59 protein-coding genes (2 of these 59 running past the window's edge) are annotated in these 54,886 nt (G+C 64.7%); 20 read left to right on the plus strand and 39 right to left on the minus strand.

The window, feature by feature from the left end:
* The 5 genes from M2361_RS09185 to M2361_RS09205 form a co-directional block, all read left to right on the plus strand.
* Nucleotides 1–395, plus strand: partial view of a DoxX family protein gene (locus M2361_RS09185; protein ID WP_259248226.1) — the 3' portion only. 13 nt of this gene lie to the left of the window's left edge; only the last 395 of its 408 coding nucleotides appear in the window; its start codon lies off the left edge, out of view; it ends in the stop codon at nt 393–395.
* Between the two features lie 261 nt (nt 396–656).
* On the plus strand, nt 657–821 hold the full coding sequence (locus M2361_RS09190; protein WP_164741246.1) for a hypothetical protein: 165 nt from the start codon (nt 657–659) through the stop codon (nt 819–821).
* A 76-nt stretch (nt 822–897) separates the two neighbouring features.
* Nucleotides 898–1,194, plus strand: coding sequence for a hypothetical protein (locus M2361_RS09195; RefSeq protein ID WP_259248232.1), 297 nt, complete (start codon nt 898–900; stop codon nt 1,192–1,194).
* Complete coding sequence (locus M2361_RS09200) at nt 1,195–2,265, plus strand: adenylate cyclase (protein WP_259248238.1); 1,071 nt, start codon at nt 1,195–1,197, stop codon at nt 2,263–2,265.
* Between the two features lie 82 nt (nt 2,266–2,347).
* Nucleotides 2,348–2,884, plus strand: coding sequence for a peroxiredoxin (locus M2361_RS09205; RefSeq protein WP_230694382.1), 537 nt, complete (start codon nt 2,348–2,350; stop codon nt 2,882–2,884).
* Nucleotides 2,885–2,968: 84 nt separating this feature from the next.
* Here the strand turns inward: M2361_RS09205 and M2361_RS09210 are convergent, their stop codons facing one another.
* On the minus strand, nt 2,969–4,417 hold the full coding sequence (locus M2361_RS09210; protein WP_259248242.1) for a CoA transferase: 1,449 nt from the start codon (nt 4,415–4,417) through the stop codon (nt 2,969–2,971).
* A 249-nt stretch (nt 4,418–4,666) separates the two neighbouring features.
* Here M2361_RS09210 and phrB point away from each other — a divergent pair, with 249 nt between their 5' ends.
* Complete coding sequence (phrB, locus tag M2361_RS09215) at nt 4,667–6,085, plus strand: deoxyribodipyrimidine photo-lyase (RefSeq protein WP_259248244.1); 1,419 nt, start codon at nt 4,667–4,669, stop codon at nt 6,083–6,085.
* Between the two features lie 19 nt (nt 6,086–6,104).
* Here the strand turns inward: phrB and M2361_RS09220 are convergent, their stop codons facing one another.
* Nucleotides 6,105–6,434 carry a hypothetical protein gene (locus tag M2361_RS09220; RefSeq protein WP_259248246.1) on the minus strand — a complete coding sequence of 110 codons (330 nt, stop codon included), beginning with the start codon at nt 6,432–6,434 and terminating at the stop codon, nt 6,105–6,107.
* A gap of 255 nt (nt 6,435–6,689) precedes the next feature.
* Between M2361_RS09220 and M2361_RS09225 the strand changes: the two genes are divergently transcribed.
* The 3 genes from M2361_RS09225 to M2361_RS09235 all read left to right on the plus strand — a co-directional run bounded on the left by M2361_RS09225 (nt 6,690) and on the right by M2361_RS09235 (nt 10,060).
* Nucleotides 6,690–8,228, plus strand: coding sequence for a DUF1800 domain-containing protein (locus tag M2361_RS09225; protein ID WP_259248248.1), 1,539 nt, complete (start codon nt 6,690–6,692; stop codon nt 8,226–8,228).
* Nucleotides 8,229–8,236: 8 nt separating this feature from the next.
* Nucleotides 8,237–9,442: a DUF1501 domain-containing protein gene (locus M2361_RS09230; protein WP_259248250.1), complete on the plus strand. Its 1,206-nt coding sequence runs from the start codon at nt 8,237–8,239 to the stop codon at nt 9,440–9,442.
* A gap of 126 nt (nt 9,443–9,568) precedes the next feature.
* Entirely contained in the window at nt 9,569–10,060 is a 492-nt protein-coding gene (locus M2361_RS09235; protein WP_259248252.1) for a glutathione peroxidase, read from the plus strand.
* 43 nt (nt 10,061–10,103) lie between these two features.
* On the opposite strand, the gene M2361_RS09240 is transcribed toward M2361_RS09235, so the two are convergent.
* Complete coding sequence (locus tag M2361_RS09240) at nt 10,104–10,571, minus strand: Lrp/AsnC family transcriptional regulator (protein ID WP_100857713.1); 468 nt, start codon at nt 10,569–10,571, stop codon at nt 10,104–10,106.
* A gap of 138 nt (nt 10,572–10,709) precedes the next feature.
* Between M2361_RS09240 and M2361_RS09245 the strand changes: the two genes are divergently transcribed.
* From M2361_RS09245 to M2361_RS09270, 6 genes are all read left to right on the plus strand, one after another.
* Nucleotides 10,710–11,618, plus strand: coding sequence for a DMT family transporter (locus tag M2361_RS09245; protein WP_259248255.1), 909 nt, complete (start codon nt 10,710–10,712; stop codon nt 11,616–11,618).
* A 117-nt stretch (nt 11,619–11,735) separates the two neighbouring features.
* Nucleotides 11,736–12,437 (plus strand): glutathione binding-like protein, encoded by a 702-nt coding sequence (locus M2361_RS09250; RefSeq protein ID WP_259248256.1) that lies wholly within the window; start codon nt 11,736–11,738, stop codon nt 12,435–12,437.
* 17 nt (nt 12,438–12,454) lie between these two features.
* Nucleotides 12,455–12,919 (plus strand): GNAT family N-acetyltransferase, encoded by a 465-nt coding sequence (locus tag M2361_RS09255; RefSeq protein ID WP_259248260.1) that lies wholly within the window; start codon nt 12,455–12,457, stop codon nt 12,917–12,919.
* Between the two features lie 31 nt (nt 12,920–12,950).
* Nucleotides 12,951–13,226, plus strand: a complete 276-nt coding sequence (locus M2361_RS09260) for a lipoate protein ligase C-terminal domain-containing protein (protein WP_259248262.1) — start codon at nt 12,951–12,953, stop codon at nt 13,224–13,226.
* Nucleotides 13,223–13,999 (plus strand): biotin/lipoate A/B protein ligase family protein, encoded by a 777-nt coding sequence (locus M2361_RS09265; RefSeq protein WP_100855514.1) that lies wholly within the window; start codon nt 13,223–13,225, stop codon nt 13,997–13,999. The genes M2361_RS09260 and M2361_RS09265 overlap by 4 nt, the downstream gene beginning before the upstream one ends.
* Before the next feature lie 32 nt (nt 14,000–14,031).
* The gene (locus M2361_RS09270) at nt 14,032–14,841 is read left to right on the plus strand and encodes an RsiV family protein (protein ID WP_259248264.1); all 810 of its coding nucleotides are present in this window, start codon (nt 14,032–14,034) and stop codon (nt 14,839–14,841) included.
* Nucleotides 14,842–15,100: 259 nt separating this feature from the next.
* Here the strand turns inward: M2361_RS09270 and M2361_RS09275 are convergent, their stop codons facing one another.
* The 12 genes from M2361_RS09275 to mltG all read right to left on the minus strand — a co-directional run bounded on the left by M2361_RS09275 (nt 15,101) and on the right by mltG (nt 27,056).
* Nucleotides 15,101–16,210: a porin gene (locus M2361_RS09275; protein WP_259248266.1), complete on the minus strand. Its 1,110-nt coding sequence runs from the start codon at nt 16,208–16,210 to the stop codon at nt 15,101–15,103.
* Nucleotides 16,211–16,560: 350 nt separating this feature from the next.
* Nucleotides 16,561–17,850: a Glu/Leu/Phe/Val dehydrogenase gene (locus tag M2361_RS09280; RefSeq protein WP_100855511.1), complete on the minus strand. Its 1,290-nt coding sequence runs from the start codon at nt 17,848–17,850 to the stop codon at nt 16,561–16,563.
* A gap of 337 nt (nt 17,851–18,187) precedes the next feature.
* On the minus strand, nt 18,188–19,135 hold the full coding sequence (gene hutG, locus M2361_RS09285; RefSeq protein ID WP_259248268.1) for a formimidoylglutamase: 948 nt from the start codon (nt 19,133–19,135) through the stop codon (nt 18,188–18,190).
* Nucleotides 19,132–19,914 (minus strand): amino acid ABC transporter ATP-binding protein, encoded by a 783-nt coding sequence (locus tag M2361_RS09290; RefSeq protein WP_100855509.1) that lies wholly within the window; start codon nt 19,912–19,914, stop codon nt 19,132–19,134. Before M2361_RS09290 ends, hutG begins: the two co-directional genes overlap by 4 nt.
* Nucleotides 19,911–20,579 (minus strand): amino acid ABC transporter permease, encoded by a 669-nt coding sequence (locus M2361_RS09295; protein WP_050446522.1) that lies wholly within the window; start codon nt 20,577–20,579, stop codon nt 19,911–19,913. The genes M2361_RS09290 and M2361_RS09295 overlap by 4 nt, the downstream gene beginning before the upstream one ends.
* On the minus strand, nt 20,576–21,319 hold the full coding sequence (locus M2361_RS09300) for a transporter substrate-binding domain-containing protein (RefSeq protein WP_259248270.1): 744 nt from the start codon (nt 21,317–21,319) through the stop codon (nt 20,576–20,578). The genes M2361_RS09295 and M2361_RS09300 overlap by 4 nt, the downstream gene beginning before the upstream one ends.
* Nucleotides 21,320–21,448: 129 nt before the next feature.
* Nucleotides 21,449–22,189, minus strand: coding sequence for an IclR family transcriptional regulator (locus M2361_RS09305; RefSeq protein ID WP_259248271.1), 741 nt, complete (start codon nt 22,187–22,189; stop codon nt 21,449–21,451).
* 293 nt (nt 22,190–22,482) lie between these two features.
* Nucleotides 22,483–23,352, minus strand: a complete 870-nt coding sequence (locus M2361_RS09310; RefSeq protein ID WP_259248273.1) for an ankyrin repeat domain-containing protein — start codon at nt 23,350–23,352, stop codon at nt 22,483–22,485.
* A 38-nt stretch (nt 23,353–23,390) separates the two neighbouring features.
* Nucleotides 23,391–24,161 (minus strand): TatD family hydrolase, encoded by a 771-nt coding sequence (locus tag M2361_RS09315; RefSeq protein WP_259248275.1) that lies wholly within the window; start codon nt 24,159–24,161, stop codon nt 23,391–23,393.
* A gap of 68 nt (nt 24,162–24,229) precedes the next feature.
* Nucleotides 24,230–25,279: a DNA polymerase III subunit delta' gene (gene holB, locus M2361_RS09320; RefSeq protein WP_259248277.1), complete on the minus strand. Its 1,050-nt coding sequence runs from the start codon at nt 25,277–25,279 to the stop codon at nt 24,230–24,232.
* The gene (gene tmk, locus M2361_RS09325; RefSeq protein WP_259248279.1) at nt 25,276–25,899 is read right to left on the minus strand and encodes a dTMP kinase; all 624 of its coding nucleotides are present in this window, start codon (nt 25,897–25,899) and stop codon (nt 25,276–25,278) included. Before tmk ends, holB begins: the two co-directional genes overlap by 4 nt.
* Nucleotides 25,896–27,056, minus strand: a complete 1,161-nt coding sequence (mltG, locus tag M2361_RS09330) for an endolytic transglycosylase MltG (protein WP_259248291.1) — start codon at nt 27,054–27,056, stop codon at nt 25,896–25,898. The genes tmk and mltG overlap by 4 nt, the downstream gene beginning before the upstream one ends.
* Before the next feature lie 153 nt (nt 27,057–27,209).
* Between mltG and M2361_RS09335 the strand changes: the two genes are divergently transcribed.
* Nucleotides 27,210–28,208, plus strand: a complete 999-nt coding sequence (locus tag M2361_RS09335; protein ID WP_259248293.1) for a folate-binding protein YgfZ — start codon at nt 27,210–27,212, stop codon at nt 28,206–28,208.
* Nucleotides 28,209–28,312: 104 nt separating this feature from the next.
* Here M2361_RS09335 and M2361_RS09340 read toward each other — a convergent pair whose 3' ends face one another.
* The 7 genes from M2361_RS09340 to M2361_RS09370 all read right to left on the minus strand — a co-directional run bounded on the left by M2361_RS09340 (nt 28,313) and on the right by M2361_RS09370 (nt 33,822).
* A complete protein-coding gene (locus tag M2361_RS09340; protein WP_259248295.1) occupies nt 28,313–29,002 on the minus strand; it encodes a VIT family protein in 690 nt (229 codons plus the stop codon).
* Nucleotides 29,003–29,080: 78 nt separating this feature from the next.
* A complete protein-coding gene (locus M2361_RS09345; protein ID WP_259248298.1) occupies nt 29,081–29,518 on the minus strand; it encodes a PaaI family thioesterase in 438 nt (145 codons plus the stop codon).
* Between the two features lie 15 nt (nt 29,519–29,533).
* The gene (mmsB, locus tag M2361_RS09350; RefSeq protein ID WP_259248307.1) at nt 29,534–30,424 is read right to left on the minus strand and encodes a 3-hydroxyisobutyrate dehydrogenase; all 891 of its coding nucleotides are present in this window, start codon (nt 30,422–30,424) and stop codon (nt 29,534–29,536) included.
* Nucleotides 30,425–30,502: 78 nt separating this feature from the next.
* On the minus strand, nt 30,503–31,678 hold the full coding sequence (locus M2361_RS09355) for an enoyl-CoA hydratase/isomerase family protein (RefSeq protein ID WP_259248308.1): 1,176 nt from the start codon (nt 31,676–31,678) through the stop codon (nt 30,503–30,505).
* The gene (locus M2361_RS09360) at nt 31,675–32,829 is read right to left on the minus strand and encodes an acyl-CoA dehydrogenase family protein (protein ID WP_100855496.1); all 1,155 of its coding nucleotides are present in this window, start codon (nt 32,827–32,829) and stop codon (nt 31,675–31,677) included. The genes M2361_RS09355 and M2361_RS09360 overlap by 4 nt, the downstream gene beginning before the upstream one ends.
* Before the next feature lie 221 nt (nt 32,830–33,050).
* The gene (locus M2361_RS09365; protein WP_259248317.1) at nt 33,051–33,398 is read right to left on the minus strand and encodes an RnfH family protein; all 348 of its coding nucleotides are present in this window, start codon (nt 33,396–33,398) and stop codon (nt 33,051–33,053) included.
* Nucleotides 33,388–33,822: a type II toxin-antitoxin system RatA family toxin gene (locus M2361_RS09370; RefSeq protein WP_100855494.1), complete on the minus strand. Its 435-nt coding sequence runs from the start codon at nt 33,820–33,822 to the stop codon at nt 33,388–33,390. The genes M2361_RS09365 and M2361_RS09370 overlap by 11 nt, the downstream gene beginning before the upstream one ends.
* A gap of 109 nt (nt 33,823–33,931) precedes the next feature.
* Here M2361_RS09370 and smpB point away from each other — a divergent pair, with 109 nt between their 5' ends.
* Nucleotides 33,932–34,405 carry an SsrA-binding protein SmpB gene (gene smpB / locus M2361_RS09375; RefSeq protein WP_006219123.1) on the plus strand — a complete coding sequence of 158 codons (474 nt, stop codon included), beginning with the start codon at nt 33,932–33,934 and terminating at the stop codon, nt 34,403–34,405.
* 71 nt (nt 34,406–34,476) lie between these two features.
* Here smpB and M2361_RS09380 read toward each other — a convergent pair whose 3' ends face one another.
* The 3 genes from M2361_RS09380 to M2361_RS09390 all read right to left on the minus strand — a co-directional run bounded on the left by M2361_RS09380 (nt 34,477) and on the right by M2361_RS09390 (nt 37,136).
* Nucleotides 34,477–35,658: a GGDEF domain-containing protein gene (locus tag M2361_RS09380; protein ID WP_259248326.1), complete on the minus strand. Its 1,182-nt coding sequence runs from the start codon at nt 35,656–35,658 to the stop codon at nt 34,477–34,479.
* A 25-nt stretch (nt 35,659–35,683) separates the two neighbouring features.
* Complete coding sequence (locus M2361_RS09385; RefSeq protein ID WP_100855492.1) at nt 35,684–36,610, minus strand: SPFH domain-containing protein; 927 nt, start codon at nt 36,608–36,610, stop codon at nt 35,684–35,686.
* 88 nt (nt 36,611–36,698) lie between these two features.
* On the minus strand, nt 36,699–37,136 hold the full coding sequence (locus M2361_RS09390) for an NfeD family protein (protein ID WP_259248329.1): 438 nt from the start codon (nt 37,134–37,136) through the stop codon (nt 36,699–36,701).
* A 168-nt stretch (nt 37,137–37,304) separates the two neighbouring features.
* On the opposite strand from M2361_RS09390, the gene M2361_RS09395 reads away from it, so the two are divergent.
* Together M2361_RS09395 and M2361_RS09400 are read left to right on the plus strand one after the other, a co-directional pair.
* Entirely contained in the window at nt 37,305–38,042 is a 738-nt protein-coding gene (locus M2361_RS09395; RefSeq protein ID WP_100855490.1) for a glutamine amidotransferase, read from the plus strand.
* 94 nt (nt 38,043–38,136) lie between these two features.
* Nucleotides 38,137–39,012 carry a bifunctional transcriptional activator/DNA repair enzyme AdaA gene (locus tag M2361_RS09400; protein ID WP_259248330.1) on the plus strand — a complete coding sequence of 292 codons (876 nt, stop codon included), beginning with the start codon at nt 38,137–38,139 and terminating at the stop codon, nt 39,010–39,012.
* Between the two features lie 95 nt (nt 39,013–39,107).
* Here the strand turns inward: M2361_RS09400 and ppsA are convergent, their stop codons facing one another.
* Nucleotides 39,108–41,474 (minus strand): phosphoenolpyruvate synthase, encoded by a 2,367-nt coding sequence (gene ppsA / locus M2361_RS09405; protein ID WP_050446543.1) that lies wholly within the window; start codon nt 41,472–41,474, stop codon nt 39,108–39,110.
* A 180-nt stretch (nt 41,475–41,654) separates the two neighbouring features.
* On the opposite strand from ppsA, the gene M2361_RS09410 reads away from it, so the two are divergent.
* Nucleotides 41,655–42,482 (plus strand): pyruvate, water dikinase regulatory protein, encoded by an 828-nt coding sequence (locus M2361_RS09410; RefSeq protein WP_100855487.1) that lies wholly within the window; start codon nt 41,655–41,657, stop codon nt 42,480–42,482.
* 29 nt (nt 42,483–42,511) lie between these two features.
* Here the strand turns inward: M2361_RS09410 and M2361_RS09415 are convergent, their stop codons facing one another.
* The 13 genes from M2361_RS09415 to M2361_RS09475 all read right to left on the minus strand — a co-directional run.
* Nucleotides 42,512–42,982, minus strand: coding sequence for a DUF2846 domain-containing protein (locus M2361_RS09415; RefSeq protein WP_259248340.1), 471 nt, complete (start codon nt 42,980–42,982; stop codon nt 42,512–42,514).
* The gene (locus M2361_RS09420) at nt 42,979–43,407 is read right to left on the minus strand and encodes a hypothetical protein (protein ID WP_259248342.1); all 429 of its coding nucleotides are present in this window, start codon (nt 43,405–43,407) and stop codon (nt 42,979–42,981) included. The genes M2361_RS09415 and M2361_RS09420 overlap by 4 nt, the downstream gene beginning before the upstream one ends.
* 119 nt (nt 43,408–43,526) lie before the next feature.
* Nucleotides 43,527–44,315, minus strand: a complete 789-nt coding sequence (locus M2361_RS09425) for an RNA methyltransferase (RefSeq protein WP_259248344.1) — start codon at nt 44,313–44,315, stop codon at nt 43,527–43,529.
* A complete protein-coding gene (rnhB, locus tag M2361_RS09430) occupies nt 44,312–44,920 on the minus strand; it encodes a ribonuclease HII (protein WP_404976316.1) in 609 nt (202 codons plus the stop codon). The genes M2361_RS09425 and rnhB overlap by 4 nt, the downstream gene beginning before the upstream one ends.
* Nucleotides 44,907–46,103, minus strand: a complete 1,197-nt coding sequence (gene lpxB / locus M2361_RS09435; RefSeq protein ID WP_259248346.1) for a lipid-A-disaccharide synthase — start codon at nt 46,101–46,103, stop codon at nt 44,907–44,909. The genes rnhB and lpxB overlap by 14 nt, the downstream gene beginning before the upstream one ends.
* The gene (gene lpxA, locus M2361_RS09440) at nt 46,100–46,894 is read right to left on the minus strand and encodes an acyl-ACP--UDP-N-acetylglucosamine O-acyltransferase (RefSeq protein WP_259248356.1); all 795 of its coding nucleotides are present in this window, start codon (nt 46,892–46,894) and stop codon (nt 46,100–46,102) included. The genes lpxB and lpxA overlap by 4 nt, the downstream gene beginning before the upstream one ends.
* The gene (fabZ, locus tag M2361_RS09445; protein ID WP_006219108.1) at nt 46,895–47,350 is read right to left on the minus strand and encodes a 3-hydroxyacyl-ACP dehydratase FabZ; all 456 of its coding nucleotides are present in this window, start codon (nt 47,348–47,350) and stop codon (nt 46,895–46,897) included.
* Nucleotides 47,351–47,417: 67 nt separating this feature from the next.
* Complete coding sequence (gene lpxD / locus M2361_RS09450) at nt 47,418–48,515, minus strand: UDP-3-O-(3-hydroxymyristoyl)glucosamine N-acyltransferase (protein ID WP_259248375.1); 1,098 nt, start codon at nt 48,513–48,515, stop codon at nt 47,418–47,420.
* A 17-nt stretch (nt 48,516–48,532) separates the two neighbouring features.
* Nucleotides 48,533–49,093, minus strand: a complete 561-nt coding sequence (locus tag M2361_RS09455; RefSeq protein ID WP_046807180.1) for an OmpH family outer membrane protein — start codon at nt 49,091–49,093, stop codon at nt 48,533–48,535.
* A gap of 108 nt (nt 49,094–49,201) precedes the next feature.
* Nucleotides 49,202–51,535, minus strand: a complete 2,334-nt coding sequence (gene bamA, locus M2361_RS09460) for an outer membrane protein assembly factor BamA (protein ID WP_259248383.1) — start codon at nt 51,533–51,535, stop codon at nt 49,202–49,204.
* Nucleotides 51,536–51,588: 53 nt separating this feature from the next.
* On the minus strand, nt 51,589–52,920 hold the full coding sequence (rseP, locus tag M2361_RS09465; protein WP_259248388.1) for an RIP metalloprotease RseP: 1,332 nt from the start codon (nt 52,918–52,920) through the stop codon (nt 51,589–51,591).
* Between the two features lie 43 nt (nt 52,921–52,963).
* Complete coding sequence (locus M2361_RS09470) at nt 52,964–54,163, minus strand: 1-deoxy-D-xylulose-5-phosphate reductoisomerase (protein ID WP_259248394.1); 1,200 nt, start codon at nt 54,161–54,163, stop codon at nt 52,964–52,966.
* Nucleotides 54,160–54,886 carry the 3' portion of a phosphatidate cytidylyltransferase gene (locus M2361_RS09475; RefSeq protein WP_259248395.1) on the minus strand. 131 nt of this gene lie beyond the right edge of the window, so only the last 727 of its 858 coding nucleotides appear in the window; the start codon falls outside the window, past its right edge — the gene reads right to left on this strand; it ends in the stop codon at nt 54,160–54,162. The genes M2361_RS09470 and M2361_RS09475 overlap by 4 nt, the downstream gene beginning before the upstream one ends.

Here is a 54,886-nt window from a genome sequence, read left to right on the forward strand (position 1 = left end):
ACGATACCGGCAAGCTGATCCTGCGCCTGACCCTTGGCATTCTGATTCTGCTTCACGGCCTGTCCAAACTGATGGGCGGCGGCGTAACGGGCATCAGCGGCATGCTGTCTTCGCATGGCCTGCCGGGCTTTCTGGCCTATGGCGTCTACGTGGGCGAAATCATCGCGCCCGTGCTGCTCATCATTGGCGTCTACACGCGCCTGGGCGCTTTGATCATCGCCATCAACATGGTGGTTGCCATTTTGCTGGCGCACACCGGCCAATTGGGCAGCCTGTCCAATAACGGCGGCTGGGCGCTGGAACTGCAAGGCATGTTCCTGTTCACCGCGCTGGCGCTGGCCTTCATGGGCGCCGGCCGTTTCAGCCTTGCCGGCAACGGCGGCCGCTGGAACTGACGCCAGGCGCGCCATGCGCCATCGCCGTAACGCCGCATGACGTGGCGTTACGCAACACGGGGCCGCTCACGCGGCCCCGTTGCTTTTGCGGCAAAGATTGATACCAACGACATGCGCCGTCACGCAGGCGCAAACATCGGTCACGCGAAAGCTGTTTCGGATCGATTACAAAGACGAACCGCCGTCATCCGGTATGGCCTAATCCTTACCAGCGCACCCAGGGCGTAAGCCACGCCTGGCGCAGGTTGGGAGTCATGAAAAATGAAAAAGAGCCTTCTGTTGATGATGGTGATGGCCAGTTCGCTGACCGGTTGCGTCGTGGTGCCCGCCCGCCCGGCCCACTATCGCCCCGCGCCGGTCTATTACACGCCGCACTACTACTACCCCGCGTATCCCGCGCCGCATTATTACTACCGTGGATATTGACCGTCGCGTTATTGACCCTTGCGTTATTGACCGTCGCGTTATTGACCGTCCGTTGCGACGTGTCCCAGGAGCTGCCATGACGCCCTCTATCCGGATCTCCCTGCTTCGACCCGCCGTGGCCGCCGTTGCGCTGCTGACGCTATGCGCCGGCGCGATGGCGCAAACCTACGCGCCGCCCCCTGCGCCCGCCGCCCCCGCCTATGACGGCGGCGACCCCGCCAACGCCAATCTGGCCTTGGTGGACCGCAGCCCCGAACCGCCCCCGCCCCTGCCCGTTTACGTGCAGCCGCCCGCGCCGGCCGATGGCTATATGTGGGTGCCCGGCTACTGGAGCCGCAATCAGTACGGCTTTTTCTGGGTGCCCGGCGCCTAGGTGCTCGCCCCCTACGCCGGCGCGCTCTGGACGCCCGGCTACTGGGGCTTCACCAATGGCCTGTATGTGTGGAACGCGGGCTATTGGGGCCCCCACGTCGGCTTTTATGGCGGCATCAACTACGGCTTCGGCTATGTGGGGCTGGGGTATGTGGGCGGCTACTGGAAGCGCGACCGCTTCTACTACAACCGCTCGGTGACCAACGTGAACGTCACCCGCGTCACCAACGTGTACAACCACACCGTGGTCGTCAACAACATCGATAACCGCCGTGTCAGCTATCACGGCGGCCCCAACGGCATCCGACGCGCGGCGGACCCGCGCGAAGTGGCTGCCCGCAAGGACCGCCACGCGCCGCCTACCGACATGCAACGCCGCTACGTACGCGATGCCGGCAGCAACCGCGCGCAGTTCTACGACCACAACAAGGGCCGCCCGCCACAAGCGTTCGTGGACCATCGCGACGATGGGCGCCCCTCGCAAGGGCCACGCCCCGGTGGCGACAACAAGCGCCCCGATGCCGATCGCGGCAACAACAACCCAAGTCGCGGCGATCAGGCGCGAGGCCCGGGGCCATCGCAGGGACGCGACGTGTCGCAGCGGGATCAACCGCAGCGGGATCAACAGCGTGGTCCGCAGCAGCGTGATCAACAGCAACGTGAGCAACCACGTGGCCCGCAGCAGCGCGATCAACAGCGTGACCCGCAGCGCGATCAACAGGCTGCCTCGCAGCAATCGCGCCAACAACAGCAGCGCGATCAGCAGGCTCGCCAGCAGCAGCAACAAGATCGACAGCAGCAAGCACGCCAGCAACAGGAGCGCGAGCAACGCCAGCAGCAAGGCCGCGAACAGCAACAGCAGGCACGCCAGCAACAGGCACGGGAACACCAAGCCCGGGAGCAGCAGGCGCGTCAGCAACAAGCGCGCGAACAGCCACGACAGCAGGCGCAAGCGCGTCCGCAGCAAGAGCGTCCGCAACAACAAGCTCGCCCGCAGCAAGCACGTGAACAACCCCAGCAGCGCCAGCAAGGCGGCGGCGAAGGCCGGGGCGGCGGCCCGAATCGGGACTGAACTGGACCCCCGGGCGCGCTAGCACTACAGTAGGCCTCTTGCCGCCGACCGTCGCGCGCCCCACTGATTATTGGAGACTCCCATGAAGCGCCTTGTACCTTGCCTGATGTTCTGCGGCCTGCTCGCCGCCGCGTCCGCCCAGGCCGCCTTGAATGTCGGCGCGCCCGCTCCAGACTTCAGCACGCAGGCCTCGCTGGGCGGAAAGGTCTTCACGTTCAAGCTGAACGACGCGCTCAAGCAAGGCCCGGTCGTGCTGTATTTCTTTCCCGCCGCGTTCACGCAAGGCTGCACCATCGAAGCGCACAACTTCGCCGAAGCCACCGACGAATACAAGTCGCTGGGCGCCACCGTCATCGGCGTATCCACGGACGACATTGATACGCTGAACAAATTCTCGGTCAGCGAATGCCGTGGCAAATTCGCCGTGGCGGCCGATGGCGACGGCAAGATCATGAAGGCTTACGACGCCGTGCACGACAAGCGCCCGGAATACGCACAGCGCGTGTCGTACGTGATTTCGCCGGAAGGCAAGATCCTGTATGAATTCACGGACATGAGCCCCGAATCGCACGTAGCCAACACCATGCGCGCGCTGCGGGACTGGAAGGCCAAGCAATAGGCGGCCTGGAACGGGCCGCCAAAAATAAGCATCCAAAAAACAAGGCGCCCGAAAGGCGCCTTGTCATTGAAACGATAGCCCGGCCTAATTGAACGGCCAAACCGTGGGATGCGACCCAGGCGGATTCGACGGGCGTGTCCAGCGGGCCGGCGTTTCGGAAAAACGCGCGGGGTGGCGTACGGCCACCAATTCGCCAAAACCCGATGCTTCCGTATCCAACAAGCCATCAAAGCCGGGCATTCGGCCGTTGAGTCCGCCATCCACCCTGCCCAGGCCACGCAGCCAATGCGCGGTTTGCGCAAGCGACACGCGGACGTGCCAACTACCGCCTTCGGTCGCCTGGCGGGCCAGCGCCACCTGCGCGCCAAACGCCATCAGGTAGCCCGACGCATAGTCCAGGATCTGCATGGGCAAGGGCTTGGGCGCTTCCTGGCCCGCTGCCTGGGCTTCGGCATGGTTGAAGCCCGTGGCGGTTTGCACCAGCGAATCGAAACCGCGGCGGTTGGCCCAGGGGCCCTCGTTTCCATACGCGGTCAGCGACACATACACAATGCCCGGGCGGATGCGCGCGGCGTCCTGCGGCCCAAAGCCCAACGCGGCCAAGCCGCCCGGCCGGTAGCCCTGTACGAATACGTGCGCGCTGCGCAGCAAATTGCCCAGCGCAATACGGCCGTCGGCGGTGTCCAGGTCCGCCTGCACCGAAAGCTTGCCCCGGCTGGTTTCTATGATGTTGTCGATATTGGGCAGCTGCGGCGAATTCACCAACATCACGTCGGCGCCATAGGCAGCCAGCGTGCGGCCACAGACGGGGCCGGCGATGATGCGGGTCAGGTCCAGTACCCGGATGTCTTTCAGCGGCCGCGCGCCATGGCCGTACTTGGGCAAGGGCCGGGGGTCGGCCTCGCCGATGCGTTCGACCGTCAGCAAGGGCTGGGCGGCAATGGCCTGGCCCTGCGGATGCCGGTCCCATTCGTCAAAGCTGCGCATGGCGGACACGACCAAGCCCGCATCGGCGGCCACCTGTTCAAAGTCCAGCGCTTTCCAGCGGCCCAACGCGGCTTCCACCGTTTCGCGCGTGGTGCCTTCGCCCGTGGGGCAGCCCAAGAGCGCCAGCGCGCCGTCCCGGTGGTGGGCAAAGTTGGCATGGATGCGAACCCAGCCCCCGTCGCCACAGCGGTACAAGCCGCTGATGGGGTCCCAGATGTTGGGCGTGACGCCGTTGATCGTGAAGTGGCCGCGGCATTCCTGGGCGGCGTGCAGCATGTCGATGCTGACCTGCTGACGCGTCCCGCCGCGCAGATACCAGAGTTCAGCCGCGGCCAGCGCCGCTGCCGCCATGCTGGTTTGCGCGGCCGCCCCCACCGCGAAAGAAGACGGAAACACGGGATCGGCGCCAGTCAGCGCCACGTGGTCCAGCGACTCGCCGGGCAAATCAAGTGAACGCCACAATGTCTGCAGGGCGTCGCGGGAGGTCGTGCCGGCGGATGTGCGTCCTCGTAGAAAGGACGGGCGAAGGTCCATCAGATTTCCCATAGCGTTCAACTTTTCTTAGTCGTTGAACTGATTACAAGGCGGCGACCCGAGCGCGTCAATACAAGACTTGGGGCAGCGTGTTTCACGGTTTGACCGTTATCGGGGCCCTAGCGGGTGCGGCAGCCGCGCGGCGCCGTCACATCTACTCGTAGTTTTTACATCGTCTTCCAGGCCACTGGCCAATATAGAATGCCAGCCTCGACGGTCAGCCGTGCTGTCCGCCCTTTTTTTGCCCTGGACCCGCCATCCATGAATACGCTGCTCTGGCTGCGCACCGACCTGCGCATGCACGACAACCCCGCGCTGGCCGCCGCCGCCGAAAACGGCACGGTGACCGCCCTGTTCCTGGCCGCGCCCGAGCAATGGCGCCTGCATGGCGACGCGCCGGCCAAGGTGGACTTCTGGCTGCGCAACCTGCATGAACTGTCGCACAGCCTGGGCGAGCGCGGCATTCCCCTGAAGCTACTGACCGTGGCCGACTGGAGCCAGGCGCCCGACGCCATCGCGGCCTTCTGCCAGGCGCACGACATCACCCAGGTGCACGCCAATACCGAATGGGCCATCAACGAACGCCGCCGCGATACGGCCGTGGCAGGCGCCCTGGACGCGATCGGCGTGGACTGGACGCTGCATCATGGCGCGACGCTGCTGCGGCCCGGCACGGTGCTGACCGGCAAAGGCGAGTGCTATCGCGTCTACACCCCGTATGCGCGCACCTGCCGTGAACGCCTGCGCACAGCGCCCATTGCCGCGCTGCCCGCCCCCCGCGCGCAGACCCCGCCGGACTGGCAGGCGGACCCCTTGCCCGACGCCTTCGACGGCTTTGCGCCGCCCAGCGACGCCGTGCGGGCGCTCTGGCCCGCGGGCGAGGCGGCCGCCGGCGACAGGCTGGACGCCTTTACCGATGGCGTCATCGACGCCTACAAGGATGAACGCGATTTTCCGTCGCTACCCGCCACCAGTTGCCTGTCGCCCTATCTGGCGGCGGGCGTGCTGTCCCCCGGCCAGGCGCTGCGCGCGGCGCTGGCGGCCAACCATGGCGAGCTGGACAGCGGCAAGGTGGGCGCGGCCACGTGGATCAATGAACTGCTGTGGCGCGAGTTCTACCAGCATCTGCTGGCCGCATACCCGTCGCTGTCCATGCACCAGCCCATGAAGCCGGAAACCGCCGCCGTGCCGTGGCGTGACGCGCCCGACGACCTGCGCGCCTGGCAAGAAGGCAAGACGGGTATCCCGATCGTGGACGCGGCCATGCGCCAGTTGCTGACGCTGGGTTGGATGCATAACCGGCTGCGCATGGTGACGGCCATGTTTCTGTCGAAGAATCTGCTGATCGATTGGCGGCTGGGCGAAGCCTGGTTCATGGCGCATCTGGTTGACGGCGACCTGGCCGCCAACAACGGCGGCTGGCAGTGGAGCGCGTCCACGGGCGCCGACGCGGTGCCGTACTTCCGGGTGTTCAACCCGCTGTCGCAATCGAAGCGCTTTGATCCGCGTGGTGTGTTCCTGCGTGAATGGCTGCCTGAACTTGCGCACCTGGATGACCAGGCCATTCACGACCCCAGCCCCATGGAGCGCGCGGCGGCTGGTTACCCGTCGCAGATTGTGGACCTGGCCCAGAGCCGGCTGCGGGCGCTGGAGGCGTTCGGCAACTTGCCGGCTGCGTGATCGCGGGCCGCCAGGCGTATCAGGATCCCGCCGCCTGCTTGTCCAGGCGCCGGATGAACACCTGCAATTCCTTTTCCACCTGCTTGTCGCCACGCGCCTGAGCCGCCGCCATGCCGCTGTTCCAGGCGGCGCGCGCGCCGTCCTGGTCGCCCCGCCCCAGGCACGCCTTGCCCAGCCATTTCCATGCCACCGAATAGGCGGGGTCAAAGGCCAGCGCCGCGCGCAGGTGGGTTTCGGCTTCAGGAAAACAATCCTGTTCGGCATAGGCCTTGCCTAGCGAAAACCGCAACAACATGTTGTCGGTGCCCTTGGCCAGCATTGCCTCCAGGCGTTCGATCATTCCTTCCATCTTTGCGCTCCTATCGCTTGCAGCCCTAGCTTGCATCCTGGGCTTGCACCCATCCTTTGCACCCATCGCTTGCAGGCCTGCACAGCGGCAATGATAGGACGGCGCGCAACGCGGTCGGGGCAATGGCCCCATCGCACGTCCGGATTAAGCCGACGCCACAACAAGCGGTTTCCTTGCGTTTCAACGCGCCCCGTCCGGGAATGTTCGGGTGGATTATCGTGTCAGACGTTTTGTCGCCCTAGAGAGGTTTGCTTCATGACGCGATTGCGAACAGCACTGCTGAAAGTCGTGCCCATGCTGTGGTTGCCGCTGGCTGCCGCTGCCCATGCGCAGCCCACCGAGCACGACGTCGCGTTGGTCAACCGCATTACCTGGGGCGCGACCCCGGCCGAACTTGCCCGCTTCCAAGAGATGGGCGCGCAGCGCTATCTGCAAGCTCAATTGCACCCTGACGCGCAGGCGAAGCTGCCTGCCCCGGTGCAGCAAGGCATTGACGCCTTGTCCATCAACCGCCAGTCCGAACAAGACGCGCAGGCCGTGCAGCGCAACATGCGCCAAGACGCCCGCAAGCTCGACCCGGACGCCAAATTGCAGGCCCAACGCGCCGCGCGCGCCATCTCGCGGCAACGCGCCGACGACACCGCCCAGCGCGCCGTTTGGCGCGCGCTGTATTCGCCCAATCAATTGCAGGAACAGATGACGTGGTTCTGGATGAACCACTTCAACGTGTTCGCCGCCAAGGGCGACGTTGGCACCTACCTATCGCAGTACGAAGACCGCGCCATCCGCCCGCATGCCCTGGGCAATTTTCGCGACATGCTGCGGGCCACGGTCCGGTCTCCGGCCATGCTGGTCTATCTGGACAACACCCGCAATATCGCGGGCCAACTCAACGAGAACTACGCGCGCGAACTCATGGAGCTGCACACCATGGGCGTGAACGGCGGCTACACGCAGGGCGATGTCCAGGAACTGGCGCGCATTCTGACGGGCCTGGGTGTGCACAACAGCAACAAGGCGCCCAAGGTCAAGCCCGCGCTGCGGGGCGATCTGGTGCAAGACGGCCTGTTCCTCTTCAACCCGGCGCGCCATGACGACGGCGACAAGGTTTTTCTGGGGCACAAGATTCGCGGTGGCGGGTTGGCGGAAGTGGATCAGGCCATCGACTTGCTGGCACGCCACCCGGCAACGGCGCGTCACGTCAGCGCCAAGTTGGCGGCCTACTTCGTGGGCGAATCACCGCCGCCCGCGCTGGTCGATCGCATGGCCAAGACGTTCCTGGCGCAAGATGGCAACATCGCGGCCACGTTGCAGACCTTGTTCGCGTCGCAGGAGTTCAAGCAGTCCCTGAAGACAGGCGTATTCAAGGACCCGGTTCACTACGTATATTCGTCGCTGCGCCTGACCTACGCCGACCTGCCGCCCATCCGCAACCCGAAGCCGGTGCTGTCGATGCTGCGCCAGATGGGGCAAGGCTTGTATCAACGCCAGACGCCAGACGGCTACCCGATGTCGAAATCAGACTGGTCCGGTTCCGGTCAGATGACGCAGCGCTTTGAAATTGCCCGCAGCATTGCGGGCGGGCCCCAGGTCTTCTATCGGACCGTCGACCCCAGCGCGCCGGCTGAACCGCCCAAGCCGGTGGAGCTGCCCAAGATTCCCCGGCTGCTCGATGCCACCCCAGGGCTGTTTCCGACCTTGTCCACCGCCACGCGCGAGGCGATCAGCCAGGCCGGGAAGCCCGTGGATGCCAACACCTACCTGCTGGCCTCGCCAGAGTTCATGCGCCGCTAGGAGACCCAATGGATCGTCGCCGCTTACTTCAAATGATGGCCGCCGCCCCCTTGGTACTGGGGGGCAGCCGCCTGTACGCGGCGCCCGCCGCGTCGGGCAACCGCTTGCTGATTGTGTTCATGCGCGGGGCTTACGACGCCGCCAGCCTGCTGGTGCCCACAACCAGCGACTTCTATTACGAAGCGCGCCCCAGCATCGCCATCGGCCGGCCAGGTTCGGGCGATGGCGCCGCCCTGCCCCTGGCGGACGGCTGGGGCCTGCACCCGGCGTTGGCCGACAGCCTGCTGCCCTTCTATCGCAACAAGCAACTGGCCTTCGTGCCCTTCGCGGGCACCAACGACCTGAGCCGCAGCCATTTCGAAACCCAGAACGGTATCGAGCTGGGGCGCGGCGCCAAGCAAGACGGCAACTACCGGTCGGGGTTCCTGAATCGCCTGGCCACCACCTTGGACGCGGCGAGCACGGCGCGCGCCCAGCCGGCGGCCTTCACATCGGAAGTGCCGCAGATTTTCAGGGGCGAGGCGCGCGTACCTAACGTTGATCTGGGCGGGGCAAACCGGAAGTCGCGCCTGAGCGCGGCCGACAACCGCGCCATCGCCGCCATGTATCGCGACACGGACCTGCATGCGTCCGTGGACGAAGGCCAGCGCATCATGGGCGCCACGCGCCAGGAGCTGGAAGCCGAAATGCAGGCGGCCAGCGGCAACGCGGTATCCACCGACAAGCTGGAAAAGGAAATTCGCCGCATCGCCCGCTTCATGACCGACCGCTACAACCTGGGCTTTGTGGACGTGGGCGGATGGGATACCCATGTCGGCCAGGGCGCCGCCACGGGCGCGTTGGCCGGCCGCTTCGGGCAGCTTGGCCGCGCGCTGGCCGCTTATGCCGATGCCATGGGGCCGGCCTGGGAACAGACCACCGTGGTCGTCATCAGCGAGTTCGGCCGCACGTTCCGCGAAAACGGCAACAAGGGAACCGACCACGGCCACGGCACGGTGTACTGGGTGATGGGCGGAAATGTACGGGGCGGACGCATCGCGGGGCGGCAGGTGCCGGTCAGGCACGACACGCTCTTCCAGGACCGCGACTACCCCGTGCTGAATGAATACCGTGCCGTCTTCGCCGGCCTGTTCAAGCGCTTGTACGGCCTGGACCGCGCGCGGTTGGCGCGGGTGTTTCCGGGCGTGGCGCCTGTCGACCTAGGACTGGTCTGATATTTGCCCCGAATCCCCTTGCAGCCGGTGCACGGCATGGTGCTGGTCGGTACCCGTAGCGCTACACTCGACGGTTGATTGGCACGCTGGCGCGCCCGCGTACAGCCGCCCGATACAGGAGCCCGCATGAGCACCATTTTCGATTTCTCCGCCCGCGACATCCAGGGGGCGGACCAAGCTCTGAACACCTATCGCGGCCGTGTGCTGCTGGTGGTCAACGTGGCGTCCAAATGCGGCTTCACGCCTCAGTACGCGGGCCTGGAAGAACTCTACCGCTCGCTGCGCGACGACGGCTTCACGGTGCTGGGCTTTCCGTGCGACCAGTTCGGCCATCAAGAGCCGGGCGACGAAGCCGAGATCCGCAATTTCTGCTCAACGCAGTACGACATCACTTTCCCGCTTTTCGCCAAGATCGACGTCAACGGCGCCGACGCGCATCCGCTGTATCGCTGGCTCAAGGGCGAAAAGCCCGGCGTCTTCGGCACCGAAGGCATCAAGTGGAACTTCACCAAGTTTCTGGTCGGACGCGACGGCCAGGTCATCAAGCGCTACGGGCCCACCGACACGCCGGCGGGCCTGAAAGACGACGTGGTGCAGGCACTGTCCGCGCCGGTCTGACGCTGCACCTTCGCTGCACCGCTGCTGGCCGGCAGCGCAAACGCTAGCGCAAAGGCGGCAGGCGGCGGCGCACCGTATGCGCCTTGACGATGGCGGTATTGGTTTCGGCGAACTCCGTTACCCGTTCCAGGATGCCATCCAGGTGCGAGATCGACCGCAGCACCACCCGGGCGATGAAGCAATCGTCGCCCGTCACCTTGTCGCATTCGACAAATTCCGGGATGTCATTGATCAGCCCTTCCACGTGGCGCAATTGCCCCGGCAAGGGCCGGATACGCACGATGGCTTGCAGGGTATAGCCCAGCGCTTCCGGATCTACATCCAGCGTGTAGGCGCGGATCACACCGGATTCCTCCAGCCGCCGCAGCCGGTCCGCCACGCTGGGCGCCGACATGCCCACCTGCCGCGCCAAGTCTGCCGTGGTGGTGCGCGCGTTGGCCGACAGGGTCTGCACCAGGCGACGGTCGATACCATCCAGGACAGGGCTTTCGTTTTTTAGGTCATTTTGCATAAATTTCACCAAAATGAAGGCGTGGCATTCAAAGCACCACACGATGATCATATAGCCGGCTTGATCTGCCTGGGATAATTTCTCCATCGAAACCGTAGCCAACAGCGTGATCAACACGTGGCCCCTCGGAGAGTCCCCATGTCCCCCGCATCCGAACGCCTTGGCCTGGCGCAAATGGCCGCCGCAATGACCTTATCCGGCACGCTAGGCGTGTTCGTTCTGGAGTCCGGCCAAAGCGCCTGGAACGTCGTCTTCTTCCGGTGCGTCTTCGGCGCCCTATCCCTGTTTCTATATTGCTGGGCGCGCGGCCTGCTCAAGCCCGGCCTGTTCACCAGGAAGACGCTGGCCTTGGCGCTGGTGGCCGGCGCCGCGCTGGTCATGAACTGGGTGCTGCTGTTTTCCGCGTACCGGCTGGCGTCCATCTCGTTGGCTACCGCCGTCTACAACGTACAGCCGTTTTTCCTGATCGGGCTGGGCGTGCTGTTTCTTGGTGAGCGCCCGTCGCGCGGCAAGCTGGCCTGGTCGGTGGTGGCGTTTGCTGGCCTGCTGCTGGTGCTGCGCCTGACGGACGCGCAGGCACCGGGCGGCGCGTATCTGTCGGGTCTGTTGCTGGGCCTGGGCGCGGCCGCGCTGTATGGCGTTACGGCGGTCATCGTCAAGCACTTGAAGGGCATCCCGCCGCAAGTGCTGGCGCTGGTACAGGTGACGCTGGGCGCCTTCATGCTGCTGCCCATGGCGGACTTCAACGCGCTGCCCGCCGCCCCCTTGCAATGGGGCTATCTGGTGGCGCTGGGCCTGATCCACACCTGCTTGATGTACATCCTGATGTACTCGGCCATTCAAAAGCTGCCGACGACGTCCACCGCCGCGCTCAGTTTCATCTACCCAGCCGTGGCCATCATGCTGGACCTGGTGGTCTACGGGCAGCGCATGGAACCGATGCAAGTGGTGGGCGTGGCGATGATCTTCCTGGCTGCGGCCGGCGTCAGCCTGAACTGGACGTGGCGCCTGCCCGGGCGGCCCCGCCCCGGCGCCGGGGCTGCGTAGTGGAAAGAAACCCGCTTCCGGCCCCGGTTATTCGGGGCCGTGCCCGACGCCTGCCGCTATCATGGCTTTCCACCCGCCGGCCCGGCCGGCGGCGCCTTGATTCCCAGGACGCACCCCATGATCGATCTCTACTACTGGACCACCCCCAACGGCCACAAGATCACGCTGTTCCTTGAAGAAGCCGGCCTGCCCTACAAGATCCACCCGGTGAACATCAGCCGCGGCGATCAATTCAAACCTGAATTCCTGGCCATCGCGCCCAACAATCGCATCCCCGCCATCGTCGACACGCAGCCCACCGACGGCGGCGCGCCCATCCCCCTGTTCGAGTCCGGCGCCATCCTCTTGTACCTGGCCGAGAAGACCGGCCAGTTCCTGCCCACCGACGTGCGCGGTCGTGCCGAGGTCTCGCAATGGCTCTTCTGGCAGATGGGCGGCCTGGGCCCCATGGCCGGCCAGAACCACCATTTTTCCGGCTACGCGCCCGAACGCATCCCTTACGCCGTCGACCGCTACGTGAAGGAAACCAACCGCCTGTACGGCGTGCTGAACAAGCGCCTGGCCGACCGCGAATTTGTCGCGGGCGACTACTCCATCGCGGACATGGCCGCCTACCCCTGGATCGTGCCGCACGCCAAGCAGGGGCAAGACCTGAACGACTTCCCGCACCTGCAGCGCTGGTTCAACGCCATTGCCGCGCGCCCCGCCACGCAGCGCGCCTATGCGCTGGCCGATAGCGTCAACACAACGCCCTCCATCAGCGACGAGGAGTCGCGCCGCATCCTGTTCGGCCAAACCGCGCAGAATATCTCGCGCTGACCAGCAGGAGCCCGACCATGTCCGCCCCCCAATTGGTCTTTCGCCGCGCGCGGCAAGAAGATTTGCCCCACATCGTCGCCATGTTGGCCGACGACGAGCTGGGCGCCGCGCGCGAAGACACCTCGGTGCCGCTCAACCCCCGCTACACGGCGGCATTCGCCGCCATCGCCCAGGATTCCAACCAGTTCCTTGCCGTCGTCGAGCAAGGTCAAGACCTGGTCGGCTGTTTGCAGTTATCGTTCATACCCGGCCTGTCGCGGCTGGGCCTGTGGCGCGGCCAGATCGAAAGCGTGCGCATTGCTTCGGCGGCGCGCGGCCAGGGCCTGGGGCGCGCCATGTTCGAGTGGGCCATTGAACAATGCCGCGCCCAGGGCTGCGGCCTGGTTCAACTGACCACCGACCGCGCGCGCCCCGATGCGCGCCGGTTCTATGAAAGCCTGGGCTTCAAGGCCAGCCACGACGGCATGAAGCTCAGCCTCTAGTTTTTGATATTGATTTCGCAAGGAGCCCCCCATGCATGGTGAATACAAAGTCCCCGGCGGCAAACTGGTCGTCGCGGATCTCGATGTGCAAGACGGCCGCCTGGCCAACGTGCGCATCAGCGGCGACTTCTTTCTTGAGCCGCCCGAAGCGTTGGAGGCCATCAACGAAGGCTTGAACGGCATGCCCGCCGACGCCGGCGAGCTGGAACTGGCCGTGGCCGTGCAATCCGCCCTGCCCGCTAACGCCGAACTGTTCGGCTTTTCGGCCGAAGCCGTGGCCGTGGTGCTGCGGAGGGCGCTTGCATGACGCGCACTGACTGGAACGACTACGACTGGCAACTGATCCACGAAGGCCCGCAAGCCCCGTCGCTGCACATGGCGCTGGACGCCGTCATTACCGACGAAGTCGGCGCGGGCCAGCGCCCGCCCACGTTGCGCATCTGGGAATGGGCCGCCCCCGCCGTCGTCATCGGCCGTTTCCAATCCCTGAAAAACGAAGTCGACCCCGACGGTGCACAGCGCCACGGCATTGAAGTCGTGCGCCGCGTCAGCGGCGGCGGCGCCATGTTCATTGAACCGGGCAACTCCATTACCTACTCGCTTAGCGCGCCGCAAGCCTTGGTGCACGGCATGAGCTTCCAGGAGTCGTATGCGTTCCTGGATGCCTGGGTGCTGACGGCGCTGCAAGGGCTGGGCATCAAGGCCTGGTATCAGCCCTTGAACGATATCGCGTCCGACATCGGCAAGATCGGCGGCGCCGCGCAGGCCCGCCGCGCCGGGGCGGTGCTGCACCACGTGACCATGTCCTACGACATCGACGCCGATAAAATGGTCGAAGTCTTGCGCATCGGCCGCGAGAAACTTTCCGACAAGGGCACCACCAGCGCCAAGAAGCGCGTCGACCCGCTGCGCACGCAAACCGGCCTGGCGCGCGAAGTCATCATCGACCGCATGCTGGAAACTTTTGCCGGCCTGCATCGTCTGACTCCGGGGCAAATCGGCAGCGACACGCTGGCACGCGCCCAACAACAGGCCGACGAGAAGTTCTCCACGCCGGAATGGACGGGTGTGGTGCCTTGACGGCAAGCCTTAGTTTTTGTGGAGGTAGTTCAATGCGTCGCACGTTCACGCCGCAAGGCGCGATAAGCGGTTTGATCCTGGGTGCCGCCCTGCTGGCCCTGGCCGGCTGCGGCAGTACGCCGCCGTCCAACATCACCTTGGCCGAGCCCGCCTCGACCACGCCCGAAAAGGTGGGCGACCTGTCCACCGAACGCATCAAGTGGGCGTCGAGCAAGCCGGGCTGCGAAGGCGATTGCCCGCGCATTGAAATCGACAGCGTGGCGTTTCCCGGCATCCCCAAACTGAGCGCGCTGGTGGACCACGTGCTGGCCTACATGACCGGCACCGACGCCAACCGCCGCGGCCCCTACAACACGCTGTCGGAATACACGCAGTATTTCTGGTCCACGGCGCGCCCGCGCGACGCGACCTATTTCAAGGCCTCGGTCAAGGATACGGTGGGTGACATCGTGTCGATTGAACTGCACACCGAACAGTTCCTGACCGGCGCCGCGCACGGCATTCCGGCCACGCAGTATCTGAACTGGGAGCGTTCACGCGGCCGCGTAATGAGTCTGGACGAAGCGCTGATACCGGGCCGCCGCGCGGAATACGTGGCGGCGCTGAAAACCGCCCACGCCAAATGGCTGGCGCAAAACCCCGACGCCAAGCGTGATCCCGCTGCCTACAACAAGATGTGGCCGTTCCAGGAAAGCGACAATTTTGCGCTGACCCGCGAGGGCATGGTGGTGAAGTACGACGCCTATTCCATCGCGCCCTACTCGCATGGCGAACCGGAACTGAGCATTCCGTATGCCGACTTGCGCGGCGTGTTGAAGCCAGAGCTGTTGTTGCCCTCGTAGGCAACGCCGCACTCACCCTTTTGACATGACATGACATGACCGGCGACGGGCGGCAGCCCATTGCCGGTCATTGCTTGCGCCAGAGGCCGCAGGGCCTGCTGAAGCCCACGGTTCAGGTGAGCGGACTGAGGATGGAGCTAGGGAGGTGGCCGCTTTTTTCGCGTCTGTGGCCGGGTAAGACGCCCAGTCCGCTCAGTACAACCGCGGCATGAAAGCACCGGCGGCGCGCGTTTTGCTTGCCGCCGGCTGCCTTGCTCGCTTAGAAGCGGTGGCGCACACCCACGATGCCGACGGTGCTCTTGACGCCGTCAACAAACGCGAAGTCGGTGGCGTACGAACCCAGCGCGTACAGGTTGGTGCGCTTGGACAGGTTGTACGTGTAGCCGATGCTGTAGACGTTCATCGTCGACTCATTGCCGGCGGTCAGCGGGTTGCCGTTGGGGTCGGCACGCTGCCACGACGCCATGATGCTGCTGGCGCCCAGCGGCACGGTCAGGCCCACCAGGTACGAATTGGCCTTGAAGCCCGACACGGCCACGTTCGTGCCGAAGCCGCTGGCCGTGGGGCTGCCGCTGCCAAGCGCATTGATGCTTTGGCCGGTGAACCAGCCGTCGCGCGTCTGGCCGAAGCCCAACGCCAGCTTGACCACTTCGAAGTCGTAGGCGCCGGCAATCGACCACGACTTGGGCGTGGCGTCGTTGCGCAACTGATTGGCGGGGTTCAGTTGGTCGTAGGTGGCGGCCACGTTCAGCGGGCCGTTCACGTAGCGCAGGCCGGTGGTGATGGCGCGGGTGTTGTCGGCGGTCTTGAAGCCGGTTTGCGCGGTGGTGGTGTCAGACGCGTTGAACGAGTAGCCGACGCCAAACTGGAAGCCGCTGAACGACGGGGTCGAGTACTGCACCATGTTGTCGTAGCGGACGGTGTTGGCGGCGCTGAAGGCCACGCCCACGTTGGCTTGGCCGTAGCTGCCGCCGAACGGATCGATGGCTGCCAGGTACTTGGACGCGATGTTGGTCTGACGGCCGAATTCCAGCAGGCCCCAGGAATCGGCCTTCAGGCCGACGGTGGCTTGGCGGCCGAACAGGCGGCTGCTTTGGCCCGATGTGCCGTTACCCGAATTGAAGCCGCTTTCCAGCGTGAACACGGCGCTCAGGCCGTCGCCCAGATCTTCGGCGCCGCGCAAGCCCCAACGCGAGCCGCTCGACACGCCGTTGGCCATGCCGACCTTCGATTCGTGATAGCCGTCGCCCTTGATGCGCTGGTAGCCGATGCCGGTATCGATCAAACCGTACAAGGTCACCGAGGTTTCAGCTTGGGCCACGCCGGAAACGGCGGCGAACAGCGCGGTTGCGAGCAGAGTCTTTTTCATTACCTATTCCTTAGATTGAACATGCATGCGCAGCGGGAGTGCTTGCATCGCAAGCGGCGCGTGGCGCATGACAGAAACGAATTCTAGGGACGCAATGTGTCAGAAATTTATACGCGAGCGGCCGGGGCGTCGATTGGCAATAAAAAAGCGCGGCTGTGGCGTGCGTTCCACATTAGCACTGAATTGCCGCGTGCCACAGCGTTGTCACAGTCGTTTGGGTCATGCGTTGTTTCGCCGCAATTCGCCGCAACTCGCCCCAAAAATGGAAATCGCCCCTTGCGGGGCGATTTCCGGTTTTGTCTACCTCTGCCTCCTCGGCGATACGTCAGGAACGCATCGCTGAGTTTTCATCACGGATACAGGCCGCGCACCTGGCGTGCTTGCAGAATGCGTGTGCAAGCCACGATGAACGCCGCCGTGCGCAGCGTCACCTTGTGTTCCTTGGCCACTTGCGACACGGCGCTGTAGGCTTCGCGCATGATGCGTTCCAGGCGCTGGTTGATTTCTTCTTCGCTCCAGAAGAAGCTGGAGAAATCCTGCACCCATTCAAAGTAGGACACCGTCACGCCGCCGGCGTTGGCCAGCACGTCCGGCACCACATACACGCCGTGTTCAAACAGGATGTCGTCCGCTTCCGGGGTGGTCGGGCCGTTGGCGCCTTCCACCACAACCTTCGCGCGCACCTTGGTGGCGTTTTCAGCGGTGATCTGGCTTTCCAGTGCAGCCGGGATCAGGAATTCGGTTTCCAGCGTCCAGAACTCGTCCTTGTCGAACGCCTCGCCGCCCGAAAAACCACCCACGCCGCCGTGTTGCGACACGTGCGACAACAGCTTGTGGACGTCCAGCCCGGCGGCGTTGTGCACCGTGCCGGTATGGTCTTGCGCGGCAATGACCTTGGCGCCGGCTTCATGGAACAGACGGGCGGCGGTGCCACCCACGTTGCCAAAGCCCTGCACCACCACGCGCGACTTGGAGACGTCGATGTTCAGGTCGCGGGCGGCTTCGCACGCCACGACGAACACGCCACGGCCGGTGGCTTCCACGCGGCCCAGGCTGCCGCCCAGGGCGATCGGCTTGCCGGTGACCACACCGGTGGCGGTGGCGCCTTCGTTCATGGAATACGTGTCCATCATCCAGGCCATGGTCTGGGCGTTGGTGCCGACGTCGGGGGCGGGAATGTCCTTGGACGGTCCGATGATGACGCCGATTTCGCTGGTGTAGCGGCGGGTCATGCGTTCCAGTTCGGAGTGCGACAACGTGCGCGGATCAACGCGGATGCCGCCCTTGGCGCCGCCATAAGGCAGGTTGACCGCTGCGTTCTTGACCGACATCCAGGCGGCCAGCGCCATGACTTCGGACAGGGTCACGTCTTGGTGGAAGCGCACGCCGCCCTTGCCCGGGCCGCGCGACACGTTGTGCTGCACGCGATAGCCTTCGAAGTGGGCGATGGTGCCGTTGTCCAGTTCGATCGGCACATCGACGATCAAAGCGCGTTTCGGACGCTTCAGCGTCTCGACCCACCGACCCAAGGTGCCGAGATACGGGGTGACCCGGTCGACTTGTTGCAGGTAATTACCCCAAGGACCGAGGTCATCGGCATTCAGATAAGACGGCAAGACATGGGTGGGAGTGTGAGACATGAGCATGATCTCCTGACAAAGTTGCGCCATTTTATCCACTAAAACTATAGCGTCCCCATTTAAATACTAAATATTTTAAATAGGGACGTATTGTTGTGGTGGATACCGTACGGGTCACAAGCCCGGCTCGAAAACTGCCCTATCCTATGCCGCCAAAACGGAAGCGTCCAGCCTCGGGCGACCGCAAGCCGCACCGCGCAAAGCCTCGCCGCTCACCGATGAAAAAAGGGGCAGCCTCGATAGAGAACTGCCCCTGCCCCGGCCGTTGCCAGCTTTGCCAGCTTCGCCCGGTTCGCCCCTGTATGGCGGCTCATGCCCCCCTTAGGGCGCTACCGCGTCAAGGCGTCATCAGATGCCAGGCCAACCGGGCCGCCGCTCGCGCGCCATGGCCGTCCACGTCAAAACGCGGACTGTATTCCGCCATGTCGGCCAGGCGCAGCTTGCCGCTGGCCTTGACGCGCAACACGATTTCTTCAATGACGGCCATCGGCACGCCATAGGGCGCCGGCGCCGACACGCCCGGCATGACCGCCGCCGGCAGCACATCCAGGTCGATCGTCAGATAGACGTGGCGCACACGCGCCAGCAAGGCGTCGACGTTGGCCAGGCGCGCGTCCAGATGGCGTTCCTGCATGTCGCGGTCTTCGACCCACACGGCGCCCACTTCGGCGGCCCGCGCGTACAGGGCCGGCGTATTGGCCAGCCGCGATACGCCCAGGCAAGCGTATTGCAACGCCCGCCCCCGCGCTTCGCAGGCGCGCGCGATCTGATCGAACGGCGTGCCGGAACTGCCGGGGCGACCGGTGCGCAGGTCGAAGTGCGCGTCCAGGTTCAGCACCAGGACCGGGTCGGTGTCGCCCCGGGCTTCCAGCCAGCGGGCCAGGCCCTGGAAACTGCCCCAGGCAATTTCATGGCCGCCGCCCAGCACCAGGGGCCGGGCGCCCTGCTCCAGAAGCTCGGCCACGCGCAGCCCGAGCTGCTCTTGCGCGGCTTCCAGCTGGTCGCCCTGGCAGACGACGTCGCCGGCGTCCAGCAAGCGGCTCAGGCCATGCGCGGGAAGCCCCGCCATGAACTTGCGGATGCCGGCCGGGCCTTCGGCTGCACCCACGCGCCCTTGGTTGCGCGCCACGCCCGCGTCGCAGGCAAAGCCCAACAGCACGGCTTCGCCCGCTTCCGCCTGGCCCGAGGCGGGTTCGACAATATGCGCCAGCCGGCGCGTGTCGCCCTGCTCGGCGCTGTCGTCGCGCGCCTTCCACAGGCTGTTATCCAGTTGCGGCGCGCTCATGTCGCCGCCCCCTTGCTCAGCACGGCTTGCAGGAATTCCCGCGTGCGCGGCTCACGCGGCTCGGTGAAGATCACCTCGGGCGGGCCGGATTCCAGGATGACGCCGCCGTCCATCACCGCCACCACGTCGGCCACGTCGCGCGCAAAACCCATTTCGTGCGTCACGACCATCATCGTCATGCCTTCGCGGGCCAAGAGCTTCATCACTTGCAGCACCTCGCCCACCAACTCGGGGTCCAGCGCAGACGTCGGCTCGTCGAACAGCATGACTTTCGGCTGCATGGCCAGCGCGCGGGCGATGGCCACGCGCTGCTTTTGCCCACCCGACAGGCTGGCCGGCATGGCCGCCGCCTTCTGCGACAAGCCCACCTTTTTCAGCAGGTCTTCGGCCAGCGCATTGGCTTCGTCGCGGCCCAGGCCACGCAGCTTGCGCGGCCCCACGGTCACGTTGTCCAGCACCGACAAATGCGGGAACAGGTTGAAGCCCTGGAACACCATGCCCACCTGCATGCGCAGTTGGTTGAGCGCCGCTTCGGGCAACAGCGTGCCTTCGTCCAGCAAGGTCTGCCCGCAGATATCCACGGTGCCCGCCTGGGCCACCTCCAGACCATTGCAGCAGCGCAGCAAGGTGCTTTTGCCCGACCCGCTGGGCCCGATCACCACGACCACCTGCGAAGGCAGCACGTCGAAATCGATGCCTTTCAGGACGGCATGGTCGCCAAATGACTTTTCAAGGCCGCGGATGCGGATCATTTCCTGCGGTTTGCCAAACTGGTTCATTGCACCATCCCCCCGGCGCGCAAGCGATGTTCAACCCTGCGCAAAATCAGCATGGCGGTAGTCGTCAGCACCAGATAAATCAAAGCCACCACCAGATAGGTTTCCAGCGAGCGATACGACACGCTGATGATCTTTTGCCCTTCGTGCATCAGATCGTGAATGGTCAGCAGCGAGACCAGCGCCGAATTCTTGATCAGCGCGATGAACTCGTTGCCCAGCGGCGGGATCATGCGCACCACTGCCTGCGGCAGGATGATGACGCGCATGGCCTGGCCGGACGACATGCCCAGCGAACGCGCCGCCTCGGTCTGGCCACGGTCCACCGACTGGATGGCGCCGCGCACGATTTCCGACACATAGGCGCCCGAATACATGCCCAGGCCCAGCACCCCGCAGGCGAACGCCGGCAAGGTCAGGCCGAACTGCGGCAGGCCGAAGAACCAGATGAACAACTGCACCAGCAAGGGCGTGCCGCGAAAGAACAGCAGGTAGACGCTGCACAGGTTGTAGACGATCCAGCGCTGCGGGTTGAGTCGGCCGACGCCGACCAGCAGGCCGATGACGCAACCCAGCAGCAAGGCGCCGGCAGTCACCTCGACGGTGACCACCGCGCCCCGCAGCAGCGCGTCGAAGTCGGCGAAGACGGGGGCGAATTCCAGGTTCATTTCTTGGGAGCCTCGAACCACTTGTTCAGGATGGCCTGGTAAGTGCCGTCACCCTTGATCTTCTGCAGCGCGGCGTTCAGCTCGCGGGTCAGCTCGGGCTTGTTCTTGGGCACGGCGATGCCGTAGTCCTCGGTCGTGATCTGGTCGCCCAGCACCGTCAGGTCCTTGGTGCTTTGCGCGAACAGCTTGGCGGCCGGCTTGCCGGTCACGGCGGCATCGGCGCGGCCGATCTGCACCAGGTTGAACATTTCCTGGTTCTTCTCGACTTCCACGCGCTGCACGGCCGGGAAGTTGTCCTTCAGATAGTTGACCGATTTCGTGCCCACCTGCACCGACACCTTGCGGCCGTCCAGGTCCTTGAGCGTCTTGATGGGGCCGTCGGTCTTGGTCAGCACGACCAGGCCGCCGGCGTAGTACGGGTCGGTGAAATCCACCACCTTGGCGCGCTCGGGCGTGATGTAGATGGCGGACACGGCGATGTCGGCGCGGCCGGCTTGCAAGGCGGGAATCAGGCCTTTGAAGTCGATGTCGATCCATTCGACCTTCTTGCCCATTGCGCCGGCCAACGCTTCGACCAATTCGATGTCGAAACCGGTGCGCTTGCCGTCTTTGACAAACTCCATCGGCGGAAAGGTAGCGTCGGTGACGGCGCGGATGGTTTCCTGGGCGTGCGCGGCGCCCGCGCTCCAGGCGAGGCCCAGCGTCAGGGCGGCGGTCAGCAGTGTGCGGCGAGTGGTCATGGTCAGTCCTATGCGTAGGGATACGGCAGTGGGTACGTCGAAAGGTTGAAGCCGGGATGCGGTACAGCGTGGAATTCGGGGAAAGATCGGATCAAGATGTGGTCAGTGGCAGGCAGCGCGCCGTCAGTGTCAGTGCACCTTCAGCCGTTCGGAGATGCGGCGGGCCGCGGCGACGGTCATGGCGATCAGGGCGTCCGGGCGTTGGGCCGCACGCGTGGACGGCGCCATCAGCGTGATCGAGGCAACCGCCTGGTTGGGGCGCTGGAAGATCGGGACGCTGACGCCCCACACGCCGGCGTCCACTTCACTGTCGGTAACGGCATAGCCCTGGCCGCGTATCAACTCCAGCTCGCCGCTCAGGCGGGCGGCGTCCACGCCGGCCTCGGCGGCCAGATAGTCCAGTGCGGTCTGCAAGCGGGCCAGCGGCATGAAGGCCAAGAGCGACTTGGCGGACGCGCCCCGCGCCAACGGCAGGCCACGGCCTTTCGTAAAGGAACAACGCAGCGGGTGCTGGCTTTCGACCATGTCCAGGCAGACTGCCTGGTCTTTGACGGCGACCAGCAGGCCGATGGTTTCGCCGGACGCGGCGGCCAGCGCCGCCATGTCGGGCTGCGCTTCGTGGATCAGGAAGGAAGATTGGTCAAAGCCCCAGGCCAGTTGCACGCACAGCGGGCCCGGACCGTATTCGCCTTCGTGCTCGGCCACGAACCCCCAGCGCTTGAGCAAGGCCACCTGACGGTACAGGGTGCTTTGCGCCAGGCCGGTTTTTTCGGCCAGCGCGGCAATCGTCAGGGGGCCATCGTGCCGGGCCAAGGTGGCCAACACGTACAGGACACGATCCGCGCCCGCCCCAACCGAGGGTTCCGACATCAAACTCAGCTCCAAGCAATGAGGGGCTGAGATTATCAATTTGTGGTGGTTCGGCTCTGATTTATTCCCGAATACTGAGAATAAGCAGGGAAAACCCCAGAGAAGTACGAAAAATAGGTACAAAAAAAGACCGCTTGGCGGTCTGGTGGGGGGTGTCGCGTTGGGGTCGCGTTCTGGTCGAGTTGTGGTCGAATTGTGGTCGCGCTGGGGTCGCGCTGGGGTCGCGATCTTGCCGCGTTCGGCAGTTTTGAGAACGCCCCAGGCGATCACCCGGGGCGCCAGATATCCCGCAATCAGGGCGCGGCGGGTGTGTCGTAGTTGTTCAAGCGCACCCCGGACACGCCACCCACGCTGGGCGTCGTCGGGGCGGGCGCCGCGGACGGCGCCGGCTGCGCGGTAGCCGGCGTGGCCGGCTGCAAGGCGGGTGCCGCAGCGCCTTCAGGCTCGACCGGCGCGCCCCCTGCCGCGCGGCGGGCGCGCTTGGCGTCATCCGCCTTGGCCACCAGGGAAGTCAGGTAAGTCGCCAATGACGCCGACTTGCCGTTGCGGGCCCAGTCGGCGGCGCTTTGGTTTTTCAGGTCGCGGGTGGTGACGTCCGCCCCAGCTTTCACCAGCAGGTCCACCATCTCACGATTGCCGCCCAAGGCGGCCATCATCAACGGCGTTTCGCCGCCCGGCGCGGGTGCGTTGACCATGGCTTTCTTGCCCAGCAACATGCGCGCCATCTCCATCTGCCCCTTGGACGCGGCATAGTGCAGCGGCGTCCAGCCCAGGCGGTTGACCTGCGCCCCCCGGGCGATCAGCTTCTTAGCGCGTTCCGTCTGGCCGGCAATCGCCAGGTACATCAGCGGCGTCTCGCCGGCCGGGTTCTCGGCGTTGACGTCGGTGCGCTTGTCGGCGGCGATCACGTCAAACACCTTCCACGCGCCATCCACCACCGCGCGCATCAAAGCGGGCTGGCCGTTCTGGTAGCGGACGTTGGGGTCGGCGCCTTGCGCCAGCAGACTTTTGACGTCGTCGGGATAGTCGTTGGCCACGTACACCCACCAGTCGCCTGGCTTGGCGGCGTGCACAGTCGGCGCGGCAAGCCCGATGGCCAGCGCCAACAGCGCGCCTCGGCAACGCGACAGGAACAAACGGGAAGTCAGCGTGCGAGTGGCCATGGCTATCCTAGAATCAACATTAAATATTTTAAGTGAACTTACTTCTTTATCTTATTGAAAAGATTGAAGAAATTATCCGTAGATGCACGCGCCACATCCGCTACCGGAATGCCCTTCAGGTCGGCAATTTTCTCGGCCACGTGGATGACCTTGGACGGGTCATTAAGCTTGCCACGATACGGCACGGGCGCAAGATACGGCGAATCCGTTTCGATCAGCAGGCGGTCCAGCGGCACCTTGGTGGCCACTTCGTGCACCACCTGGGCGTTCTTGAAGGTGACGATGCCCGACAAGGAAATATAGAAATTCTGGTCAAGCGCGGCCTGGGCCACTTCCCAGTTCTCGGTGAAACAGTGCATGACGCCGCCCACTTCCGCCGCCTTTTCTTCCTTCAGCATGCGCACCGTGTCCTCGGCGGACGCACGCGTATGCACGATCAGGGGCAGACCCGTGTCGCGCGCGGCGCGGATATGCCGGCGAAAGCGTTCACGTTGCCAGTCCAGCGGTTCCGACAGGCGGTAGTAGTCCAGCCCGGTTTCGCCGATGGCCACGACCTTGGGGTGTTCCGACAGACGCACCAGCTCTTCCGGCGACGGGTCCGGCGTGTCTTCGTAATCGGGGTGGACGCCCACCGAGGCCCACAAGTTGGCGTGCGGCTCAACCAGGGACATCAGGCCAGGCCATTCGGGCATGTTCACGCTGACGACCAGCGCGTGGGTGACCTGGTTGGCGGCCATGCGGTCAAGAATGCCGGGAAGATCGGCCGCCAGCTCGGGAAAATTCAAATGACAGTGCGAATCAACGTACATGATGTGACTACATAAAGTGACCTCGGCGCCTGGCCTGCGGGCAGGCAAAACGCCGCTGGATCAGAGACTTACGCCTGGCAGGATAGCACCACGCGTTGCAGGGTGGCGTGCGCGAAAAGCTTGGCGTTCAGGGGGTGGGTGGCCAGCGCGCGCTGCCGCGTCAGCCAGCGCGCGGCCTCGGCCACGCGGGCCGTGTTCATGCGCGCGGCAACCTGGGCCACGCCCGTGGCCAGCGTGGGAAAGTAGCGTACGGGCGCGCCAGCGCTGGCCAGCATCAGGTCTGTGTATATCCGCTGCAAGGCGTCGATCCATTCACTGGCGGGCACCTTTTCCAGGCTTTCCGCCAAGGTGCCGACGTCAGGCGCCTGCCCTTGCGCCAAGGGGCTGATCAATTGCGACAGCCAGGGCGGGCACGGCGTGTCGCCAGCCTGCGCCAGGCGCAAGGCGGCCAAGGGAGCGCCGCCTGCCGCCGCCAACCATTCGCGCGCCGGCTCCACGTTCTGGGCGCGCAGCCATTGCAGTGCGGTATCGGGGTCCGGCGCCGGCAGGGGCAAGCGACGGCAGCGCGACACCAGGGTCGGCAGCAGGCGGTCAGGGGCGTCCGCCACCAGCAGGAAAACGGTATGCGGCGGCGGCTCTTCCAGCACCTTGAGCAAGGCGTTGGACGACACCACATTCAGCGCGTGCGCCGGGTACAGCAAGGCCACACGCCATCCGCCCCGGTGGGTAGCCGTGTTGAACCAGGATTCCAGCGAGCGGATCTGGTCGATGCGGATTTCCTTGGACGGGGCGCGCTTGGCGGTACCCGAGGCGGGCTCGGCGTCCTCGGCAGGTTCGGCGGCATCCGCCCCCTCTTCCACGGCGACCGCTTCGGGCCGGATGCGGCGCAGATCGGGGTGGTTGCCGCTGGCAAACCAGGCACAGGCGGCGCAATGGCCGCAGGCCAGGCCGTTCTCAGGCGTCTCACAAAGCAGGCTGGCGGCGGCGGCCACGGCGAAGTCCAGCTTGCCGATGCCGGCCAGCCCATGCACCAGCCACGCATGCGCGAAACGGTCGCGATTGCCCAGCCAGGCGCGCGCCGTCTCCATTTGCCAGGGCAGAAACTGGGGTGCGCTCATGCCGTAGCCGCCAGCAGCGCCCGCAGCCCGGCTTCAAGATCGGCCCGAACCTGGGCGATGGACTGGGTGGAATCAACAATATGGATGCGGCCCGGGTCGGCCTTGGCGCGTGCGTGGTAGGCCTGGCGGGTGCGTTCAAAGAATGCCGCGCCTTCGCGCTCAAAACGGTCGGGCTCGCGGGCATCGGCCAAGCGGGCGCGCGCCACTTCCAAGGGCACGTCGAAGAGCCAGGTGCGGTCGGGCTGCCCCGCCCCCATCCATTGCTCCAACACCGCCACGCGCTCGGCGCCCAGTTCGCGGCCACCGCCCTGATAGGCGTAGGTGGCATCGGTGAAGCGGTCGCACACCACCCAGGCGCCCCGCGCCAGCGCCGGCTCGATCACCTGGCGCACATGTTCGCAGCGGGCCGCGAACATCAGCAGCGTTTCGGTATCCAGGCCCATTGGGTCCGTCAGCACCAGGGCGCGCAATTTTTCGCCCAAGGGCGTGCCGCCCGGTTCGCGCGTGGAGATGACTTCCAGACCTTGGCCGCGCAGGAAATCCGCAATCCAGACGGTGTGCGTGCTTTTGCCCGCGCCGTCAACGCCCTCCAGCGTAATGAAGCGTCCGCGAGAGGTCATTGATCTTGTCCTTGTGCTGATTCGGGGGTGGATCCGGAGGCGGAATCCGGGCTGGCGTCGGCTCCGGCAGCGGGTGCGGCGGGAACCGTGACCGGTGCAGTGGCGGGCGGCGTCGCCGGCGTGACGGCGGGCGTGGTGCTGGGGCGGGTGTTCTGCCCCAGGATGTAGCGCGACACGTTGCGATTGTGCCCCGACAAATTCTCGGCGAATTCGCTGGTGCCGTTGCCGCGCGACACAAAGAACAGGTACTTGTGCTGCTCGGGCTGCACCGCCGCCAGCAGCGCGGCGCGGCCCGCCGCCGCAATCGGCGTGGGCGGCAAACCCGGCCGGGTGTACGTATTCCAGGGCGTGTCGGTCTGCAGGTCGCGCTTGCGAATGCGGCCTTGGTAGGCCTCGCCCATGCCATAGATAACAGTCGGGTCCGTCTGCAGCAGCATGCCGATCTTCAAGCGGTTCGTGAACACGCCGGCGACGCGGCGGCGCTCGGGGCCATGCCCGGTTTCCTTTTCGACAATGGACGCCAGCACCAGCGCCTCATAAGGCGTGGCCACCGGCAGGTTCGGCTGGCGCTTGGCCCAGGTGTCTTGCAGGATGCGCTGGCCTTCCTGGTAGGCGCGGCGCAGCAGGTCGTAGTCAGTGCTGCCGGGCGTGAAGACATAGGTGTCCGGAAAGAACAGGCCTTCCGGATGCTTGATGTCTGAACCCAGACGCGCCATCAATTCTTCATCGCTGACGCCGTCCAGGGTTTGTTTGACGTCGGGATTATCGCGCAGCGCCTGGCGAATCTGGCGGAACGTCCAGCCCTCCAGGAACGTGATCTGGCGCTGGGTCATGTCGCCGCGCGCCATGCGTTCCAGCAGCAGCCACGGCGTGTCACCGTTGATGGCCTGGTAGCCGCCCGCCTTCAGCAGCTTGTCCTGCTCGGACAGGCGAGCCATCCAGACGAAGCCGGGCTCCCAGATCGGCACGCCCACGGCGTTCAGCGCGCGCGCGACGGTGCGCGGGCTGCTGCCCGGGTCCACCACAAAATCGATCCTGTCAGCCGACAGATGCATAGGCCGATGCATCCAGCTCCAGGCGGCGCCCACCGCTGCCGCGGCGGCGATCACGATAAGCAGGAATGACCACAAGACGTAGAAACTGAGTCGCTTTTTCATAAGTCCCGGAAGTTTAATGGATCGCGAGAATCTGGCGCGGCAAAAACGGGGCCAGCGCCCATGGCACGGCCCTTTGCCCATCGGGGGCATGGGCCATTGCCTGCGGGAAGGCGGCTATCATCTGCACTTTGATGACGTGATCACACCGCCGCCATGCACGCTTTCTATTCTTCGATTCCCGTCCGCGCCGAAGGTTGCGCGCCATGCGCGCCGCTGGATGACTTTCTGGTTTTCAGCGCGTCCGGCGCCGATGCGCTGCCTTTCCTGCACGGCCAACTGACGCAAGACGTCACCGGCCTGCCCGCTGATGCCGCCCGCCTGGCGGGCTATTGCACCGCCAAGGGCCGGCTGCTGGCCACCCTGGTCATGTGGCGCGCCGCCCCCGGCGCGGAAGATGGCCCGCAACTGTACGGCCTGGTACGCCAGGACCTGTCCCAAGCCCTGCTCAAGCGCCTGTCCATGTTCGTGCTGCGGGCCAAGGTCAAGCTTGCCGCCACCGCGCTGAACGTGGCCGGCGTGCAGGCAACAAACGAACAGGCCGCCGCGCTGGAAGCCGTCACTGGCGCCTTGCCGCGCGCGGACTGGCAGCGGGTAGACCTGCCGTCCGGCACCTGGATCGCCGCTCCCTCGGCGAATGCCCAGTTGCGCTGGTGGTGGATTGCGTCCGACGAACAGCTGGAACAATCCCAGGCCTTGGCCGGCGTGCTTGGCCTGGCGCCCGCCTCACAATGGCAAATGGCGGATCTGGCCGCCGGCATCCCCTGGATTGCCACGGCCACGCAGGACGTATTCATCCCGCAAACGGTCAACCTGGAACTGGTGCAGGGCGTGAGTTTCACCAAGGGCTGTTATCCGGGCCAGGAAGTGGTGGCGCGCAGCCATTACCGGGGCACCGTGAAGCGGCGCATGGCCTACGGCACCATCGCCGACGCCAACGTGCAAGGCGCGACGCTGGCCGGTGTGGACGTATTTGACGCCACCCAGCCGGGCGAGCCCATCGGCCGCATCGTGGATGGCGCCAGTGACGCGGGCGTGGCCGCCGTGCTGTTCGAGACCACGCTTGCCGCGCTGCCCCAGGGCGACCTGCGGCTGGGCGCGGAAGACGGCCCGCGCATTAGCACCACGCCGCTGCCCTACTCTATTACGCCCTGAACCAGCGTTCCAGCGGGCTGCCTGCCAACCCGGCACCCCGCTGGCAGTCTGCCAACCCAGCACCGGCAGCCTGCTCACCCAGCATCCAGCAACGGGCGGCCGCGCTAGACCGCCACGCCGAACAACGCGCCTACCGCCGCGGTGGCCGCCATGGCGAACGCGCCCAGAATCGTCACGCGCAGCGCAGCGGGCCCCTTGGGGGCTCCGCCCGCCCCCGCGGCCAAAGCGCCTAGCGCGGCCAGGCACACCACCGACGCGCCGATCACCCAGGCGATCAACTGCGGCAGGGGCGCCGTCACGGCAACGACCAGCGGCAAGGCCGCGCCGGCCGCAAACGAGGCGGCGGACGCCACCGCCGCTTGCACGGGCTGCGCGCGGTTATGCACGGAAATACCAAGCTCGTCACGCGCATGGGCATCCAGCGCGTCGTGGCGGGTCAGTTGTTGCGCCACCTGCGTCGCCAGATTGCGCGTCAGGCCACGGCCCACATAGATGTCGACCAGTTCGGCCAGCTCTTCTTCTGAATTGCCTTTCAGCGACCGCTGCTCCATCCGCAGGTCGGCCGCCTCGGTATCGGCCTGGGACCGCACTGACACATACTCGCCGGCCGCCATCGACAAGGCCCCTGCCACCAGCCCGGCCAGGCCCGACGTCAGGATGGCGCCATGCGAGGCCTGCGCGGCGGCCACGCCGGTAATCAGGCTGGCCGTGGACACGATGCCATCGTTAGCCCCAAGCACAGCGGCGCGCAGCCAGTTGCTGCGGAAAATTCGGTGGTGTTCTTTTGCAGGCATTGCCCTGTACCCATACGACGCGCGACAAGCGCGCCGCGCGCCCGCCCCGTCAAGGGCGAAACGCGCGGCGCGCCGGATTCATCGCGGCGTCACGCGCACCGCGGTGAGCAAGCCTATCACGCAAAGCGTGGCCTGCTCACCGTCATAGGCGTGCACTTCAACCTGGCAGATGGACAAACGCTTGCCAGGCTTGACGACGCGGCCGCTGGCCACATAGCGATCGCCCTTGGCGGGCGCCAGGAAGTTCATCTTGAACTCCGAGGTCAGCACGTCTTCGCCCGGCCCAAACAGCGTGTAGGCGGCATAGCCCCCCGCGCTGTCGGCGATCGTGGTGGAAATGCCGGCGTGCAGAAAGCCGTTTTGCTGGCAGAGATCGGCCCGGTAAGGCAGCACGATGTCCACCCTGCCCGGCTCCACGACGTCCAGCCGCGCGCCCAGCAGCCGCATGACGCTTTGCCGGTCGAAGCTGGCCTTGACCCGCGCGGCGGGGTCAGTCGGCGCCTGGGGTTCGCTCATTGTTGTGCGCTCATCTCAGTCTTGCTCGCGCTTGACCAGGTTGACGATGCTGGAGAAGTCCAGCTTGCCCGAGCCGCCCGAGCTGTGCAGCGAATACAGGTTGCGCGCCAGTTCTCCCAGCGGAATGGACGCGCGCGCCGACAGCGCCGCTTCAGCGGCCAGGCCCAGGTCCTTCAACATCAGGTCCACGCCAAAGCCGCCGGCATAGCCCTTGGAGGCGGGTGCGTGATCCATCACGCCCGGCCACGGGTTGTAGAGTTCGGTGGCCCAGTTACGGCCCGAGCTCTTGGCGATGATGTCGGACAGCACCTTCGGATCCAGCCCGTTGGCCACGCCCAGCGCCAGCGCTTCGGACGTACCGGCCATCAGGATGCCCAAGAGCATGTTGTTGCAGATCTTGGCTACTTGGCCCGCGCCCGCCGGGCCGGCGTGGAAAATGTTCTTGCCCATTTTCTCGAGCACGGGGCGCGCGCGCTCCAGCGCTTCCGCCTGCCCGCCAACGATGAAGGTCAACGTGCCCGCTGCCGCGCCGCCGGTGCCACCCGAGACGGGCGCGTCGATCATGGTGATGCCGCGCACCTCGGCAGCCTGCGCCACCTTGCGCGCCGAATCCGGCGCGATGGTGCTGCATTCGATGACCAGCGCGCTGGACGAGATCTTGCCCAGCAGGTCTTCGCCCAGGTACAGCCCTTCCACGTGCTTGCTGGCCGGCAGCATGGACACGACGACGTCGGCGCCCTTGACGGCTTCCGACGCCGAAGCGGCGGCGCGCGCACCGGCATCGGTCAACAACTTGACGGCTGCCGGGACCAGGTCAAAGACGGTGAGGTCATGGCCGGCCTTGACCAGATTCAATGCCATGGGCGCGCCCATGTTGCCCAAACCGATAAACGCGATACTGCTCATGATGTTTTGTCTCCTGTTGCTATTGCTATAGGTATGGATTCATCGTGACCTGCATGACGGGTGCCGGGGCTATATGCGTCAGCGCCCTTCCTGGCCCAGATCGGCCAACGGATGCGCCTCGCCCTCGGGCCAGGGTTCTTCGAAAAACTTCTGTACCCAGGCGTCGGTAGCCATATCCATGACGGCGGGATTCCAGCGTGGATTCTTGTCCTTGTCGATCAGCAAGGCGCGGATGCCTTCGGCGAAATCGCCATGGGCGGTACATGCCAGCGCGGCGATGTACTCGGTACGGAACACGTCGTCCAGCGAGCGCAGACGCGTACGTTGCTGCAAGGCGAAAGCCAGGCGCACCGAACCCGGCGAACCGGCCAGCATGGTGGATGCCGCGCGCGCCAGCCAGGGGTCAGCGTGATCTTTCAGCAGCGCCAGTTCTTCGTAGATCTCGTCCAGGCGGTTGCCGTTGCACAGATTGTTGATCAGGAAGGAATGCTGGCGCAGATGGCCGGGGTCCAGCGGCGTTTGCGGCTCCAGCGCGGTCAACGCGCGGCGCAGCAGTCCGTCATTGATGGACCGCGGCGCCAAGGCCTCTTCCGATGCGCCCGCCGCCAGCCCGGCCCAGGGCTGCTCTTCCAGCGACGCCAGCAACTTGGGCCAGTCCGCGTGATTCAGGCGGAAGTCCGCCAGGCCCGCGAAGAAGGCGTCCGCCGTGTTCATCTGGGCGCCGGTCAGCGCCAGGAACAGGCCAATGCGGCCCGGCATGCGGTTCAGCAGCCAACTGCCGCCCACGTCCGGAAACAGGCCGATCGACACTTCCGGCATCGCCAACCGCGAACTTTCGCTGACCACGCGGTGGCTGGCGCCCATCATCAAACCGATGCCGCCGCCCATGACGATGCCATGGCCCCAGCACAGCACGGGCTTCGGGTAGGTATGGATGCGGTAGTCCAGGCGGTACTCGTGCTCGAAGAAGCGGCGCGCGTAGGCGTTGCTCCAGCCACTCTTGCCGGGGTTCTCGCCCATGCTGCGGTACAGGCCGTGCAGGTCGCCGCCCGCGCAGAACGCCTTTTCGCCGGCGCCTTGCAACACCACCAGCGCCACGCCGGGGTCTCGCGCCCATTCGTCCAGGCGCGCCGCCAGCAAGTCCACCATTTCCAGCGACAAGCCGTTCAGCGTCTGCGGCGCGTTCAGCGTTGCAATGCCGAACCGCACGCCATTCGTGGCGCTTCTCTCTTCGAACAACACCGGTGCATTCATCTTATGTCGGCTCCTTTTTCCAACAATTGGCGGGCAATGATCACGCGCATGATCTCGTTGGTGCCCTCCAGAATCTGATGAACGCGAGTATCGCGCACCAAGCGCTCCAAGGGATAGTCCTTCAAGTAGCCGTAGCCGCCGTGTATCTGTTGCGCATCCAGGCAGATCTGAAAGCCCATGTCGGTGGCGAAGCGCTTGGCCATGGCGCAATAGGTGGCCGCATCCGGCGCGCCGGCATCCAGCTTGCACGCGGCCAGACGCACCATCTGGCGTGCCGCGACCAGGTGGGTAGCCATGTCCGCCAGCTTGAATTGCAGGGCCTGGAATTCCGCCAGGCGGCGGTTGAACTGGCGGCGTTCGTCCATGTAGCGGCGCGCGGCGTCCAGCGCGCCCTGGGCCGCGCCCACTGAGCAGGTGCCGATATTGATGCGGCCGCCGTCCAGCCCTTTCATGGCGATCTTGAAGCCTTCGCCTTCCTGGCCCAGCAGGTTGCCGGCCGGCACGCGCACGTTCTCGAACGTGATGGGGCGCGTGGACTGGCTGTTCCAGCCCATTTTTTCTTCCTTGCGACCGTAGCTGATACCCGGGGTGTCGGCGGGCACCGCGAATGCGCTGATGCCGCTTGCGCCTTCGCCGCCGGTACGCGCCATGACCACCAGCAGGTCGGTGTCGCCCCCGCCCGAAATAAAGGCCTTGGCGCCGTTCAGCACGTAATCGTCACCATCGCGCTGCGCGCGCGTGGACAGGGACGCGGCGTCGGACCCCGCGCCGGGTTCGGTCAGGCAGTACGACGCCAGTTTCTGGCCGCTGGCCAACAACGGGCCCCAGGCCTCGCGCAAGGCGGGTTGCCCCCATTTGCCGACCATCCAGGTCGCCATGTTGTGGATGGTCAGGAAGGCCGTGGTCGACGGGTCCACCGCGGCCATTTCCTCGAACACCAGGGTGGCGTCCAGGCGCGGCAGGCCCAGGCCGCCGATGTCTTCGCTGGCATAGATGGCGCAAAAGCCCATCTCGCCCGCCCGCGCGAAGGCCTCGCGGGGAAAGATGCCCTCGGCGTCCCAGCGCGCGGCATGGGGGGCCAGTTCACCCTCGGCATAGTCGCGGGCGGCCTGCGCAAACGCGCGCTGCTCGTCGGTCAGTTCCAAGTCCACAGCCTGTCTCCTGATGGTGTCGGTGTTATCTGTTGGCGTTGCGGGTGGTCTCGTGAACGCCCGCCGGTCGATTTTGGCATGACGTTAACGTAAACGTAAATATGAAACCGCGTTTATGTTACGCCCGATGGCCGGGCGGGATTTGTCTTATTGATGACAATGTCAGCCAGGGCGGACCGCCCACGCGCGTGGGCAGCGCCGGGCCAATTACAGCAGCCCGATTACAGCAAGCCGGCTGGCCGCACCCGGCCGTTCTTGGCCGTCTTGGCGCGCCGGTGTTCGGCGCGGCGGCGGCGCGATTCCTTCGGGTCGAAGCTCAGGCCGCGATAGATTTCAACGCGATCCCCCTCGGCCAACCTGGACTGCGGTTCGGTGGCCTTGCCGAAAATACCCACGCCCCGCTCCCAGGGCTGCACCACGGGAAACGCCTGCGCGAACCCGCTGGCCGCCAGTGCGTCGGACACGGTGGCGCCCTCGGGCACGCGCAGTTCGCGCAGCCACACGTGGCCCGGCAAGGCATAGCAGACGCTGACGTTGATCAGCGCGGCCACGGAGGGCTCATTCGCCATACTTGGCCTGCGCCCGCTTGGTGAAGGAATCAATGAAGCTGGTGGCGATACGGTTGAAGACGGGCCCCACCACCATTTCCAGCGCACGGTTCGAAAATGCGTACTCCATGGTGAACAGGACCTTGCAGGCGTCTTCCGCCAAGGGTTGGAATTCCCAATGCCCGATCAGGCTGGAAAAAGGCCCATCCACCAGTTCCAGGTCGATCCGGTCGGGATAGACGTGGGTGTTGCGCGTGGTGAAGCGCTGCTTCATGCCCGCAAAACTGATCAGGATAGAGGCCTGCATGCCGTGTTCATCGCGGCTTTGCACCTCGGCCCCGCCGCACCACGGCATGAACTCGGGGTACTTCTCCACGTCGGCAACCAGGTCGAACATCTGGGCGGCGCTGTAAGGCACCAGGACGGATCGTTGTACTTTGTGCATCGACTATCGCAAATGGCTAGAATGGCAAGATTTTACCGGCACCGCGCACCATGAGCCTAATGAGGCGCTTCGCAGCGAGCAAATTGGCGTTATCAGCAAAAAAGGCGTTATGAGCATTATCGACAACCGCAAGGCCTCGCACGACTATTTCATTGAAGACCGCTATGAAGCCGGCCTTGTCCTGCAAGGCTGGGAAGTCAAAGCGATCCGTGACGGCCGCGTGCAGCTAAAGGAAAGCTACGTCATCGTACGCGATGGCGAACTGTACCTGCTGGGCATGCACGTCAGCCCGCTGCCCACCGCCTCCACCCATATCCACCCCGACGCCATGCGCACGCGCAAGCTGCTGCTCAAGGCCGAGGAAATCAGCAAGCTCATCGGCAAGGTCGAGCAGCGCGGCTACACGCTGGTGCCGCTGAACCTGCACTACAAGAACGGGCGCATCAAGCTGGACTTCGCGCTGGGCCGTGGCAAGAAGCTGTTCGACAAGCGCGACACCGCGCGCGAAAAAGACTGGCAGCGTGAAAAAGAACGCATCATGAAGCACGACACGCGCGCCCCGCGTAAAGACAAAGACGATTGAACCAGTCAGGTTGAACGAGGGCGATTGAACGAGTCCGCCTCAACAAGGGCGCTTGAACCAGGGCGATCGGTTCAGGCCGCCGCCGGCAAACGGTCGGCCGGCTCGCCCGGCCCGACGATGCGGTTGCGCCCCGCCTCCTTGGCTCTATAAAGCTTGCGGTCGGCGCGTTCAAAAAACACCTGCAAGTTTTCGCCGGGCACCCATTCGGCCACACCCGCACTGAACGTATAGGAAATGGTGCTGCCGCCATGCGCGCAAGGCGTGCGCCGCACGGAATCCAGCAGCCGGGCCGCCACGTCCATGACCGCGTCACCGCGCATGTCCGGAAACAACACGCCGAACTCCTCGCCGCCCACGCGGCCGACATGGTCTCCCGTGCGCAACGTGGCCGTGGCCAGCAAGCCGAAATGGCGCAGCACGGCGTCGCCCGCCACGTGGCCATGCGTGTCGTTGATGCGCTTGAAATAATCGACATCCAGCAGCAGCAAGGTCAAGGGACGGCGCGTGCGCAGCGCCTGCGCGCAATAGCGCTCGGCCTGCATCCACCACGCCTTGCGCGACATCAACCCCGTCAGGAAGTCCGTGTTTGCCTCTTGCTCGCGGTCCGCCAGCATGCGGTCGTGGATGATCATGATGGTGCCCAGCGTCAGGCACGGCATGATCAGCACGCCCAGAGTCAGGAAGGCGATGTTCCAGGCGCTGGGTTCCAGCAACGGCAGCGGCAGCGCCAGGTCCAGCAGATAGACCGCGGCCCGCAGCGCGCAGAGCGCCGCGGAAATAACCGACACCGCCCACACGAAGCGGTAGCTGTAGCGCGAACGGTGCGTCGGCATGTTGCGCTGGACCGTAACGGCAACCGCCAGCAGAAAACCCATTTGCAGCAGCGACATCACCACGATGCGCGGCCCGACCCGCCAATCCACATAGGTGTAGGCCAGCAACACCACCAGCGCCAGCAAGCAAGCCAACGTCATCAGGTGCTTGGGCACGCTTAAGCCCAACAGCCGCCGCACGCCCGAGTAATACGAGAATAACGCAAGCCCGACCGCCGCGTTCGGCACCACCACCGACAACCACCAGGGCGCCGACGTGCTCTGAAGCGCAAACGTAAAAAACGCCAACAGCGTGAGCAAGTTGGCGCGTATGGTTTCGCGGATGCCGGCCATGCCGCTGCGAGCCAGCGACCCCAGCACGCAGAGCGATAGCACCCCCGCCAGTGCTGCTATCAAAAGCAAATTAACGGGAGCGATCATGGGCGGCGCGCCGCGAAGCGCGGGGTCAGGTGTTGCGCGTGGCTTTCACGATGGTCATGGCCGAGGCGATCATGCCGCCCACGTCCGACATATTGGCCGGCAGGATCAGCGTGTTGCCTTCCTTGGCCACATTGGCGAACGCTTCGACGTAGCGCTCGGCCACCTTCAGGTTGACGGCTTCCATGCCGCCCGGCTGACGCACCGCGTCGGCCACCTGCGTAATCGCCTTGGCGGTGGCTTCGGCAATGGCCAGCACCGCGGCGGCTTCACCTTGCGCCTGGTTGATCTGCGCCTGCTTCTCGCCTTCCGAGCGGGCAATGGCGGCTTCGCGTTCGCCGGTGGCGATGTTGATCTGTTCCTGGCGGCGGCCTTCCGAGGCCGCGATCAGCGCGCGCTTTTCACGTTCGGCGGTAATTTGCGCCTGCATCGAACGCAGGATCTCGTTGGGCGGCGTCAAGTCCTTGATCTCGTAGCGCAGCACCTTCACGCCCCAGTTCAGCGCGGCCTCGTCCAGCGACGACACGATGTTGCTGTTGATGGAATCGCGCTCTTCAAAGGTGCGGTCCAGTTCCATCTTGCCGATGACCGAACGCAAGGTGGTTTGCGCCAACTGCGTGATGGCCGAGATGTAGTTCGACGAACCGTACGACGCGCGCATCGGGTCGGTCACCTGGAAGTACAGCACGCCATCCACCTGCAATTGCGTGTTGTCGCGCGTGATGCAAACCTGGCTGGGCACGTCCAGCGGAATTTCCTTCAGCGAATGCTTGTAGGACACGCGCTCGATGAAGGGGATGACAAAGCCCGCGCCGGGCGACAGGACGCGGTCGAACTTACCCAGGCGCTCGACCACCCAAGCATGCTGTTGGGGCACGATGGCAATCGACTTGATGACGATCAGGACCGCCAGCGCGACAACAACGAGCAGGACGATAGTGGATGTATCGATCATGATTTGGAACCTCTTCTGGAGTAAATGCGATGGCGCTCCGGCCGGTGACCTGGAACGCCTTGCGGACCGCGCATGGCGCGATCCGGTTCTACCTAGCCGTACCCGGCGCGCCCAGGGGCGTCAGCACCAGGGTCGAGCCGCGCAGTTCGGTAATGATGTATTCGCCGGCGGCGGGCGTTTGCCCCGGCGCCAGTTCGGCCTGCCAATGGGCGCCGCGATACCAGACGCGGGTGGTGCCGTGTTCGGACCAGGACTCCACCGAAACCGTCTGGCCGATATCCAGATTCACGTCGGCGTTGCGCGCGGAATTGACTTCGCGCTTTTTCAGCACGCGCGTCTTGCGCAACACCAGCAAGCCCAGCAGCAACACCACGCCGCACGCCACCAATTGCCATTCCAGGCCACTGCCGAACCAGGCGGCGGCCCCGGCGGCTGCCAGGCCCAAGGCCACCAGCAGCAGATAGAAAGTACCCGTCGCCAATTCCCCAATAAGGGCCAGCGCGGCCAGTCCCAGCCAGATCCACATAGTTGTAATGCCGCCCGAAAGGATGAGTCGTGTGCGGATTGTACGTATTTCCGGGACGCAACGGTAAGGCAGCCGCCATCAAGAAAGTTTGCGCTGGATTATGATGTGCCCTGACGCGCCGATCCCACCCGGATTGCCCGCGTCGGCCTATTCCAAGCACACCTATCCATGACCGCTGCAATATCCCCTGCCCTGCCCGTCTTGATCCTGCACACCGGCGATCCGGAAGACATGCTTAAAAGCCAGTTCGGCGGCTATGCCGAACAATTGAAAGAAGCGGCCGGACTGGCCGCCGACGCCGTCGAAATCGTCTCCGTACACGAGGGCCAGCGGCCCCAGCCCCCCGCCCACTACCGCGCCGCGCTGATCACGGGTTCGCCCGCCATGGTCACGGACAAGGAACCCTGGAGCGAAGACACCGCCGCCTGGCTGCGTGACGCCGCTGCCGCTGAACTACCCATGTTCGGCGTGTGCTACGGCCACCAGTTGCTGGCGTATGCGCTGGGCGGCAAGGTGGGCTACAACCCGGCGGGCCGCGAAGTCGGCACGCAAACCGTCGAACTGCTGCCCACCGCCTCCGGCGACAAGCTGCTGGCGGGCCTGCCCCGCACCTTCCCCGCGCAAATGCTGCATGCCCAGACCGTGCTGCAACCGCCCCCCGGCTCGGCCGTGCTGGCTCGCTCGGACCTGGACGAGCACCAGATGATCCGCATCGGCCGCAACGTCTTTTCCACCCAGTTCCATCCCGAATTCGGCCCTGATTTTGTGCGCGCCCACCTGGACCGCTACAGTCGCCGTTACGCCGCCGAAAACCTGGACATGCCCGACTTGACGGCAAACGTGCGCGCGACCCCCGTGGCGGGCGGGCTGCTGCGCCGTTTCCTGGACGCCTACGCGCCCGCCTGAACGGCCGCGCGCAACATCCGGAGTGCGGGGCTGGACGGCACCTGAGACCATGAACCTAAAGCGCAATCCATTACGCGCATGTCAGGAGTCATCGATGAGCCCCGCCGCAGCCCCCTCGAGCACACAGCAAGCCACCGCCGCCTTGTTAAGCAAGCAACACGCCAGCGTGGTCGAACGCGCCTGCCGCGCCCTGGAGGCCGAGCAGCCGCCCGACCTGACCACGCTGGCCGAACAGGCCGGCATGAGCCGCTTTCACTTTCACCGCGTCTTCAAGGCGGCCACGGGGATTACGCCCAAGGCCTACGCCAACGCGCTGCGCGCCGCCCGGGCGCGCCAACAACTGGAAAGCAGCGCCAGCGTCACCGACGCCATGTACGACGCCGGCTTCAACTCCAGCGGACGGTTCTACGAAGCCGCCCCCGCCATCCTGGGCATGACCCCCACCGCCTTTCGAAAGAACGGCGCGGGCATCGACATCCGTTTCGCCGTGGCGCAATGTTCGCTGGGCGCGCTGTTGGTGGCGGCCACGGGCACGGGCATCTGCGACATATCGCTGGACGCCGACCCCGAACAATTGGTTCGCAACCTGCAAGACCGCTTCAAGGCCGCTCGCCTGATCGGCGCGGACGCTGAATTCGAAACCTGGGTGGCCGCCGTGGTGAGCTTCGTCGAAGACCCGTCGCGCGGGCTGGACCTGCCGCTGGACGTGCGCGGCACCGCCTTTCAGCGCCGTGTGTGGGAAGCGCTGCGCGACATTCCGGTGGGCACGACGGCCACGTACACGCAGGTGGCCGAACGCATCGGCGCGCCCCGCGCCGTACGCGCGGTGGCCCGCGCCTGCGCCACCAACAACATCGCCCTGGCCATTCCGTGCCACCGCGTGGTGCGCACCGACGGGTCGATGGCGGGTTACCGCTGGGGCATCGACCGCAAGCGCGAATTGATCGCGCGTGAATTGAAAGCGGCCTAGTACACGCCCGCTCTTCGCGCCCGTTCTTCGCGCCCACAAGCAAAAACCCCGCGTCCTGATCGGACGCGGGGTTTTTTGTTGGAACCGCCAGCCGCTTATTGCTTGGCCAGGCGCTGCCAGGTGTCGACAACGGTATCCGGGTTGAGCGACATCGACAGGATGCCCTCGTCCTTCAACCATTGCGCGAAGTCCGGATGGTCGCTGGGGCCTTGGCCGCAGATACCCACGTACTTGTTGGCGGCAAGGCAAGCCTTGATCGCGCGGCGCAGCATGAACTTCACGGCTTCGTCGCGTTCGTCGAAGTCGGCGGCCAAGAGCTCCATGCCGGAATCGCGGTCCAGGCCCAGGGTGAGCTGGGTCATGTCGTTGGAACCGATCGAGAAGCCGTCGAAGAATTGCAGGAATTCGTCGGCCAGGATGGCGTTGGACGGCACTTCGCACATCATGATCAGCTTCAGGCCGTTTTCACCGCGAGCCAGGCCGTGCTTGGCCAGCAGGTTCACAACCTTTTCGGCCTGACCCAGCGTGCGCACGAACGGCACCATGATTTCAACGTTGGTCAGGCCCATGTCGTCGCGGACCTTCTTCAGCGCTTCGCATTCCATGCGGAAGCACTCGGCGAAGTCCTCGGCGATGTAGCGCGATGCGCCACGGAAGCCCAGCATGGGGTTCTCTTCCTCGGGCTCGTAGCGCGAACCGCCCACCAGCTTGCGGTATTCGTTGGACTTGAAGTCCGACATGCGCACGATGACCGGCTTGGGGTAGAACGCGGCGGCAATCGTCGCCACGCCTTCCGCCATCTTCTCGACGAAGAACGCACGCGGGCTGGCGTGCCCACGGGCGGCCGATTCCACGGCCTTCTTCAGTTCGCCGTCCACGTTCGGGTAGTCCAGGACTGCCTTCGGGTGGATGCCGATGTTGTTGTTGATGATGAATTCCAGGCGCGCCAGACCGACGCCGCCGTTCGGAATCTGCGCGAAGTCGAACGCCAGTTGCGGGTTGCCCACGTTCATCATGATCTTCAGATCGATGGCGGGCATTTCGCCACGGCGCACTTCTTCCACTTCGGTTTCGATCAGGCCGTCATAGATGCGGCCTTCGTCGCCTTCCGCGCAAGACACGGTCACGGCCTGGCCTTCCTTCAGCAGGTCGGTGGCGTTACCGCAACCCACCACCGCCGGAATGCCCAGTTCGCGCGCGATGATCGCGGCGTGGCAGGTACGCCCGCCACGGTTCGTCACGATGGCCGCGGCACGCTTCATCACGGGTTCCCAGTTGGGATCCGTCATGTCGGTGACCAGCACGTCGCCCGGCTGGACCTTGTCCATGTCGGAGATGTCGCCCACGACGCGGACGGGGCCGGCGCCGATCTTCTGGCCGATTGCGCGGCCGGTGATCAGGACCTGGCCGGTAGCCTTCAGACGGTAGCGTTGCTGCACATCGTTCACGCCCTGCTGCGACTTCACCGTTTCCGGGCGCGCTTGCAGGATGTAGATCTTGCCGTCGACACCATCACGGCCCCATTCGATGTCCATCGGGCGCTTGTAGTGCTGTTCGATGATGACGGCGTAGCGGGCCAGTTCATTGACCTCGTCGTCGGTCAGCGAATAGCGGTTGCGCTCGGACACGGGCACGTCCACGGTACGCACGGCGCGGCCTTCCGGACGCTCGGGGTCGAATTCCATCTTGATCAGCTTGGAGCCGATGCGGCGGCCAACGATGGGGAACTTGCCTTGGGCCAGCGTGGGCTTGAAGACGTAGAACTCGTCGGGGTTGACCGCGCCTTGCACCACGGTTTCGCCCAGGCCGTACGACGACGTGATGAACACGACGTCTTCAAAGCCGGATTCGGTGTCGATGGTGAACATGACGCCGGCGCTGCCCTTGTCGGAACGCACCATGCGCTGGATGCCGGCCGAAAGGGCCACATCAGCGTGGGCGTAGCCCTTGTGCACGCGATAGGAGATGGCGCGGTCGTTGTACAGCGACGCGAACACGTGGCGGATCTTGTCCAGCACGTCGTCGATGCCCACGACGTTCAGGAAGGTTTCCTGCTGGCCGGCGAAGGACGCGTCGGGCAGGTCTTCCGCCGTGGCGGACGAGCGCACGGCAAACGAGCCCTTGCCGTCAGCGTCGAGCTTGGCAAAGGCTGCACGGATTTGTGCTTCGAATTCAGCCGAGAACGGCGCTTCGACGATCCATTGGCGGATCTGCGCGCCGGCGTTGGCCAGCTCGCGCACGTCTTCGGGGTTCAGCGTCGTCAGGCGTTCAGCAATGCGCTGATCCAGGCCCGAGGCCTTCAGGAAATCGCGGAAGGCGTCGGCGGTCGTGGCAAAGCCGCCCGGTACGCGGACACCCGCGCCAGACAGCTGGCTGATCATTTCGCCTAGTGATGCGTTCTTGCCTCCTACCGAGTCCACGTCCGTCATGCGGAGCTGCTCGAACAAAACAACATACGACATTGAAGTCACCTTTTACAATGGAATGAAAGCGAGTTAGGTCAAAGCACGAATCGGCGGAAATTTCCGCTTTTTCACACGCTGACCAAACTGGCCTTGGACCGCCCTTGGGGTGACTTATAGGGGCCTGATTGTACTCGGTGGAGTACCCTCGGCTATCTGACTGGTTGGAATTTTTTACACATGACATCTACCCCGATCGCACGCACGGTATACATCGTTTCCGACAGTACCGGCATCACCGCCGAGACCTTCAGCCAGTCGGTGCTGTCGCAGTTCGAAGAGGTGGAATTCAAGCCTATCCGACTGCCTTTTGTCGACACACTTGAGAAGGCGGCCGAGGTCGCCATGCGCATCGACCGCAGCGCGCTTGAAGCCGGGGTGCCGCCCATTGTGTTCAGCACCTTGGTCAACCCCGAGATCCTGGCGCGTGTTCGCCAGGCGAACGGCATTTTCATGGACCTGTTCGGTACCTTCGTCAGCCATATTGAACAGGCGCTGGGCTTGAAGTCCAGCCATTCCATCGGCCGCTCGCACATGCAGGCCAATTCGGAAAAATACCGCAACCGCATCGACGCCATCAACTTCAGCCTGGCGCATGACGACGGCCAGTTCGTCAATCAACTGGACCAGGCCGACGTCATTCTGGTGGGCGTGTCCCGCTGTGGCAAGACGCCCACCAGCCTGTACCTGGCCATGCAATACGCCATCAAGGCGGCCAATTTCCCGCTGACGCCCGATGACTTCGAGCGCGGCACCCTGCCCTCGACCATCGCGCCGCATCGCGGCAAGCTGTTTGGCCTGTCCATCCAGCCCGAACGCCTGGCCGAAGTCCGCAACGAACGCCGCCCCAACAGCCGCTATTCGCAACTTGAGCAGTGCCGTTACGAAGTGGCGGAAGCTGAACGCATGATGCGCCGCGAAGGCATTTCGTGGCTGTCCAGCACCACCAAGTCGATCGAGGAGATCGCTACGACAGTGCTGCAGGAAGTGGGGCTGGATCGAGGCTGAACGGGTGAGCGGGTTGCCCGCTCATCGCCTTACAGGCCTGGCACTCGCTCGGGGCTGGCGGCCCCCCAATAGTGCAGGCCGCGCATTTCGTTTTCCGCCAATTCGGGCGGATCAACCAAGTGCATCGACAAATTGCCCACGGCTCCCGTGGCGCCATACACCTCGGCCATGACCCGGATATAGCGCGTCTGGCCGGGGTCCAGCATGAAGCTCACGCCGTCGCCGGTCCAGTACAGGTTGGTGACGACGTAGCTGCCGGCAGGCCGGTCAACAAAGAAAAAGGCGCCCGGCTTGTTGCGCCCGACCACTTCGCCATTGACGCGCATCTTTTGCTGCGCGGCTGCCAGATTGGTCGGCTGCGGCTGATAGAAATAGATGCGGCCATTACCCTGCGCAATAGGCGGGATGCTGCCTTGCAGCGCTTCGTACTTGCCCCCGGCGCAACCCGCCAGCACGGTCACGATGGCGGCTGCCGCCAAGCCCTTGAACCACGATTTCATTGACGCATCTCCACGGGCAAAGTCACAGGACGGGTAAGCGGCAGGTATGCGCTTTCGCCCGGCAAGTAAAAACCGAGCAGTCGGCCGGACGAGGCAACCAGATAGGCCTCGCCCTGACGCCGGGTTTGAATCGTGAACAAGCCGTCCTGGGCGCGGTAGACGTCGCCCTGCGGCAAGGCGCCCACACGGCGCCATTGCGAGCCCGACCGCAGCGTTACGCTGCTTTCGTTCGGCAACGACGCAATGACCATCCTGGACAGTTGAATCGTGTAGACGGGGTCTGCCGCCGCCACGGGAACCATGCCGATCTTCTGCGTGCTGACCGACATGCATCCCGCCAGCGCGACGACGCAAGACGCCAGCAGCAAGCCTTGCGCCCCGCGCACAAAGCGCGCATGAAATCTATGAAACAGCGATGACGCCATAGCCACCTCGGATTTGCAAAGCGTGAAGTATATGAGTACGACAGACTTTTACAAAACATGCCGCCTCGCGACAGTTTCCGTAACGGCGGTGCGTGATGGCGCCTGGTCAGCGCGCCTTGTCAACGGCCTGGGGCGGCCAACGCCTGACGACGTTGCTCGAACAGGCACACCGCGGCGGCCGCGCCAACATTCAGCGACTCCACGGCATCCATGTCATGCGGGATGCAGACTTTAAGGCTGGCCGCGGCCAGCAGTGCTGGCGCCACGCCTTGGCCTTCATGCCCGAAGACCCATGCGCACCGTTGCGGCAGGCTTCCTGAATACAGGTTTTGCGCGCCGTCCAGGGCCGTGGCCACCAAGGGCACCCGCAACTGCGCAAGCAGATCGGTCAGATCAACGTGCTCGTGAATAGACAGCGAAAAATGGGCGCCCTGCCCGCTGCGCAAGACTTTCGGCGACCAGGCGGCGGCCGTGCCGGTTGCCAGGAACACGCGCTTCACACCGGCGGCCGCACAGGTGCGCAACAAGGTGCCGACGTTGCCGGGGTCCTGGATACGATCGAACAGCACACAGTTTTCTTCCACGGTGGCCGGCATGTCCAGAATGGGCGGCGTCACCAGAAACGCCACGCCCTGCCCGCTTTCCACACTGGCCAAGGACTGCATCAGCCGGGCGTCCAGGGCCAGGCAGCGCGACTCGGGCACGGCAGCCGCAAGCGCGGCGATGTCGGGCTGGGACAGGCGATCAACGTCGAAAATTGCTTGATCGGGCGCACCATGGTGCTGCAACCAGGCTTGGCACAGGTGCACGCCATCAAGCAGAACGGGCGCGCCGCGCTTGCCTGCCGTACCGGCCAGCTTGGCCAGGGCCTTGACGGCTGGGTTCTCCCGAGAACTGATGTGCTTCATGACACCAGGCCGAATGCCTTGATGGGCGCGAAACTGCGCCGATGTTCGGCGCAGGGGCCATGTTCACGCAGCATCTGCAGGTGCAGCGCGGTGCCGTAGCCCTTGTGCTGGTCGAACGCATATTGGGGATACAGGCTATGCAGGCGCAGCAGATCGGCGTCGCGCGCCGTCTTGGCCAGGATGGACGCCGCCGAAATGGCGGGCACCAGCGCATCGCCCTTGATGACGGTCTGCACCGTGCAGCCCAGCTTGGGCGCCTGGTTGCCATCCACCAGCGCAAGCTGCGCCGGTATGGACAGCCCCTGCACTGCCCGCTGCATCGCCAGCATGGTGGCGCGCAGAATATTCAGGGTGTCGATCTCTTCTACGCTGGCGCTGGCAACGCACCAGGCCAAGGCGTATTCCTGGATTTCAAGCGCCAGGGCTTCGCGGGTGGCCGCCTTGAGCACCTTGGAATCCGCCAGCCCGTCGATGGGGCGCGCGGGATTCAGGATCACCGCCGCCGCATAGACGGCGCCCGCCAAGGGGCCACGGCCCGCCTCGTCAACGCCGGCCGTCACCATGGCGGGCTGCACCGGGGCCGCGAACAGGTCAGGCTGCTCCACCCGCCACCTCCAGGATCGCCTGGGCAGCCAGGGCCGGCGTATCGCGCAGCAATTCCTGGTGCATGGCGGTAAAGCGGGCCTCAACACGGGCAATCAACGCATCGTCGGTCAACGACGCCCACGTCGCCTCGGCCAGCTTTTTGGGCGTGGCGTCGTCTTGCAGCAATTCGGGCACGGCGAAGTCGCGCAGCAGCACGTTGGGCAGGCCCACCCAAGGCAGATACGGCCGTTGCTGCCCCGACTTCCACGTCATGATGCGGCGCATCCACGGCGACAACACGTAGGAAATCACCATGGGCCGCTTGTACAGCGCCGTTTCCAGCGTGGCGGTGCCGCTGGCCACCAACACGGCATTGGCCGCTTCCATGACGGACCACGCCACCGGCGCCTTGCGATCGCCGCCAGCGCCGTGCAGATCATCAGCGGTAATGCAGCGCAAGCCGGGCACCGGGTGCTCGGCCAGAATCGCCTGGAATTCGGCGCGCCGCTGGTCGTTGACCATGGGCACGACGCATTGCAAGGCAGGATCTTTTTTCAGCAGCAATTGCGCCGCTTGAAGAAAGCGCGGCGCCAGCAGGCGGATCTCGGATGACCGGCTACCCGGCAGGATCGCCAGCACGCGCGCGTTCGGATCGATGCCCAGGCTGGCGCGCGCGGCGGCGCGGTCCGGCTGCATGGGAATGGCGCCGGCAAGCGGATGGCCCACATAGGTCACCGGAATGTTTTCCTTCCGGTAGATCTCTTCCTCGAACGGGAACAGCACCAGCATGTGCGACACCGACTCGCGGATCTTGTGGATGCGCTCGTAGCGCCACGCCCAGATGGACGGCCCCACGAAATGCACCGTGGGCGTACCGGCCAGACGCAGTTGATGCTCCAGCCGTAAATTGAAATCAGGCGCGTCGATGCCCACGAACACCTTGGGCGGCTCGGCCAGCCAGCGTCGTTTGACGTCGCGATAAGTGGACAGCAAGCTGGGCAGGCGCTTCAGTGCATCGACGTAGCCGAACACGGTCAGCGCATGCATGGGATGCCAGGTATCGAATTCGCGCGCCTGCATCTGCGGCCCGCCTATGCCTTCGCAGCGCACGCCAGCGTCACGCGCTTGCAGACCGGCAATGATACGACCGGCCAGCAAGTCGCCCGAAGGCTCGCCGGCCACCATGCCGATCCGCGTGTTCATGGACGAATGATGCCGCGCGACGCGACTTCCAGAAAATCAAGCATCGTTTGCAGGTGCTCGGCCGCTTCGGGAATTTCTTGTTGGCGCTTGTGCAATTCGGCACGCGCGGCGTCCAGCGGCAAACCCCGGCGATAGATGATCTTGTAGGCTTCGCGCAGTGCCGAAATCATCACCGGCGTGAACCCGCGACGCTTCAGGCCTTCGACGTTGACGCCCACCGGCCGGCACGGATTGCCCGCTGCCAGCACGAACGGCGGCGAATCCTGCATCAGCGAGCTGTTGCCGCCGGTCATCGTGTGGGCACCCACGCGCGCGAACTGGTGCACGCCGGTCAGGCCACCGATGATGGCCCAATCGCCCACATGCACGTGTCCGCCCAACTGCACCGAGTTGGCCAGGATCGTGTGGCTGCCCACGTGGCAATCGTGTGCAACGTGCACGTATGCCATGATCCAGTTGTCACTGCCCAGCGTCGTCTCACCGCCATCCTGCACGGTGCCCGTGTTCAGCGTGACAAATTCGCGCACGGTATTGCGGTCACCGATCGTCAAGCGCGTTTTTTCGCCCGCATACTTCTTGTCTTGCGGCATGCCGCCGATCGAGCAGTAGCGATAAAAGCGGTTGTCGCGCCCGATGGTGGTCACACCATCAATCATGCAGTACGGACCAATTTCGGTCCCGGCGCCGATGGTGACGTCTGGCCCCACCACGGCGAACGGGCCGATCACGGCGCTCGGGTCGATTTTTGCCGCCGGGTCAACGACCGCGGTAGGGTGGATGTTTCCTGCCATTTACTCTTCCAGGCTACGAATCGCGCACATCAGTTTGGCGGACGCCACTTCTTGTCCATCAACCGTTGCACGCGCAGCGTACTTACAGATGCTGCGGCTCAGGCGTTCGGCTTCGACTTCAATGCGCAGTTGATCGCCAGGCACCACGGGGCGGCGGAAGCGCGCGCCATCGACGCCGACCAGGTAGTAGGCGGTCTTGGAGCTATCGCACTTGAGCCCGCCGTTTTCGTCGGTAAACGAGAACAGCGCCGAGGCTTGGGCCATGGCTTCCACGATGAGCACGCCCGGCATCACCGGATGGTGGGGAAAGTGGCCGTTGAAAAACGGTTCATTGATCGAGACATTCTTGATGGCGACGATAGACTTGCCGGGCACCATTTCAACGACACGATCAATCAGCAGCATCGGATAACGATGCGGCAGCCTCTCCATGATCCCCTTGATGTCGAGTTCCATTTTTCTATGCTTTCCTGCGAGATGAAATTATTTTGGCGCGTGCACGCCGAGGCGGCAATCGCGCCCCTTAATCTTTTTCCAGCGTGCGCACGCGGCGGCGCAGTTGCGCCAACTGTTGTATCACGGCGGCGTTGCGCTGCCATTCTCCATGCTCGGCATACGGGAACACGCCCGTATAGCGGCCTGGCTTGTTAATGCTGGAGGTGACCGCCGTGCCACCTGAAATGTGCACGTCGTCGCCCAAGGTCAAATGGCCGGATAGCATCGCGGCGCCGCCGATGGTGCAGCGTTCGCCGATGGTCGTGGACCCTGCGATGCCGACGCATGCCGCTACCGCGGTGTGCGCGCCGATGCGCACGTTGTGCGCCACCATGATCTGGTTGTCCAGCTTGACGCCATCGGACACCACGGTGTCGTCCAGGGCTCCCCGGTCGATGGTGGTGTTGGCCCCGATTTCGACATCGTTACCCACGGACACGCCACCCAACTGGGGAATCTTGCCCCAAGCGCCCTGCCCCAGCGTCGGGTCCGGCGCAAAGCCAAAACCGTCCGCGCCCAGCACGGCGCCGCTGTGGATGATTGCCCGTTCGCCCACTTTCACGCCTTCGTAAAGGGTGACGTGTGCGTGCAGGCGGCTGCCCGCGCCAATGGACGAACCCACCCCAACAACGCAGCCTGGCCCAAGAATGGTGTCGCGACCGATGCGCGCACCCGCTTCCACCACGCAATTGGGGCCAATACGCACACCCTCTTCGAGGACGGCATCAGGCGCCACAACGGCGGAAGGATGCGTAGACCCCGGCAGCGCCGGCCGACGCGCGGCGTCGAACCATTGCGCCACGCGGGCGTACAGCAGATAGGGATGTTTGCAGACCACCAGCGCAAAGGGAGGCCGAACGGCCCCCTCGGCTTCCAGCGCTTCGGCCACGTCTGCCGAGACGATGACCGCCCCCGCCTGCGTGGACCCCAGTTGACTTTGGTAGCGCGGGTTGGCCAGGAAAGTAATTTCCTGGCTACCAGCCGAAGACAAGGTCCCGATACCGCGGACCTTGAAGGGTTCTACGCCGGGAGGCGCGCTGATGCGCCAGTCCATACCCTGGGTATTGGCGGCGCTCAACAGTGCTTCAAGGGTCGGCGCGCGAGCAAGATCCAGTAAAACCGGCATGGTGCGACGGGTACTGCTTACTTGCCCAGGCTCTGAATCACCTTGTCGGTGATGTCGATGCGCGGGTTGACCGTCACGGCGTCCTGGATGATCAGGTCGTAGCTTTCTTGCTCGGCGATGCGCTTGATGGCCTCGTTGGCCTTCGTGACGATGCCCGAGAATTCTTCATTGCGACGGCGATTGAAGTCTTCCTGGAATTCACGACGCTTGCGTTGCAGGTCGGTATCCAGGTTGGACAGTTCGCGCTGGCGCTTCACACGATCCGACTCCGACAGAACCGGCGCGTCCTTGTCGAACTTCTCGGCTTGCGAACGCAGGCTGTTGTTCAGGCGCTGGAGTTCGTCGTCGCGCTTCTTGAATTCGGCTTCGATCTTGCTTTGCGCCGTCTTGGCCGGACCCGATTCACGCAGAATCCGTTCAGTGTTGACGAAGCCGATCTTGGTGTTTTGAGCCTGCGCGGGAATCGCAGCAGCCGAACCGAGAATGAGCGCACCCACCAGGGCAATGGAGCCGCCCAGCTTGCCACGGCGCTTGGCGCGCGGCGTATTCGATGATTTAAGTGCGAAATCAGACATCATGAAAATCTCACCTTCCGTAAGGCAAAGCCAAAGTGTGTATTGTGCCACTAAACAGCAAGGGAGCCGGCCCATGGGGCCCCTCCCTTGTTTTCAAGCGTAACGGCGCGCTTAGAATCCGGTACCGATCTGGAACTGGAAGCTTTGCTTGTCGTCGCCCTGCTTGGAGTTAAGTGGACGGGCGTAAGACAACTGCAACGGCCCCATCGGCGACTGCCACGACAGGCCGATACCGGCCGAGAAACGCCAGCCGCAAGGATCTTCGACCTCGGTATTGTCGCGGCCGCGGGTGCAGCTCAGACCACTGCCGGCAGCAACCTGGCCCGCGTCGCTGAAGATGAACCAGCGCAGCGTACGGTCCTTGCTGGCGCCCGGGAACGGCAGATACAACTGGGCATTGGCCACGATACGGCGCGTGCCGCCCAGATAGTCGCCCGTGAGCGTATCGCGCGGACCCAGCGACGACCCTTCGTAGCCGCGAACGGTGCCGATACCGCCGGCATAGACGTTCTTGATGACCGGGTAGTCCTTGCTGCCGTAGCTGCGGCCCCAATCCACCATGCCGTTCAAGGCCAGCGTGTAGGAACCGCCCAAGGGCACGAAGTACTGCTGCTGACCCGTCAGCATGGTGTATTGCAGGTCCACCGTGGACACGTCGGCCTTCAGGCGCGTGTACGAACCGCTCGTGGGCGCCAGGGCGCTGTCTCGGGTGTCCTTGGACCAGCCGGTGCTGAAGATGACCGAGTTGGTCGAATCGCCGTACTGCCCCACGAAGTCCTTGTAGGCCTGCGGCGAATTCGTGAACAGGTCGATCTGGTTGTGCTCGAAGTTCGCGCCCAGGAAGATCCGGTCGTACTCGGAAATCGGAATACCGAAGTTCATGCCCAGGCCGATGGCCTTGACGCGGTAGTCACCGTCGTTGTTGTTCCAGGGCTCGGTCACGCGGTAGTACGCGGACGTGGTGCGGCTGATGCCGTCCTTGGTCCAGTACGGATCGGTGTGCGACAGCACGATCGCGCGGTTCGTCTTGCTGGTGTTCAACTGCAGCGTCAGGTTGGTGCCGCTGCCGAATACGTTGTCTTCGCTGATACCGGCCGACAGAATCGCCTTTTCAGACGAGCCGTAGCCCACACCCAGGTTGATCATGCCGGTAGGCTTTTCTTTCACGTCGACGTTTACGTCGACCTGGTCGGGCGAGCCCGGAACCGGATCGGTCTTGACGTTGACGTCGCTGAAGTAGCCCAGGCGGTCGACACGGTCGCGCGAGGTCTTGATGTCTTTCGCGTCGTACCAGGCGGCTTCCTGCTGGCGCATTTCGCGGCGCACGACTTCGTCGCGCGTGCGGGTGTTGCCGCCGATCTGGATGCGGCGCACATAAACACGGCGGCTCGGGTCGACGTAGAACGTCAGGTCGGCTTCGTGCTTGGCGCGATCCAGTTGCGGGTTCGGGTTGACGTTGGCAAACGCGTAGCCCAGTTCACCCAGGTAATCGGTAATGGCCTTGGCGGAGTCGTTGGCCTTGGCGGCCGAGAAGGTCTCGTCCGGCTTGACCTGCACCAGCGCGTTGATTTCCTTGTCCAGGCCCAGCAGGTTGCCGGCCAGCTTCACGCTGCGCACCTTGTAGGGCTCGCCTTCGTGAACGGTAATCGTGATGCGGATATCTTTGCGGTCGGGTGAAATCGTGACCTGCGGGGGCTCGACCGAGAACTCCAGGTAACCCTGGTCCAGGTAGAACGAGCGCAGGCGTTCCAGATCGCCTTCGAGCTTTTCGCGGGAATACTTGTCGGTATCGGTGTACCAGGTCAGCCAGCCCGGCGTGGTCAGCTTGAATTCGTCGAGCAGATCGCTTTCCGAAAAAGCCTTGTTGCCGACGAAGCGGATTTCCTGGATGCGGGCGACATCGCCTTCGAACACGTCGAAGCTCACGCCAACGCGGTTGCGCGGCAGCGGCGTCACGGTGGACGTGACTTCAACGCCGTACTTGCCCTTGGACAGGTATTGCTGCTTCAGTTCGTATTCCGCGCGCTCAAGCATGGAGCGGTCGAAAATGCGGCCTTCGGCAAAACCGACCTGCCCCAGCGAAGTGGTGATCGCCTTGGAGTCGAATTCGCGCATGCCGTTGAAATTGACGGAGGCGATGGTCGGCCGTTCCTGCACCACGACCACAACCACGTTGTTGTCCGTCTGGATCTGGACGTCGGTGAAAAAGCCCGTGCCGTACAGGCGGCGGATGGCCTCGGTCGCTTCTTCTTCGGTGAATTTCTCGCCCACTTTCACGGGGAGATAACCGAAGACGGTGCCGGCGTCAGTCCGTTGAATCCCTTCTACGCGGATATCCCGCACGACAAAAGGGTCGAAGGCTTGGGCCATGGCCGGCAGCATTAATGCGGCGATGAGACCCGGCAGTACACCCTTTTTGTGATGAAACATCCGGCGAAAAGACATCCTTGACTATCCTCGGTCGTGCAAATGGCGGGGGATTTTATGCTAAATCGCGATTAGGTGAATAAACGCGTGAAATCGTTAAACAGCGCAAGCCCCATAAGGCCTGCCAATAAACCTATGCCGGCGCGCTGTCCAATATCGATCCACCTCGCTGGCGGCGGGCTACCCCGCACAATTTCGACGAGATAGTACAGCAGATGGCCGCCATCAAGCATAGGAATGGGAAGCAAATTTAATACACCCAAGCTGATACTGATCAACGCAATATAGGCGATATACGCAACAATGCCGATTCTGGCGGTCTGGCCGGCATAGTCCGCGATGGTGACCGGACCGCTGACATTGCGCCACGAGACATCGCCCGTGACCATGCGGCCCATCATGCGCAGCGAAAACCAGGCCGTGTCCCAGGTGCGCACCGCACCCAGCCACACGCTTTCGAACAAGCCATAGCGCACGGTCACCATGGGCACGTCGCCGCCCAACTGGACGCCCAGCCGGCCGATTTCCTGGCCGTTCACCACTTCGGGGCGCGGCGTGACATTCAGCGAAATATTGGCGCCATCGCGCAGCAAGGTCAGCGTCAGCGTCTGGCCGGCGCTTTGCTGGATCTGCTTGATGACCGAGCCCGTTTCCGGCGTGGGTTGGCCGTTGATGGCGACGATGGTGTCACCGGTGCGCAGGCCGGCTGCCTGGCCTTCGCCGCCGTCGTTGACGGCGCGCACGCCAGGCTTGGGCTGAGCCAGGCGGATACCGGCCGCGGCAAGCGGGTCGCCGGCGGAAGGGTCCATGGCGTTGGGCGGCAAGTTCAGTTCACGTTGCTGGACCGAGCCCGACGGGGTGCTGACTTCAACCAGCGCGCGGCCACCGGTGGACAGAACGTCCATCAGGCGCCAGCGCGCATCCGACCACGACGCGACTTCCTGGCCATCAATGGCAAGGATGCGGTCGCCAGCCAGCAGGCCGGCCTGCGCGGCAGGCGATTCAGCGGTGGGTTGGGCGATGATGGCCTGCGGTTCGTCCGTACCGGCCATGTTCAGCCCGGCATACAGGAAGACCGCAAGGATCAGGTTGAATAGCGGGCCGGCCGCGACGATGGCGATGCGCTGGCCAACCGGCTTGTTGTTGAATGCGCTGGCGGCCTCGGCCGGCGTGGCGCCGGCGGGCGCTTCGTCTTGCATCTTGACGTAGCCGCCCAGCGGCAAGGCGGACACGGCCCATTCCGTGCCATGCTTGTCCGTGCGGCGCAGAATGACCTTGCCGAACCCCAACGAGAAGCGCAGCACTTTCACGCCGCACAGGCGGGCCACCCAATAGTGTCCCAGCTCATGGAAGGTGATCAGTGAGCCAAGCGCTACGGCAAAGGCCAGCAGGGTGAAAAGCATGGGGATCGGGATCTAGGGAATCAGAAGCAAGCGGGGCCAGCCGTCAGGCCAGCCCAAGGTTACCTGCGAAGGTGCGCGCATCAGCGTCCAGCGCCAGCACTTCGTCAAGGCTGTTGAGCGTAACAGATGCTTGCCCCGCCTGCCACTCCAGGGTGGCTTCGATCACGCGCGCGATCCAGGTGTAGGGAAGACGGCCGTCCAAAAACGCCGCAACGGCGACTTCATTGGCGGCGTTGAGCGCCACGCAGGCGCCCTGCCCGGCCCGCAAGGCGTCAAAGGACAAGGCCAGACAAGGAAACCGAGCCAGATCGGGCTTTTCGAAATCCAGGCGACCCAGGCGGGTCAGATCCAACGGCCCGACGCCGCTTTCCAGACGTTCAGGAAAGCCCAGCCCATAGGCAATGGGGGTACGCATGTCGGGCTGGCCCAACTGCGCCAGCACGGAGCCATCGTCGTACTCAACCATGGAATGCACGACGCTTTGCGGGTGCACCACTACTTCGATTCGGTCGGCGGGCATGGCGAACAGCCAATGCGCCTCGATCACTTCCAGCCCCTTGTTGAGCATGGTCGCCGAGTCCACCGAGATCTTGCGGCCCATGCTCCAGTTCGGGTGGGCGCAGGCTTGAGCGGGGGTCACATCGTGCAGGTCTTCGAGATCGCGCCCGCGGAACGGGCCGCCGGAGGCCGTCAGCAACAGGCGGCGTACGCCCGGCGCGGGCGCGTCAGGCGCCTGGGCCCGCCCGCCGTGAGGCAGACACTGGAAAATGGCATTGTGTTCGCTATCGATGGGAAGCAGTTCCGCGCCGTTGTCGCGCACGGCCCGCATGAAGAGCGAGCCCGCGGCGACCAGCGCTTCCTTGTTGGCCAGCAACACGCGCTTGCCGCTACGCGCGGCGGCAAGCGCGGCGGGCAAGCCAGCGGCGCCCACGATGGCCGCCATGACCGAATCGCACTGCGGGTCCGCCGCCGTATCGGCCAGCGCCTGCGCGCCCACACGGATGTCGGGCATGGGCTGCGCGCCCGTCCAGGCGGCAATGAATCGCTTGCGGGCGGCCGCATCCGGCACCACCACGACGGCGGCGCGGCTGGCCAGGGCCTGCTCAGCCAGACGCTCCATCCGGCTGTGGGCGGACAGCGCGTAAACCCCCAGGCGTTCGGGGTGGCGGGCAATCACATCCAGCGTGCTTTCACCGATCGATCCGGTCGACCCGAGCACGACGACGCGTTGAAAAACCGTCAAAACAGCACTCCAGACAAAATTAGCGCAAACGGCGCGACGGGAAGAATCGCGTCGATTCGGTCATACACCCCACCGTGGCCGGGCAGCAGCGTGCTGGAATCCTTGCGACCCGCGCGGCGCTTGAGCAGCGATTCGAACAGGTCGCCCACGATGGACACCACGCCCAGCAACGCGGCAATGGGCAGGGCCAGCCAGAAGCTCCAGCGTTCCACCAGCGCGTGGCCGAACGAGCCGGCCCACAGGCTGGACAGCCCGATCCAGACCACCGCGCCCAGCACTCCGGCAATGGCGCCTTCGATGGTCTTGCCCGGACTGACCCTAGGGGCGAGCTTACGCTTACCGAAGGCGCGGCCGGCGAAATACGCGGCAATATCAGCCACCCAGACCAGCGCCAGCAGCGACACCACAAAGCCCGCGCCGCGCGCGACGAACATCTGCGCCAGCACGGCCCAGGCGGCAAAGGCGGCGGGTACGGAAAAGACGGACCAGCCCAGGCTGGCGGGCGGCGCATCGGAACGGCCGCGAATCACGGCGGTAACGCCGCCGAACAGCCAGACGGCGGCGACGGCGGGCACCACATAGCGCAGCACCCAGGCCGGATCGCGCCAACCCACGCCGCCACCGGCAAGCCAGGCCGAGGCAAGCGCCAGCATGCCGGCGAACAGCAGCACGGCGACGCCGATGGAAATCAAGGGGGACGGAGGCTGGGGCAGCGTCAGGCGC

Origin of the sequence: Achromobacter sp. JUb104, from assembly GCF_024806975.1 — a bacterium.
Lineage (GTDB): Bacteria > Pseudomonadota > Gammaproteobacteria > Burkholderiales > Burkholderiaceae_B > Achromobacter > Achromobacter spanius.

What these genes read in the sequence shown, in the direction of transcription:
- M2361_RS09190 (WP_164741246.1), top strand. Translation starts at nt 657, where the DNA reads ATGAAAAAGAGCCTTCTGTTGATGATGGTGATGGCCAGTTCGCTGACC.
- M2361_RS09195 (WP_259248232.1), top strand. Translation starts at nt 898, where the DNA reads ATGACGCCCTCTATCCGGATCTCCCTGCTTCGACCCGCCGTGGCCGCC.
- M2361_RS09205 (WP_230694382.1), top strand. Translation starts at nt 2,348, where the DNA reads ATGAAGCGCCTTGTACCTTGCCTGATGTTCTGCGGCCTGCTCGCCGCC.
- M2361_RS09210 (WP_259248242.1), bottom strand. Translation starts at nt 4,417, where the DNA reads ATGGGAAATCTGATGGACCTTCGCCCGTCCTTTCTACGAGGACGCACA.
- phrB (WP_259248244.1), top strand. Translation starts at nt 4,667, where the DNA reads ATGAATACGCTGCTCTGGCTGCGCACCGACCTGCGCATGCACGACAAC.
- M2361_RS09220 (WP_259248246.1), bottom strand. Translation starts at nt 6,434, where the DNA reads ATGGAAGGAATGATCGAACGCCTGGAGGCAATGCTGGCCAAGGGCACC.
- M2361_RS09225 (WP_259248248.1), top strand. Translation starts at nt 6,690, where the DNA reads ATGACGCGATTGCGAACAGCACTGCTGAAAGTCGTGCCCATGCTGTGG.
- M2361_RS09230 (WP_259248250.1), top strand. Translation starts at nt 8,237, where the DNA reads ATGGATCGTCGCCGCTTACTTCAAATGATGGCCGCCGCCCCCTTGGTA.
- M2361_RS09235 (WP_259248252.1), top strand. Translation starts at nt 9,569, where the DNA reads ATGAGCACCATTTTCGATTTCTCCGCCCGCGACATCCAGGGGGCGGAC.
- M2361_RS09240 (WP_100857713.1), bottom strand. Translation starts at nt 10,571, where the DNA reads ATGCAAAATGACCTAAAAAACGAAAGCCCTGTCCTGGATGGTATCGAC.
- M2361_RS09245 (WP_259248255.1), top strand. Translation starts at nt 10,710, where the DNA reads ATGTCCCCCGCATCCGAACGCCTTGGCCTGGCGCAAATGGCCGCCGCA.
- M2361_RS09250 (WP_259248256.1), top strand. Translation starts at nt 11,736, where the DNA reads ATGATCGATCTCTACTACTGGACCACCCCCAACGGCCACAAGATCACG.
- M2361_RS09255 (WP_259248260.1), top strand. Translation starts at nt 12,455, where the DNA reads ATGTCCGCCCCCCAATTGGTCTTTCGCCGCGCGCGGCAAGAAGATTTG.
- M2361_RS09260 (WP_259248262.1), top strand. Translation starts at nt 12,951, where the DNA reads ATGCATGGTGAATACAAAGTCCCCGGCGGCAAACTGGTCGTCGCGGAT.
- M2361_RS09265 (WP_100855514.1), top strand. Translation starts at nt 13,223, where the DNA reads ATGACGCGCACTGACTGGAACGACTACGACTGGCAACTGATCCACGAA.
- M2361_RS09270 (WP_259248264.1), top strand. Translation starts at nt 14,032, where the DNA reads ATGCGTCGCACGTTCACGCCGCAAGGCGCGATAAGCGGTTTGATCCTG.
- M2361_RS09275 (WP_259248266.1), bottom strand. Translation starts at nt 16,210, where the DNA reads ATGAAAAAGACTCTGCTCGCAACCGCGCTGTTCGCCGCCGTTTCCGGC.
- M2361_RS09280 (WP_100855511.1), bottom strand. Translation starts at nt 17,850, where the DNA reads ATGTCTCACACTCCCACCCATGTCTTGCCGTCTTATCTGAATGCCGAT.
- hutG (WP_259248268.1), bottom strand. Translation starts at nt 19,135, where the DNA reads ATGAGCGCGCCGCAACTGGATAACAGCCTGTGGAAGGCGCGCGACGAC.
- M2361_RS09290 (WP_100855509.1), bottom strand. Translation starts at nt 19,914, where the DNA reads ATGAACCAGTTTGGCAAACCGCAGGAAATGATCCGCATCCGCGGCCTT.
- M2361_RS09295 (WP_050446522.1), bottom strand. Translation starts at nt 20,579, where the DNA reads ATGAACCTGGAATTCGCCCCCGTCTTCGCCGACTTCGACGCGCTGCTG.
- M2361_RS09300 (WP_259248270.1), bottom strand. Translation starts at nt 21,319, where the DNA reads ATGACCACTCGCCGCACACTGCTGACCGCCGCCCTGACGCTGGGCCTC.
- M2361_RS09305 (WP_259248271.1), bottom strand. Translation starts at nt 22,189, where the DNA reads ATGTCGGAACCCTCGGTTGGGGCGGGCGCGGATCGTGTCCTGTACGTG.
- M2361_RS09310 (WP_259248273.1), bottom strand. Translation starts at nt 23,352, where the DNA reads ATGGCCACTCGCACGCTGACTTCCCGTTTGTTCCTGTCGCGTTGCCGA.
- M2361_RS09315 (WP_259248275.1), bottom strand. Translation starts at nt 24,161, where the DNA reads ATGTACGTTGATTCGCACTGTCATTTGAATTTTCCCGAGCTGGCGGCC.
- holB (WP_259248277.1), bottom strand. Translation starts at nt 25,279, where the DNA reads ATGAGCGCACCCCAGTTTCTGCCCTGGCAAATGGAGACGGCGCGCGCC.
- tmk (WP_259248279.1), bottom strand. Translation starts at nt 25,899, where the DNA reads ATGACCTCTCGCGGACGCTTCATTACGCTGGAGGGCGTTGACGGCGCG.
- mltG (WP_259248291.1), bottom strand. Translation starts at nt 27,056, where the DNA reads ATGAAAAAGCGACTCAGTTTCTACGTCTTGTGGTCATTCCTGCTTATC.
- M2361_RS09335 (WP_259248293.1), top strand. Translation starts at nt 27,210, where the DNA reads ATGCACGCTTTCTATTCTTCGATTCCCGTCCGCGCCGAAGGTTGCGCG.
- M2361_RS09340 (WP_259248295.1), bottom strand. Translation starts at nt 29,002, where the DNA reads ATGCCTGCAAAAGAACACCACCGAATTTTCCGCAGCAACTGGCTGCGC.
- M2361_RS09345 (WP_259248298.1), bottom strand. Translation starts at nt 29,518, where the DNA reads ATGAGCGAACCCCAGGCGCCGACTGACCCCGCCGCGCGGGTCAAGGCC.
- mmsB (WP_259248307.1), bottom strand. Translation starts at nt 30,424, where the DNA reads ATGAGCAGTATCGCGTTTATCGGTTTGGGCAACATGGGCGCGCCCATG.
- M2361_RS09355 (WP_259248308.1), bottom strand. Translation starts at nt 31,678, where the DNA reads ATGAATGCACCGGTGTTGTTCGAAGAGAGAAGCGCCACGAATGGCGTG.
- M2361_RS09365 (WP_259248317.1), bottom strand. Translation starts at nt 33,398, where the DNA reads ATGGCGAATGAGCCCTCCGTGGCCGCGCTGATCAACGTCAGCGTCTGC.
- M2361_RS09370 (WP_100855494.1), bottom strand. Translation starts at nt 33,822, where the DNA reads ATGCACAAAGTACAACGATCCGTCCTGGTGCCTTACAGCGCCGCCCAG.
- smpB (WP_006219123.1), top strand. Translation starts at nt 33,932, where the DNA reads ATGAGCATTATCGACAACCGCAAGGCCTCGCACGACTATTTCATTGAA.
- M2361_RS09380 (WP_259248326.1), bottom strand. Translation starts at nt 35,658, where the DNA reads ATGATCGCTCCCGTTAATTTGCTTTTGATAGCAGCACTGGCGGGGGTG.
- M2361_RS09385 (WP_100855492.1), bottom strand. Translation starts at nt 36,610, where the DNA reads ATGATCGATACATCCACTATCGTCCTGCTCGTTGTTGTCGCGCTGGCG.
- M2361_RS09390 (WP_259248329.1), bottom strand. Translation starts at nt 37,136, where the DNA reads ATGTGGATCTGGCTGGGACTGGCCGCGCTGGCCCTTATTGGGGAATTG.
- M2361_RS09395 (WP_100855490.1), top strand. Translation starts at nt 37,305, where the DNA reads ATGACCGCTGCAATATCCCCTGCCCTGCCCGTCTTGATCCTGCACACC.
- M2361_RS09400 (WP_259248330.1), top strand. Translation starts at nt 38,137, where the DNA reads ATGAGCCCCGCCGCAGCCCCCTCGAGCACACAGCAAGCCACCGCCGCC.
- ppsA (WP_050446543.1), bottom strand. Translation starts at nt 41,474, where the DNA reads ATGTCGTATGTTGTTTTGTTCGAGCAGCTCCGCATGACGGACGTGGAC.
- M2361_RS09410 (WP_100855487.1), top strand. Translation starts at nt 41,655, where the DNA reads ATGACATCTACCCCGATCGCACGCACGGTATACATCGTTTCCGACAGT.
- M2361_RS09415 (WP_259248340.1), bottom strand. Translation starts at nt 42,982, where the DNA reads ATGAAATCGTGGTTCAAGGGCTTGGCGGCAGCCGCCATCGTGACCGTG.
- M2361_RS09420 (WP_259248342.1), bottom strand. Translation starts at nt 43,407, where the DNA reads ATGGCGTCATCGCTGTTTCATAGATTTCATGCGCGCTTTGTGCGCGGG.
- M2361_RS09425 (WP_259248344.1), bottom strand. Translation starts at nt 44,315, where the DNA reads ATGAAGCACATCAGTTCTCGGGAGAACCCAGCCGTCAAGGCCCTGGCC.
- lpxB (WP_259248346.1), bottom strand. Translation starts at nt 46,103, where the DNA reads ATGAACACGCGGATCGGCATGGTGGCCGGCGAGCCTTCGGGCGACTTG.
- lpxA (WP_259248356.1), bottom strand. Translation starts at nt 46,894, where the DNA reads ATGGCAGGAAACATCCACCCTACCGCGGTCGTTGACCCGGCGGCAAAA.
- fabZ (WP_006219108.1), bottom strand. Translation starts at nt 47,350, where the DNA reads ATGGAACTCGACATCAAGGGGATCATGGAGAGGCTGCCGCATCGTTAT.
- lpxD (WP_259248375.1), bottom strand. Translation starts at nt 48,515, where the DNA reads ATGCCGGTTTTACTGGATCTTGCTCGCGCGCCGACCCTTGAAGCACTG.
- M2361_RS09455 (WP_046807180.1), bottom strand. Translation starts at nt 49,093, where the DNA reads ATGATGTCTGATTTCGCACTTAAATCATCGAATACGCCGCGCGCCAAG.
- bamA (WP_259248383.1), bottom strand. Translation starts at nt 51,535, where the DNA reads ATGTCTTTTCGCCGGATGTTTCATCACAAAAAGGGTGTACTGCCGGGT.
- rseP (WP_259248388.1), bottom strand. Translation starts at nt 52,920, where the DNA reads ATGCTTTTCACCCTGCTGGCCTTTGCCGTAGCGCTTGGCTCACTGATC.